35 protein-coding genes, 1 tRNA gene and 1 other RNA gene are annotated in these 41,458 nt (G+C 39.2%); 19 read left to right on the plus strand and 18 right to left on the minus strand.

Annotated features, from left to right (window positions below):
- Positions 1 to 22: 22 nt before the first annotated feature.
- The gene (locus FJR37_RS17895; RefSeq protein WP_053539960.1) at positions 23 to 469 is read right to left on the minus strand and encodes an SRPBCC family protein; all 447 of its coding nucleotides are present in this window, start codon (positions 467 to 469) and stop codon (positions 23 to 25) included.
- 369 nt (positions 470 to 838) lie between these two features.
- Between FJR37_RS17895 and FJR37_RS17900 the strand changes: the two genes are divergently transcribed.
- The 3 genes from FJR37_RS17900 (at position 839) to FJR37_RS17910 (ending at position 3,731) form a co-directional block, all read left to right on the plus strand.
- Positions 839 to 1,153: an RNA-binding protein gene (locus FJR37_RS17900; RefSeq protein WP_168466704.1), complete on the plus strand. Its 315-nt coding sequence runs from the start codon at positions 839 to 841 to the stop codon at positions 1,151 to 1,153.
- Positions 1,154 to 1,580: 427 nt separating this feature from the next.
- Positions 1,581 to 2,495 carry a ribonuclease D gene (locus FJR37_RS17905; protein WP_168466705.1) on the plus strand — a complete coding sequence of 305 codons (915 nt, stop codon included), beginning with the start codon at positions 1,581 to 1,583 and terminating at the stop codon, positions 2,493 to 2,495.
- 393 nt (positions 2,496 to 2,888) lie between these two features.
- Positions 2,889 to 3,731 carry a tetratricopeptide repeat protein gene (locus tag FJR37_RS17910; protein WP_039200631.1) on the plus strand — a complete coding sequence of 281 codons (843 nt, stop codon included), beginning with the start codon at positions 2,889 to 2,891 and terminating at the stop codon, positions 3,729 to 3,731.
- 155 nt (positions 3,732 to 3,886) lie between these two features.
- On the opposite strand, the gene FJR37_RS17915 is transcribed toward FJR37_RS17910, so the two are convergent.
- The 3 genes from FJR37_RS17915 to glpX all read right to left on the minus strand — a co-directional run bounded on the left by FJR37_RS17915 (position 3,887) and on the right by glpX (position 7,302).
- Entirely contained in the window at positions 3,887 to 4,495 is a 609-nt protein-coding gene (locus tag FJR37_RS17915) for an IS607 family transposase (RefSeq protein ID WP_168466706.1), read from the minus strand.
- 384 nt (positions 4,496 to 4,879) lie between these two features.
- A complete protein-coding gene (locus FJR37_RS17920; RefSeq protein WP_039200633.1) occupies positions 4,880 to 6,166 on the minus strand; it encodes a glutamyl-tRNA reductase in 1,287 nt (428 codons plus the stop codon).
- A gap of 98 nt (positions 6,167 to 6,264) precedes the next feature.
- On the minus strand, positions 6,265 to 7,302 hold the full coding sequence (gene glpX / locus FJR37_RS17925) for a class II fructose-bisphosphatase (protein ID WP_039200634.1): 1,038 nt from the start codon (positions 7,300 to 7,302) through the stop codon (positions 6,265 to 6,267).
- Between the two features lie 263 nt (positions 7,303 to 7,565).
- Between glpX and FJR37_RS17930 the strand changes: the two genes are divergently transcribed.
- The 7 genes from FJR37_RS17930 to FJR37_RS17960 all read left to right on the plus strand — a co-directional run bounded on the left by FJR37_RS17930 (position 7,566) and on the right by FJR37_RS17960 (position 13,359).
- A complete protein-coding gene (locus FJR37_RS17930) occupies positions 7,566 to 8,123 on the plus strand; it encodes a hypothetical protein (protein ID WP_027404079.1) in 558 nt (185 codons plus the stop codon).
- Positions 8,124 to 8,201: 78 nt separating this feature from the next.
- A complete protein-coding gene (locus FJR37_RS17935) occupies positions 8,202 to 8,843 on the plus strand; it encodes a DUF3318 domain-containing protein (protein ID WP_039200635.1) in 642 nt (213 codons plus the stop codon).
- Between the two features lie 826 nt (positions 8,844 to 9,669).
- On the plus strand, positions 9,670 to 10,719 hold the full coding sequence (locus FJR37_RS17940) for a sugar transferase (protein ID WP_168466707.1): 1,050 nt from the start codon (positions 9,670 to 9,672) through the stop codon (positions 10,717 to 10,719).
- Between the two features lie 337 nt (positions 10,720 to 11,056).
- The gene (gene rsfS / locus FJR37_RS17945; RefSeq protein WP_039200636.1) at positions 11,057 to 11,494 is read left to right on the plus strand and encodes a ribosome silencing factor; all 438 of its coding nucleotides are present in this window, start codon (positions 11,057 to 11,059) and stop codon (positions 11,492 to 11,494) included.
- A gap of 5 nt (positions 11,495 to 11,499) precedes the next feature.
- A complete protein-coding gene (locus FJR37_RS17950; protein WP_039200637.1) occupies positions 11,500 to 12,000 on the plus strand; it encodes a CGLD27 family protein in 501 nt (166 codons plus the stop codon).
- Between the two features lie 268 nt (positions 12,001 to 12,268).
- Complete coding sequence (locus FJR37_RS17955; protein ID WP_168466708.1) at positions 12,269 to 13,222, plus strand: asparaginase; 954 nt, start codon at positions 12,269 to 12,271, stop codon at positions 13,220 to 13,222.
- Between the two features lie 60 nt (positions 13,223 to 13,282).
- A tRNA-Met gene (locus FJR37_RS17960) sits at positions 13,283 to 13,359 on the plus strand.
- A 412-nt stretch (positions 13,360 to 13,771) separates the two neighbouring features.
- On the opposite strand, the gene FJR37_RS17965 is transcribed toward FJR37_RS17960, so the two are convergent.
- The 6 genes from FJR37_RS17965 to FJR37_RS17990 form a co-directional block, all read right to left on the minus strand.
- Positions 13,772 to 14,110: a metalloregulator ArsR/SmtB family transcription factor gene (locus tag FJR37_RS17965; protein WP_052149807.1), complete on the minus strand. Its 339-nt coding sequence runs from the start codon at positions 14,108 to 14,110 to the stop codon at positions 13,772 to 13,774.
- A 994-nt stretch (positions 14,111 to 15,104) separates the two neighbouring features.
- Positions 15,105 to 16,631: a thymidylate synthase gene (locus FJR37_RS17970; RefSeq protein ID WP_168466709.1), complete on the minus strand. Its 1,527-nt coding sequence runs from the start codon at positions 16,629 to 16,631 to the stop codon at positions 15,105 to 15,107.
- 125 nt (positions 16,632 to 16,756) lie between these two features.
- Complete coding sequence (locus FJR37_RS17975; protein WP_039203040.1) at positions 16,757 to 17,317, minus strand: hypothetical protein; 561 nt, start codon at positions 17,315 to 17,317, stop codon at positions 16,757 to 16,759.
- A gap of 89 nt (positions 17,318 to 17,406) precedes the next feature.
- Positions 17,407 to 18,630 carry a type II secretion system F family protein gene (locus FJR37_RS17980; protein WP_039203041.1) on the minus strand — a complete coding sequence of 408 codons (1,224 nt, stop codon included), beginning with the start codon at positions 18,628 to 18,630 and terminating at the stop codon, positions 17,407 to 17,409.
- A gap of 124 nt (positions 18,631 to 18,754) precedes the next feature.
- On the minus strand, positions 18,755 to 19,855 hold the full coding sequence (locus tag FJR37_RS17985) for a type IV pilus twitching motility protein PilT (protein ID WP_027401136.1): 1,101 nt from the start codon (positions 19,853 to 19,855) through the stop codon (positions 18,755 to 18,757).
- Positions 19,856 to 19,919: 64 nt separating this feature from the next.
- Positions 19,920 to 21,920, minus strand: a complete 2,001-nt coding sequence (locus tag FJR37_RS17990; protein ID WP_168466710.1) for a GspE/PulE family protein — start codon at positions 21,918 to 21,920, stop codon at positions 19,920 to 19,922.
- Positions 21,921 to 22,576: 656 nt separating this feature from the next.
- On the opposite strand from FJR37_RS17990, the gene grpE reads away from it, so the two are divergent.
- From grpE to FJR37_RS18020, 6 genes are all read left to right on the plus strand, one after another.
- Positions 22,577 to 23,251, plus strand: coding sequence for a nucleotide exchange factor GrpE (gene grpE, locus FJR37_RS17995; protein ID WP_168466711.1), 675 nt, complete (start codon positions 22,577 to 22,579; stop codon positions 23,249 to 23,251).
- 243 nt (positions 23,252 to 23,494) lie between these two features.
- Entirely contained in the window at positions 23,495 to 25,453 is a 1,959-nt protein-coding gene (gene dnaK / locus FJR37_RS18000; RefSeq protein ID WP_168466712.1) for a molecular chaperone DnaK, read from the plus strand.
- A 721-nt stretch (positions 25,454 to 26,174) separates the two neighbouring features.
- Entirely contained in the window at positions 26,175 to 27,308 is a 1,134-nt protein-coding gene (gene dnaJ, locus FJR37_RS18005) for a molecular chaperone DnaJ (RefSeq protein WP_168466713.1), read from the plus strand.
- Positions 27,305 to 27,562 (plus strand): sulfurtransferase TusA family protein, encoded by a 258-nt coding sequence (locus tag FJR37_RS18010; RefSeq protein WP_027401832.1) that lies wholly within the window; start codon positions 27,305 to 27,307, stop codon positions 27,560 to 27,562. Before dnaJ ends, FJR37_RS18010 begins: the two co-directional genes overlap by 4 nt.
- Entirely contained in the window at positions 27,559 to 28,740 is a 1,182-nt protein-coding gene (rsgA, locus tag FJR37_RS18015) for a small ribosomal subunit biogenesis GTPase RsgA (RefSeq protein ID WP_168466714.1), read from the plus strand. Before FJR37_RS18010 ends, rsgA begins: the two co-directional genes overlap by 4 nt.
- A 480-nt stretch (positions 28,741 to 29,220) precedes the next feature.
- On the plus strand, positions 29,221 to 30,813 hold the full coding sequence (locus FJR37_RS18020; RefSeq protein WP_039202904.1) for a glycoside hydrolase family 57 protein: 1,593 nt from the start codon (positions 29,221 to 29,223) through the stop codon (positions 30,811 to 30,813).
- Positions 30,814 to 30,933: 120 nt separating this feature from the next.
- Here the strand turns inward: FJR37_RS18020 and FJR37_RS18025 are convergent, their stop codons facing one another.
- Together FJR37_RS18025 and FJR37_RS18030 are read right to left on the minus strand one after the other, a co-directional pair.
- Positions 30,934 to 31,161: a photosystem II protein, Psb35-related gene (locus FJR37_RS18025; RefSeq protein ID WP_015081014.1), complete on the minus strand. Its 228-nt coding sequence runs from the start codon at positions 31,159 to 31,161 to the stop codon at positions 30,934 to 30,936.
- Positions 31,162 to 31,402: 241 nt separating this feature from the next.
- The gene (locus FJR37_RS18030) at positions 31,403 to 32,830 is read right to left on the minus strand and encodes a phosphoglucomutase/phosphomannomutase family protein (RefSeq protein WP_168466715.1); all 1,428 of its coding nucleotides are present in this window, start codon (positions 32,828 to 32,830) and stop codon (positions 31,403 to 31,405) included.
- 122 nt (positions 32,831 to 32,952) lie between these two features.
- Here FJR37_RS18030 and FJR37_RS18035 point away from each other — a divergent pair, with 122 nt between their 5' ends.
- The 3 genes from FJR37_RS18035 (at position 32,953) to FJR37_RS18045 (ending at position 34,765) form a co-directional block, all read left to right on the plus strand.
- Entirely contained in the window at positions 32,953 to 33,828 is an 876-nt protein-coding gene (locus FJR37_RS18035) for a PD-(D/E)XK nuclease family protein (protein ID WP_039202908.1), read from the plus strand.
- Positions 33,829 to 34,043: 215 nt separating this feature from the next.
- Positions 34,044 to 34,322 carry an RNA-binding protein gene (locus FJR37_RS18040; RefSeq protein ID WP_168466716.1) on the plus strand — a complete coding sequence of 93 codons (279 nt, stop codon included), beginning with the start codon at positions 34,044 to 34,046 and terminating at the stop codon, positions 34,320 to 34,322.
- A 140-nt stretch (positions 34,323 to 34,462) separates the two neighbouring features.
- Positions 34,463 to 34,765 (plus strand): RNA-binding protein, encoded by a 303-nt coding sequence (locus FJR37_RS18045; protein WP_039202910.1) that lies wholly within the window; start codon positions 34,463 to 34,465, stop codon positions 34,763 to 34,765.
- A 364-nt stretch (positions 34,766 to 35,129) separates the two neighbouring features.
- On the opposite strand, the gene FJR37_RS18050 is transcribed toward FJR37_RS18045, so the two are convergent.
- The 6 genes from FJR37_RS18050 to FJR37_RS18075 all read right to left on the minus strand — a co-directional run bounded on the left by FJR37_RS18050 (position 35,130) and on the right by FJR37_RS18075 (position 41,430).
- On the minus strand, positions 35,130 to 36,491 hold the full coding sequence (locus tag FJR37_RS18050) for a hypothetical protein (RefSeq protein ID WP_371416136.1): 1,362 nt from the start codon (positions 36,489 to 36,491) through the stop codon (positions 35,130 to 35,132).
- Between the two features lie 448 nt (positions 36,492 to 36,939).
- The gene (rnc, locus tag FJR37_RS18055) at positions 36,940 to 37,662 is read right to left on the minus strand and encodes a ribonuclease III (protein ID WP_039202915.1); all 723 of its coding nucleotides are present in this window, start codon (positions 37,660 to 37,662) and stop codon (positions 36,940 to 36,942) included.
- 188 nt (positions 37,663 to 37,850) lie between these two features.
- Complete coding sequence (locus tag FJR37_RS18060; protein ID WP_168466717.1) at positions 37,851 to 38,804, minus strand: DUF4435 domain-containing protein; 954 nt, start codon at positions 38,802 to 38,804, stop codon at positions 37,851 to 37,853.
- Positions 38,804 to 40,153, minus strand: coding sequence for an AAA family ATPase (locus tag FJR37_RS18065; protein ID WP_254434603.1), 1,350 nt, complete (start codon positions 40,151 to 40,153; stop codon positions 38,804 to 38,806). The genes FJR37_RS18060 and FJR37_RS18065 overlap by 1 nt, the downstream gene beginning before the upstream one ends.
- A gap of 156 nt (positions 40,154 to 40,309) precedes the next feature.
- Positions 40,310 to 40,674: RNase P RNA component class A (rnpB, locus tag FJR37_RS18070), an RNA gene on the minus strand.
- Positions 40,675 to 40,725: 51 nt separating this feature from the next.
- The gene (locus tag FJR37_RS18075; RefSeq protein ID WP_053539880.1) at positions 40,726 to 41,430 is read right to left on the minus strand and encodes a hypothetical protein; all 705 of its coding nucleotides are present in this window, start codon (positions 41,428 to 41,430) and stop codon (positions 40,726 to 40,728) included.
- Positions 41,431 to 41,458 lie beyond the last annotated feature (28 nt).

Here is a 41,458-nt window from a genome sequence, read left to right on the forward strand (position 1 = left end):
TTATGGGGAGCGTTTTTTTTGTTCATTTTTCACATTCGCGTTTAGTCACATAATGCCGATAGCGAAACATGGCTTCTAGCTGTGCTTGCACTAACCAACCACTCATAAATTCTATGCCATCACCACCGGGCATAGCATAAGTAATATTATCGGTTAATTTAGTTTTGCCGTTTTCTTCTGTAAATTCATGACGATGTACCCAGGACTCAAAAGGTCCAGATATCTGTTCATCGGTAAATAGGCGATATTTTTCATAGTCTGTGTGCCGTGCTAACCAAGTTAAAGGTAAAATACCCAGAAAAAGCCGAAATTCTGTAATTGCCCCGGCTTCTAGCCCACCTTCACGTCTAACGATTTGTACAGGTTGCCAAGGTGGAGTGAGTATTTGGACTATATCTGGTCTTTCGTGGAATTTCCAAACTACTTCAACTGGTGCGTTAATGATTGAGGAATGTTTAAAGTGCAACATGAACAAAAAACCTAAAATTGAGCCTTTAGATTCATTATTGACAATTTTATGAGGAAATAGGCTGAAAACCTCGGAATTGTCATCTAAAAATAGTTAAATTTAGTATAACGAGAGAATGCACTAAAAAGCTGATGCGGCGATAGGGAAGTGCTGCTGCAAGCAGTTCGCTAATTGAGGTATAAAAAAATATTTTATCAAGTTTTTGGAATTTACCCGTTGATATATCATTTATTATGCAATAATGGGAGTCGAGAAGTAATTCGGTGGACCTCGTTTGTTTTTAGTATTGATAGGCTTTTTCCCTTTGGTATTTACAGACTTTTCTCCGAAATCTAAATCTCTACACTCTTATGATTTTGGAGAAAATCTATGTCAATTTATGTAGGCAACCTCTCTTATGACGTTACCCAAGACGGCTTGAGCGAAATTTTTAAGGAGTATGGCACTGTAAAGCGTGTTCAGCTACCTACCGACCGAGAAACTGGTAAAGTTCGCGGTTTCGGTTTCGTAGAAATGGAATCAGAAGCAGAAGAAGCAAAAGCCATTGAAGCCCTTGATGGTGCTGAATGGATGGGACGTGATTTAAAAGTGAACAAAGCTAAACCAAGAGAAGAACGTACTCCTTTTGGTGGTGGAAACCGGGGTGGTGGGAACTTCGGCGGTGGAAGCCGTAACCGTTACTAATATCCATAGATTTAAGGCCGATAAATATCCGCCTTGAGGATAATTAGGTTTAACAAAAGCTCAGGAATGAATTCCTGGGCTTTTTCATGGCAAATTTTCTGCACAGGATCAATATTGACTTAACCCGTATTTCTCACGAACAATGTAATCGCAATTTCTATAACCCGTATAGAGAATCGGTTTCCGGCATTTTTTACTGGGTTGATTTTTGATGCAGTGTGAAACTCCAGAATCCAGATTCTACGAGGGTTTGAGAATTTTGGTGATAAATCCAGGGTAAAATGGCATCAAAAGAGATATTTTGGCAAATTGGCACAAGTTATGGAGAAATATTATCATAATTAGGGGTCAGCACTTGTCAGCATGATTAGTCATAAAATGTTACTTTAGAAAACTATAACTAAGTCATATTTTCCGACATCTACCCATGCCTTATCTTATCACTGCTGGGGAAATTCGTTCCCTAATTACTGAACATAGCAAAGCTAAAACTCTGTGGATAGATACAGAAGTTGCTGATTATAAAACTCGTAATCCTAGATTATCACTAATTCAGGTGTTGGATAATCCTGAGGATATGACTGGTAATAGTGTTTATTTGTTAGACGTTCTCGATAAATCAGATATAATTGCTGATTTTGTGGAAAGGATTATGACTAATGATGCTATTGAAAAAGTTTTTCATAATGCTGGTTATGATGTGCAATATTTGGGAGGTAAAAGAGCTAAAAATATTACCTGTACTTTGGCAATGGCTAAGAAAATTCCTATTTATTTACTACCGTTACCTAATTATCAACTGAAAACTCTAGCAACTGAACTTTGTAATTTTCATGATATTGATAAACAAGAACAAAGGAGTGATTGGGGAAAAAGACCATTAACTGAAGCACAACTAGAATATGCTTATCTTGATTGTATTTATTTGGCTCAAGTATATTTACGATTATTAGAATTAGAGGCTAATTTTCAGGTAGATCCAATTAAGGAAGATTTAAACTTATTGACTGCTAGATATAGAGAAATTGAACAGCAACAAAAAATACTTAAGTCAGAATTTGAGCATTTACAAGAACGGGTAAAAAAAGCGATGTTAGTCCAAAATATTGCCGAAACATCGCATTGTAAACTAACAAGTTATGAGCGAAAAACTTTTAAAACTCAGTTTCAGGAATTGGTAAATTTAGTAGAAAATCAAGGTGTTGATTTAGATTTTACTATTACTTTAACTGAAGATATTCGCAAAAATTTGGGGGTAAATCTGGAAAAGTTAACTGTAAATGTTGATACAAATACTTATTGGAAAGTCACTCCTAAAAATCAGGAATATCAGGAAGATTAAGAGCAAATATTGAAAAACTCTGTGAACTAATTTTAATCATACTTCCGAATACTGGTATGAAAATTTTCATGAAAGTGCTAACAAAATTAACAGAATTATCAGCGGGAACCTAGTAATAATATAAATCTAGATAGTAAGGATTTTAGGCTCTTCGGTACTTGTTATGCTAAACCGAGAAATTGAGAGAAGGGAACAGGGAACTCTTAACTGGGAACTATTTTTAATATTTACTAATATGCGGTGATTGGCTGGATAAATTTATTCATTAATTCTCAATAACTTCAGGGAATTTTATAATTTGACTTGAATATTAATCAAAAAGCAAACATATTGCAGAAGTAAGTAATTTAGTGAATGATTTACTCCCAGTAAGATGGCAATTTTTGGTAAATTATGAAATGGCAGTTATTGACACAAAAACAGCGAGGAGTAAACAGGGCATTCACTATAGCAATGTTTACAATTTTCAGTGGTATTATTTGCGTTTCTTGCAGTAATAATCAAGATGTTTTAGTAACGGAAAGGGGAGCAAGTACCCCCAATCCACAGATAGGGAGAGCATCTAAAGCTGGGGAATTTTATGTTCAGGGACAAACTCAACATCTTAAAGGTAATTCCCAAGCGGCTATTGCTGCCTATAGTAAATCTATTAGTCTTAATCCTGAGTATGCACCAGCATTTAAGGGGCGGGGATTAGTTTATTTTGATACTGGTAATAAAGAGGGAGCGATCGCGGATTATAATCAGGCATTGCGTCTCAATCCCAAGGATGCGGAAGCATACAATAATCGTGCTAATGCTTTTGCTTCTATCGGAGATTATAGAAGAGCGCTTGCGGATTATAATCAAGCAATTAGCATTGCACCAAAATCTGCCGAGGTTTACAATAATCGAGGTAATGCCCGTGCTAACCAAGGTGATAAGAATGGGGCGTTAGAGGACTATACTCAAGCGATTCGGATTGATCAGGAATATGCTGTAGCCTATAATAATCGGGGTAATGCTTATGCTGCAAGAGGAGAACAGCAAAAAGCAATCTCCGATTATAATGAAGCTGTTCGCATTAATCCTAATTTTGGTGCTGTTTTTAATAATCGCGGTAACGCCTATGCCGCAATTGGCGATAAACGGGGTGCATTAAAAGATTTACAGCGGGCAGCAGCTATTTTTGACAAACAAGGAAATAAGGACTTATATCAACAAGCAATGAAGAATATTGAGGAATTGGGTAAGTAATTTATACATTACCGATATGAATCCAATCTTCAACTTCCGCAAATTTTTCCTGTGCCTGTCTTTAGTTTTTCAGTCCGTAAAATAGCGATTCTCGTAACGGTTAACTGATTTTTTACTTTGAGTTTCATGGACTTGGTTTGCTACGTCTTTTACTATTATACCCCCATTGACTCACATTGACTACTATTTGTTTCATGAATATTTTGCTCTTCGGCTATTTTTTTCTTGTAAGCCCGAAGAAAGTAAAGTTTGGAGGAAAAGCAGTGCATGATAGCCATAAAATCCTGCATCAACTCTTCGTGCGACGATAGCTTGGCATTGTTCACCACAACAATTTTGCAGCCGTGAAGGTTGCAAAACCACTCAACGAACTCAAAACCAAATCTGCATAACCTGTCCTTATGTCCCACGACAATTTCAGAGATTTGATTCTGGGCAACTTGAGTCATTAATTTAAGAAAGTTTTTCCGCTTCCAGTTCATGCCACTAGCAACATCCTTGACGACTCGACATCCTGGGTAAGTTTTGCCTAAAAATTCTATTTGTGTGTCAAGGTCTAACAACTGGGTTTTTGTGCTGACACGGGCGTAAAGAACCCGCTCTTTATCCGTTGGAACTGTTTTGATAAAGGCTGACTCTGGATATCTCCGGTGTCCCCCAGGGGAACGGATACATTCTATTTTCCCTAAGTCAGCCCATTCTGCCGTCGTCTTAGGGTGATAGCCAAATTGTTTGTAAACTTGTTCTGGGGTTAGGTATTTCATCTTTCGGTTAAATACGATTAACCCCAGTATACTACGTTATTTTGAGATTAGAGAGTATGGCTGGGAAAAATAGGTCAGATTCTCTCATTGTTGTTTGAGCAATTTTATTAATAGGCGTTGCTGAATCGAGGTATGAAATTCCCAAATTGAATCTTTAAAACTCTTACCTCAGTGCGTCTTTGCGCCTTTGCGTGAGACTAAAATTCATACCCTTAATCAGCAACGCCTATTAATAAATATTAAGTAGATCAGTAAGAGGGTTAAAAGAATTAAAATAAAAAGAGAAAAAAAGCACAACAGCGACCCAAAAAGCTAACGCAAAACCCCAGTAAAACAGGGAACAATCCCAGGAATGGCATAACATTTCCCTGTTTCTTGATAATTTCAGCTAAACTGTTCCTCAGCGTCCAAATTAAATAACATTTGCAGAGTTTGCATACATCGTCTTCTAGCTTCCACATCTTGCTGGGCGCGTAATTGCACCATCGGATCATGCAAAATCTTATTGACTATTCCTCTTGTCAAAGCCTCAATTACCTCTTGATGCTTTTCGCCAAATTCTGAACCCAAGCGAGATAAAGCCTTTTCTAACTCTTGTTCGCGGATAGTTTCTATTTTATTTCGTAGAGAACTAATTGTGGAAACAGTTTCCAAACTCCGCCACCAAATATCAAAAGCTTCTACTTCCTCATCCAGAATTTTCTCAGCTTCTTGCGCCATTTGCCTACGGCTTTCATAATTTTGGGCGACAACTGCTTTCAAATCATCCACGTTAAAAGCTTTGACATTCGCCAACTCATTGACATCTGCATCCACGTTGCGGGGGACAGAAATATCAAATAACATCAATTGTTGATTTGGTTCTAACACCGTTTCCAACTTAGCACGATCTAGAATGGGTTCAGTCGAAGAAGTGCTAGTAAATACAATATCACTAGCGGCAACCACTGACATCATTTCTGGCAAGAGATGGATTTGTATAGGTTGTTCTGAAAACTGTTTAGCTAATTCCTCAGCCCGGCCACGAGAACGATTAACAATACTAATTTGAGTTGCACCTTTAGAAATTAGGTGTTGTACCAATAACCGGGACATTTTCCCAGCCCCGAGAATAGATACCCGATAAGTAGATAAATTTCCTACTTTCATCTGTGCCAATTCTACAGCCGCAGAACTGATGGAAACTGCACCAGTCCCAATACTAGTTTCTGTACGAACTCGTTTACCTGCTGTTAAAGCTTGTTTAAATAGCCGATTTAAAATGGTTTTAATCCCATTAAATTGCTGTCCCAGTTTATGGGTATTTTTAACTTGGGCGAGAATTTGACCTTCACCCAAAACCAGACTATCCAAACCAGCCGCAACCCGTAAAATATGGGTAACTGCATCACCATGCAGCAACATAAACAAATGATGTCGTAGAGACATAATCGGCAGTTTGCTATATTCAGAAAGAAACTGAGTAACTTCGTGAATACCTTGAGTGGTTTCGTTGCTGACGATGTAAATTTCTAACCGGTTACAAGTGCTGAGAATAGCGACTTCATCAATATGAGGATAACCCAGAAGATGAGCAATTACCCCTTCAATTTGTGGTTCAGGAATACTTAATTTTTCTCTAACTTCTACAGGGGCTGTTTTATGGCTTAACCCCACCACTGCAATATTCATTTCTTAAATAGGTAATAGGTAATGGTAGTGGGTAATTGGTAACTGGTAATTGGTAATCGTCTTTTCGTTCCCAATCACCAATCACCAGTACCTAGTCTTTAGTGCAATTGCACAACCTTGGGTGCGTCATTCATGTGAATGGTATCCACAAACCGAGCAGTTTTAGACTGGCTAGAAATAACTAAACTTTGAGTTCTCGCACCGCCCTTGAAGAAGCGGACACCTTCCATTAGATTACCACTGGTAATACCACAACCTGCAAACAGAACGTTTTGACCCGATGCGAGTTCATGAGCATCATAGACTTTATCATGGTCAGTGATATTCATAGAGTTGAGACGCTCAATATTGGCTTCTTTGCTTTCACCAATCAATCCAGTTTTCACTACTGCTGGATCGTAGATAAGTTGTCCTTGGAAGTGTCCACCTAAAGCCCGCATTGCAGCAGCAGAAATTACACCTTCGGGTGCAGCACCGATACCCATGAGAGCATGAATATTAGTACCAGAAAAACCGCAGGATATAGCAGCACCTACGTCACCATCAGAAATTAGTGATACTCTAGCCCCAGCTTCACGGATTTCCTTGATTAAATCGTTGTGGCGCTCGCGCTTCATCACTACTATCACAAGTTCATCAATGGCACGATCTAGACACTCAGAAAGGATTTTCAGGTTTTCTGTAGCTGATTTATTGATATCAACCAAACCTTTAGCTGCTGGGGGTGCTGCGAGTTTCTTCATGTAGAAATCAGGAGCAGCAAATAGACCACCTTTTTCGGAAATTGCCAAAACAGCCATTGAACCGGGTTGTCCGTAAGCTACTAAATTTGTCCCTTCGCAAGGGTCAACAGCAATGTCAATTTCTACAAGTTCATTAACATTACAGACACTTGCAGCATTTGGCTGAGTACAGATACCAACTTCTTCGCCAATGTAAAGCATGGGAGCTTCGTCCCGTTCGCCTTCACCGATAACGATGCGACCACGCATATGGATTTTGTTCATCCGTTCGCGCATCGCTTCCACTGCTACTTGGTCAGCAATGTTCTTTTCGCCCTTGCCCATCCACTTAGAAGAAGCGATCGCCGCTTGCTCAACTACTTCTATAATCTCTAACCCAAGTGTATTTTCCACGAGTATCCCCTTTAAATTACTTTTCTTAGCGTCGTTTTCTTAGCTATTTCAGTTTTTAAGTTTACCAAAGTGCGGATACATATTAGAAAAAAGTCTGGAATAGCAACTATGTTAAGTTTTGCAACTAAGGCAACTCCGACTGTATCAATACAAATGTATTAATGCAGTTGAGGCAGAAATTACAGCAATAATTGAGTAAATGCGCCTAGCGGGTTAAAATAGATTTGGTGACAGCCTCTTGTACTGTTCCTTACGAGGCTTTTATGGCAGCAAATCTCAAACAAATAGCCAAGTATCTAGATAATCTTGGTTGGGACTACCGTATTGATGAAAAAGAAGACCGGATTATTACAGGTGTTGAAGCGGAAAATATCGAAGATTTTCTGATAGTTGTCCAACTGGACGAGGAAGGAAAATTTTTTCGGCTGTTTGCACCCCAAGTTTTAGCGGAAGTAAAAGACCATCCCCATAAAGATGCTATCCTCCAGACGATGCTGGCTATTTCCTGGGAAACCAAAATGCTGCAATGGGAATATGATCCATCCGATGGTGAAATCCGCGCTATCATCGAATTTCCCCTGGAAGACTCCATGCTCACCGAGAGACAATTTAACCGTTGTCTGAGCGGATTAATCCAAATTGTGGATACCATTGCCCTACCGCGTTTGCAAGAGGTAATGGAAACAGGAGAAGATCCGGGCAATCTAGACTTAGGAGAAAGATTATTGTTGAGTATTCAAGAACAAGCTCCTGGATTATTAGAACTCCTAGAAAAAGCTATGGAAGCGCGGAAAAAACGCGGTAGTTTTGCCGATGATTAAGGCGAATAACTACTGAAATCGCTAGACTGCAAAGTGATAACCTGATCATATACTGAAATTTTGTAAGGCGGGATTTTTATGACATCCTATGCAACCTCCTCTGCTAAAGCAGAAATGAGTGAACTCCGGCGGTTAAAAAGCTTGTTACCCCCAGAATTGCAAAGTTGGGTAACAGTTGAAGGCACAATAGAGGTTAATCCATCCCTGATTCGTTGTGAAGAAATTGGCAAAGACCAAGTAGAAATTCAAATTGACTTGGTAAAGTGGGATGCTCTCGCAATGGATCAGCGCAATTTGCTGTTTTGGCACGAAGTTGCTCGCATTCAAAATGACACAATTCCCAAAGATGGTTGGGAAATGGCAGCACTAGCTATTGGTTTGGGTGGTGCTGTAGGTGAGTTGTGGGTACAAGATGGATTATTGCTAGTATTAGCTATGGCGCTCTGTGGCGTGTCCGGTTGGCGATTATATCAAAAAAATAATGGTGGTAAACAAGTTAAAGAATTGCTGGATGCGGACGAAAAAGCGATCGCTCTAGCAACCCGCTTTGGCTATAGTTTACCTAACGCCTATAAAAGTCTTGGTAGTGCCTTAAAAACTTTGGTGGAAAACACTCCTAGCAAACGTCAGCGTTCTCGGTATGAAGCCAGACTTTCTGCTCTCAAACGGAGCGCCAACAAAGCTAAAACTAAATCGAGGAATGAGGATTCTGGTCTGTAAAATCTTCATAGCTAGTAGACAACGGCGTAAATAAACCAACCATTCTCAATCACCCAAAAGCCTATCTCGTACTCGTTTTGACTTTTGACTTTTGACTTTTGACTTCCGCTCTGCGGTACCAGTGGGTTGGGTGTTGCCCACCCCACAAGGATATAGATTTATGTTCCTGACTTCTTCACGCCATATTAAAACTTTATCAAACTTTCTTATTTCGCTCATCAAAAATTTTTAAATAATCTAATCGCTGCAATATTTTATAATTTAGAAAGTCACAGATTACAAAAATACCGGAATCCCATCATTCACCTTCGCAACTAATAAAACTGCCCATTCTAACTTTTTAACAACTGTACTTTGGAAGACAATTATTTTTACAAATACCTCTAATTTAGTGTTAGAGACATTTGTAAAATACATTGAGGAAATCAAAAATCTCTAGGGGTTTTTATGCTCTTGATTGTATCACAGCCGATTTCTTTTCTTTTTGGATAAATTCTAAATACCTAAGTAGGTTGGCGTTAAAAATTGTCGTTGGGGCAAGGGAACAGGGAACTCTTAACTGGGAACAGGGAGAGAGTTTTGGGCGATTTTACTTTTCTTCACATACCTTTAAATTTTTCGGTTCACCTACTTACCTACGGAGTTTAAATAAATCCGACATATTCACAACAGCCAAAACTTTATAAATCGCTGTTATTGTGAAGCTTGATTGGTGATATTTTCTCTAATCGTTAAAAATCTATCAACTTGTGATTCATCAGACAGATTAAAGGTAAGGTTAATTGTTTTTCTAAAGCAAAATAACGTTGAGAAAATTAGATTATATATGGCAACTAAAGTCCAGAGTTTTATGAGTAGCCAACCCATATCAGTAGATTTTTTAGTGACTTATTTAGAAGACGCAGCAATCTTGGAAGTTCCAGTGAGGTTAACTGTGCTGGAAGCTGTCAATTTTAAACAAACTTGCCAAAATTTAATTCAAGCGGATGTCCCACCTAGGCAAATTTTCATTGATTTTCAAAATACTACTTTTATGGACAGTAGTGGTTTAGGTTCTTTAGTCAGTAACTTTAAAAATTCTCAAGAAAAGGGAATTAAAGTAACATTGCGTCATGTGACACCCCAAGTCATGGCAGTTTTAAATCTGACGGGACTAGATCAGGTATTTCCCATTGAGTCTCTTCATGACCTCACATTAATAGCAACAGGTGATTTAACAGATACCAGAAAAAATAATTCTCGCAAAGTAGATCCACTTCCCCAAACTCATAACTCCGTAGCATCTTGGATGAAACGGGCTATTGATATTGTGGGATCATTGGTGGGATTAATAATTACATCTGTTTTATTTATTCCCATAGCGATCGCCATTCAAATTGATGATCCCGGTCCGATTTTATTTCAGCAAACCCGTTGTGGCTGGATGGGTAAGCGGTTTGCAATTTGGAAATTTCGCTCTATGTGTGTAGATGCCGAAGCCAGAAAATCCCAAATCAAAAACCAAGCCGAAGGTGCTTTCTTTAAAAACGACAATGATCCCCGAATTACTAAAGTAGGTAAATTTTTACGCCGTACCAGTCTCGATGAACTACCTCAATTTTGGAATGTTCTCAAAGGGGAAATGAGTTTAGTCGGGACTCGACCACCTACACCTGATGAAGTAGAACGCTACGAAGTCCCAGAATGGCAACGTTTGGACGTTAAACCGGGCATGACTGGTGAATGGCAAGTTAACGGTCGCTCTAAAGTGCGGAGTTTTGAAGATGTGATTCGGTTAGATTTACAGTATCAGCAAAATTGGACTTTAGTTTACGATTTAAAGTTAATTTTCAAAACCATTGCCATTTTGTTTAATAAAAACAGTGGGGCTGTTTAGATTATCTACTCCTAAACTAAATTTACAAATTTATCTATGTAATTTACCCAAGTCATCAATCGGCTTGGGCTTATTTTTATGAAAGGGAACAGGAAGCAACAGAGAACAGGAAAACTCAGCCGCTTCCAAGGGGCAGTGTTGCCACCAATCCAGAAAAATATGGCTTTGCAGCTAATTTGTCTCTTTTTTTCCGCCTTCCCCGTTCCCCTTGTTCAGGAAGTAATCAACTGTAGAATATGTTACTATTTAGAGAAAACCTATTCATACAATTGCAGTTCAGATATTTGTAAGCAAGTTGAATAAGTATTTGCTTCCATGAAAACATACATGAGGTTTAATGACTGAATCTTTAAGAGGGAATTTCCCATTGACAAAAAACGCTGTGAGCAAACCTAAAACTGACACAGAAGCTACAAGCAAAAATTTAGCTTTAACCATTGCTGAGGCGGCTTTAGACCGCAAGGCTGTAGAAATCGTCCTGCTTGATGTGGCAGAAATTTCTTACCTGTCCGATTACTTTGTGATGATGACTGGTTACTCTAAAGTACAAGTAAGAGCGATCGCTGACGCAATTGCCGGACAAGTGGAAATTGACTGGCAACGACGACCCCTCAGAACCGAAGGAAAAGCCGAGGGAACTTGGGTACTCCAAGATTATGGTGATGTTATCGTCCATATCATGATGCCAAGGGAACGGGAGTTTTATAATTTAGAAGCGTTCTGGGGACACGCGGAACGTATTCCCATACCAAACTCCGATAATGTTGGGGGTTAACCAATATGATGCGATCCTCTCTAGCGAATTGCCCAGTTCCTACGGAACAACAACCGCTGAATGAGTACGAAGAGCTAAAAAATGCTTGGCTATTTCGAGATAGTACCCTAAGTTGGGGTAACTACACCAAAAAAATGTTTTGGATTTGGGCTTGGTCTTGGTTAATAGCCGGACCTGTGGCAGCAGCCAGCTTTCCTCCCCAAAAGCAGATTTTTAATTTTCTTCTTTGTGGATCTGGTGCTGCTAGTGTAACTGTAGTGCTAGTATTGGTACGGTTATATTTAGGTTGGTTCTATGTGCGCGATCGCCTTTACAGTCCCACCGTATTTTATGAAGAATCTGGTTGGTACGACGGACAAACCTGGACAAAACCCCAAGAAGTCATGAGCCGCGATCGCCTAATTGTTACCTACGAAATCAAACCCATTTTCCAACGCTTGCAAATTACCCTTGCCGCCTTGGCTCTAATGTATCTTATTGGTACTGTAGTTTGGCATTTCTTGTAAATACTTATTAGTCATTGGTCATTAGTCATTAAGTAATTGGACAAAAATATTTACAGTCATTGCGAGCGAAGGGAAGCAATCACAACCCTTGGAATTGCTTCATTTCACTTCGTTCCATATGGCTAACGCCACGCAACGCTTACGCAATGACATTGTGTAATTAATTCTGTCTCACTACTTAGTCATTGGTAAAACAACTGACAACCGACAACTGACAACCGACAACCGACAACCGACAACTGACAATTCACAAAATAGATATAAACCCATGACAATGGGAAAACGAACTCAAGCCGCAGCACTGGAAGTCCGGTTGCTGCGTGAAGGTATTATCGAATCTCGGCATATAGTCCAGGCTGTAGTTAGTGATGACCGGGGACGGGTACTTTCCGTTGCTGGTAACGCTGAAACCGCCGCATTTGTCCGTTCTGCCCTCAAACCATTTCAAGCCCTGGCTGTCACCAGCACAGGCACAATGGAACGCTATGGTTTGAGCGATCGAGACTTAGCAATCATCACCAGTTCCCACAAAGGCAGCATGGAACAGGTGAGACAGGTATTTAACATTCTGTGGCGGGCAGATATTGACATCAATTCCCTGCATTGCCCAATCCCTAAAGATAAACGTAGTTCTCTAGAATATAACTGCTCTGGTAAACACGCGGGAATGTTAGCTGTTTGTCAGCAACGCCATTGGCCATTAACTAACTACTTGGATCGTAAACACCCAGTCCAACAGTTAATTATTACTAAAATAGCCGAATTGTTGCGAATGCCAGCGGAAGAATTTCTCACCGCCCATGATGACTGCGGCGCACCTACCTATCTCATGCAACTCAGTCAAATGGCATCACTATATGCTGTTTTATCTTCCAGCAATAGCATAGATATGGAACGCATTGTCCGCGCCATGAATCATCACCCCACAATGGTAGCAGGTGAAGGGGAATTTGATACAGAATTGATGCGTCTAACTCCTGGTGAACTGGTTAGTAAATCTGGGGCAGAAGGAGTACAGTGTATAGGCAGACTTGGTGAAGGCATGGGATTAGCTATTAAAGTTATGGATGGCTCAAAACGCGCCAAATATGCCGTAGCTATTCACATCCTCCAACAAATGGGTTGGATTACTCCCAACGTTGCCCAAAGTCTGTCTGAGAAATTTATGAACCTGGGGAAATACAAGCGTTTGGAAGTAATTGGAGAATTATCGCTTTTGTAGTTGACAAACTTTTGACTTCGCGCTATATTAAAGGAGTCGAGAGAAACGCGACGAAAGCGACGCGGGATAGAGCAGCCTGGTAGCTCGTCGGGCTCATAACCCGAAGGTCAGTGGTTCAAATCCACTTCCCGCCACCAAATTTAAAAATAAATCCCTGTAATCTTCCAAGGTTGCAGGGATTTGTTTTATAAGGGAAATGCCGAAAACCCTTGAAGATGTAGCTGACTTAGGAATGTGAATTAAATAAGGTGCAAAAGTAGGGTGTGTTAGCGACAGCGTAACGCACCATTCCAGGTTACATCAGAATTGCAGGTTATTAAATTTGCGTTCATTAGGAAGCTACATCTGTGCTTTAGACAAGGGATGAAGGCTAGAGGCAGGATAAATCCTGCATTGACATTAATTTAAAAATTTGGCGTTGCTGATTAAGGGTATGAATTTTAGTCTCACGCAAAGGCGCAAAGACGCACTGAGGTTTGAGTTTTAAAGATTCAATTTGGGAATTTCATACCTCGATTCAGCAACGCCGGAACGAGAAATAAAAATCAACTATTCACCACAGGAACGAGGGGATAAAAGTCCAGAATTGAGGCGAAATTCCCCCAGATATGCTTCTAAAATCTGAAATTGGGAAATATTCAAGCTGTAATAAATCCAGCGTCCCTCTTGACGGGAATTTACTAGACTTGCTTCTTTGAGGGTTTTGAGATGAAAAGAAAGTTTTGATTGATTTATTTCTAAAGCATCACATAAATCACATACACATAGTTCACGCTGACGCAGAAGTTCTATAACACTGATTCTAATGGGATCTGATAGGGCATGAAAACCCGATACTATTAAATTGTGAGTGGCAATAGGAAAAGTTAGTGGTTTATTTAAGAGCATTAGGTATCCGTCCTGATGATATTTGATTTTCTAGATAGGGTTTGCTGATAGCGTGGCGTGGCGTTAGCCATACTTCTAGCCCTCACAGACAACTTATTCAGCAAACCCTAGTAGTCTGTCAAATAAATTTTGACGGATAAAGAAGAAATGAACCACGAAGGACGCAAAGAGCGCGAAAGAAGAAGGAAGAGGAAAAATTTATTTACCCGTCAATTATACTCAACACGGCTTAATTATTTGATTTAAGCGGGTAGGGGTAAAGCAAAAGCTCATTGGTGTCAACTTAAGCTCAAATCCCTACCACATCTCGTTCCTAGTCTCTGACTAGGAATGCAGTTGATGAGGCTCTGCCTCTGATATCATTGAAGGCAGAGCCTTCTAGAATTCATTCCCAGTCAGAGACTGGGAACGAGACGAATCCCTACCACACCTCGTTCCTAGTCTCTGACTAGGAATGCAGTTGATGAGGCTCTGCCTCTAATATCATTGAAGGTAGAGCCTTCTAGAATTCATTCCCAGTCAGAGACTGGGAACAAGACGACTTGAGTTGTTTGCGGGATAGATGTTTTACGTTAAGTTGACACCAATAAGCTTTTGCTTTACCCCTACAAATCTAGGTTTTTCGTGATTTTCTAAAAGTCCAGGTTCCAACCGTTTTGAGTATAGCTCTTGACAGACTACTAGTAGTTCGTCAAATTTATTTTGACGGGTAATGATCGGGAAAAACTTCTGTTCTTCCCTCCCCTGCTTGCCTTCACCCGTCATTTTCTGGTTGACAGACTACTAGATAGGCGATCGCCTAATAATATTAAGTTTAGTTAAGCCGATGATAAATCCCTGGGTTACTTATCAAAATTAACACACTAGTACCGCAAGGCGGAAGTCAAAAGTCAAAAGTCAAAAGTCAAAATGAAGACAGTATAGGCCTTTGGAGGATTTAGAATGGTTGGTTTATTTACGCCGTTTTGTACTAGCGTCAACCCAACTTTGTATCTTAGGGGTGACTGTATTGATGTAGCTGCAATTTTACTGGTTTATCCTGTTCATAAATAAACTGTTCTTTCATTAACAAAGCCATTTCCGCTTTTTGCAATTCCACTCCTAAATACATGGCATGGGAAACTTGTAAACCCGGACAATCTGTGAATATTTGCTGGGAAAGTTTATGTGCAGATTTACCAGAATAACAATTAACTACTTCTCCAGAACCAGGGGTTGTATGTTCAACAATAATTTGATGATTCTGAATAGTAATAATAAAACTACCAGCAGGATCAAAATAGTCTTTTTGTTGAGATATTTTAAGATATTGAGATGAAATGACATTGGCGACATTTTCAAAGCAGTCATCATAAATATGGGCGCTTTGACTAACAGTAATTAATGTCCCCATTTTCAAAACATGATCAGTTTTTTTAATTAAAGAATTATAAATATACTTTTGTAAAGCCCTTAATCCCATCGCATTTGCTGGCCAAGCTGAAAACATATCATTACTGCGAAAAGTTGCAGTTAAAGATAGTTCATTATCAACTATTCTCACCCAAATATGATTTAGACAAGGGGGATTGTCATTATCATCTTGACTAGCATCCCATAAGGACATTACAGCCCTCGCAGAATCAATATCATTGGCTAATTTTTCAATGACTTGTTCAATTTGATCACGTCCAAACCAAGAACGTAAACGTTGCCCATAAGTATATTTTACTCCTTCTCGATTGGGTGCATCATCTAAAATTTGCGAAATATATTCTTCTAGAAAACTTCTATCTATGGGTAAATAATTGGGTTCGGGAAAATAGAAATCTTCCGGTTCTTCGGTGACAACTGCCATTAAATCTATCAATTCTTGCCATTTACCATCATAACCAGTGGGTCTAATTGTACCAGTGGTTTTAATTCTATGAATGATTTTCACCCAAGTTTCAGCAATTGTTTTACCTTCAATCCTGTGTCCATAGCGTGTTCCTGGTAAAACAGTTGGTTCAACTGTAGTCATAGGAAATTCTATAGGTATTCCCCAAGGTGCAACGGTTTCTTTTTGGGCGTAATATTGAATTTTTTCGACAGCATCAGCAATTGATGTAGCGTCTTGAATTTCTACGGAATGGCGTAATTTTTCCAAGGCATTGATATCAATATCAATATCAATGTAACCAGGAATAGAAGAACAAATTACCCAAGATTTTCGCCCAGCGTCGCTAATACTTTCTGCCACACCATGACGGAAGAAATCACTTAAACATTGACAACCACCGGCATTTTTATCTTCTTTGGTAGCGTTGAGAATAACTAAATACCGCACATGAGGATTTAGCAATAAGTTGCGAATTAGTAAGTTGATACCTCTAGTAGGTGAGTATAACTGTCCGATTACAGCATATTCATTTGATTGTAGATGTTTAGCGAGAGCTTGTTTCACCATCCATCCTGTAATCACTGCGGTTTGACCGCTACCATAAATCAATTGGTTTGGTTTGTGTTGTGCTGTATAATAAAACTGGGTGATTTGACCCATATTGAGATAACTGCTCACTGAATTTACTAAGTTTTTCTATAGTAATGCCCGATTATTCAGGATACAATAATTAGTCCAGATTAATCACACATTGTCAAAAAAGGTAGCTAAAATCGGACACATCTTCACGGGTTTTCGGCATTTTCTTGATAAGATACTTGATATTCTTGCTCTTCCAAGGTTATCGGTATTTGCTTCACAAAAGGTAAATCTGCACCTACCAAACCTCTTTGAATCCGTTCTGATGTTTGATTAAAAACTACAAACAGAGGATAAATGGTATTAGTACCTTCACTCAAAATATGACTGTGACGAGGGTGCATAATCCATTCATATTCTTTATCTAAGTAAACTTGGCTTTGTCTCCATCTTCCCAATAAATCAGAAAAGTCCTCATGGGGACGATGAATAAAAACCAAAATCTCTACACTGGTTTTAATTTTCCATTCCGGGTCACACATGATTATAGCGATATCACAGGGTAAACTGGTGGTTTGTGAGGTTTTAGTTTCTAGATCACGGATACGGATAATGGGTAAAGTGATAGTAATAACACTTTCCCCAGGACGACGGAGACTAGGAATCATCTCCAAATAGGGACGATGTTGTTTAAGGAGAGCGATCGCTGATAAATGATTGCTATACTCAGCTAAACTGGTTTCATAAACAGATTTTTGTAAAGTCATATCTTCCTAAAATATAAAAATATAAAGTATGAAGAATAAAAGATTAAACTTGTTTATTTACTCTTCATTCTTCATCTTTCAATCCTTCCTTAACCCATCTTTTCAAATACTTTGAACATCGGCAGGTACATAGCCAACAAAATTGTCCCTACCATTCCCCCCAATACCACAATCATCACGGGTTCTAAAACGCTGGTAAGTGATTTAACTGCCTGTTCTACTTCGTCTTCATAGAAATCAGCAACTTTCATCAACATTCCATCTAATTGACCGGTTTCTTCACCGATACTCATCATCTGAATTGCCATACCAGGAAAAACCGATTCTTTGAGCAAAGCCACACTAATCATCCCCCCCTGTTGAACTTCTTCACGAGCAGCATCAATAGCGTTAGCAATAACTTGGTTTCCAGATGTATCTCGCACAATTTCTAAACAGGTTAAAATTGGTACTCCAGAACGAGTTAATGAACCAAAAGTCCGACTAAAACGGGCAATGGAAGATTTTTGAATTAAATCACCAAACAAAGGTAATTTCAGAGCAATACCATCAATATTTAACCTACCAAGAGGGGTTTTGTAATACTGCTTATAGGCAAACGATAATGCAAACAAAATCCCAATAATCACTAAAGACCAGTAACTTCGCAATATTGAACTACAGTCCATCAAAAATTGCGTAAGTGGTGGTAATTCTATACCTATATCTTTGAAAATGGCGGCAAAAATGGGAATTAGAAAGACTGTCATCCCTACAAAAATAGCAGTTGCCAAAAACCCTACTACCACTGGATAAGACATAGCCGATTTAATTTGGTTCTGCAACCGCGCCATATCTTCTAATAGTTTAGCTAAACGATTTAAAACCTCATCTAGCACACCCCCAATTTCTCCAGCTTGTACCATACTCACATACAAACCATCAAAACAATCAGGATGTTTACGCATGGAATCTGAGAGGTTAACTCCAGTTTGAACATCAGCACTAATTTCAATTAAAGCCGCTTTAAGTTTAGGGTTACCACACTGTTCAGAGAGTACACCCAAGCCTCTAACTATGGCTACACCTGCATTTACCAAAGCAGCAAATTGACGAGAAAAAACCGCTTTATCTTTTACAGAAACCTTAACAAAGGAATTCTGAATTTTCTGGATATCAAACCGAGAAGCCAAGCTTTGAGATTCTTTTAACTCTTGAACAACAAAACCTTGATTTCTAAGATTAGTCCGAGCATCAGTCAAGGAATCAGCGGTAAATTTTTCAGTTCTGGATTTTCCTTGAGAATCACGAATACGAGCAACGTAGGTAGGCATAATATTAATTTAAAATTTTAGAATTGGTAATCGGTAATCGGTAATCGGTAATTGGTAATCGGTAATTGGTAATTGGTAAACATTTCCCCCTGCTCCCTGCTCCCTGCTCCCTGCCGATTACCTGTTAACGCAATTTAGCTCCTGCTGGGGCTGTTGCACCAATTAGACGCTGTACTTCATCTGGTTTAGAGGTTTTAGAGATTGCCGCTTCAAAAGAAATAGTTCCAGCTTTGTATAAATCAGCCAAAACCTTTTCTAGAGTTTGCATTCCCAATTTACCACCAGTCTGAATAGCTGAATAAATCTGTGCTGTTTTTCCTTCCCGAATCAAGTTAGAAATAGCGGGAGTAATCACCATGATTTCTTGAGCCATAACTCGACCATATTCATTAGCTTTGGGATTTTTCTTAGGTACTAAAGTTTGACTAAAAACTGCAACTAAGGAGTTAGATAACTGCACCCGCACCTGAGTTTGTCTTTCTGAGGGGAAAACGTCAATAATCCGGTCAACGGTTTGTGCAGCAGAGCTTGTATGTAATGTACCAAATACCAAGTGACCTGTTTCTGCGGCGGAAATTGCCAAAGCAATTGTTTCTAAATCCCGCATTTCTCCTACGAGAATAATATCTGGATCTTCCCGTAAAGCTGCTTTCAAAGCATTAGCAAAACTCTTCGTATCTTCCCCTAATTGGCGTTGGTGAACTAGACTTTTGATAGGTTCATAAACAAATTCTACAGGATCTTCAACCGTTAAAATGTGTTCTGCCCTAGTCCGATTAATTAGGTCAATCATTGCCGCTAAGGTAGTAGTTTTACCAGAACCAGTTGGACCTGTAACGAGAATTAATCCTCTAGGTTTTTCCGTCATTTCCCGAACTATATCGGGCAAACCTAATTTTTCAAAGTTAGGAATTTTAGAACTTAATGCTCGTAAACAAGCAGCAAAAGCACCCCGCTCTTTGTAGACATTCACCCGAAACCGAGCTAATCCTTTTACACCATAAGAACAATCTAATTCCCAGGTTTGCTCTAAGGTTTTGCGCTGAGTGTTATTGAGCATACTAAAAATTAACCTTTGACACTCATCAGCAGTTAAGATATGTTCACCAATAGGTGTTAGATGTCCACTAATCCGAAAATAGGGAGGCAAACCAGCAGATAGGTGTAAGTCTGAGCCACCCATATTAATTAGTTGCTCCATCAAGTCTTCAATCATCATTTCCATAGTCTTGTTCCACTCCCATTAATTAACAATAAAAAACTGCAAACTCTCGATTCAAAATGTGTGGTTAATCTGTAAATCGAGGTGTCATACAGTAAGGACAATCTAACCATTCTGGTTGTAATTCCCCTGTACAAGTCCGACAAGTCAGACCACTTTTGCGTTTAGCCTTTAATTCAGCTTCTAAACCTGTGTCTGTAAATGTTACCCGTTCTACCTCTTCTAGGGTAGTTGCACCTTGGCGAACTAGGTCTAAACTGTATGCCAGTAAGGTTTTCATACCCTCTTCAACAGCCACTTCTTTGATCCTTTCTGTAGGTGCTTCCTTGTTAATAAGGGTTTGTAATTCTTCAGTAATCCGCATCACTTCATAAACACCACAACGCCCCTTGTAGCCAATGCCATTACATTTTGGACAAAGATTTTTACGGCTGACTATTTCTTCTGGTGGGATAATATTGGCTTTATAGAAAGTCACCTGAGCCTCTTGGGAAGCTGATAAACCATAGCGAGCGAGTTCTTCAATGGTGGGACTATAGGCAATCCGACATTCAGAACAGACACGACGAACTAGACGTTGTGCTAAAACACCAATGAGAGAACTGGAAACCATGAACGGTTCAATACCCATTTCTCCTAAGCGAGCGATCGCTCCCGGCGCATCATTAGTGTGTAAAGTAGTTAATACCAAGTGACCGGTTAATGCCGCCTCAATCGCCGTTTTTGCAGTTTCCTTATCTCGTGTTTCCCCCACCAGTAACACATCTGGATCTTGACGCAAGAAAGCCCGCAAAGCCGTCGAGAAATCCAACCCCTTTTCCCGAATTACCTGTACTTGAGTAATCCCCGGTAAACTGTACTCAATCGGATCTTCTACCGTACTAATATTAATCCCCGGATCATTCTTTTCTGACAGTGCCGAATACAACGAAGTCGTTTTACCCGAACCAGTTGGTCCTGTCACCAAAATCAACCCAAAGGGCTTACTAACCATATCCTGAACAATTTTTAAGGTTTCTGGGTCAGTAATTAACTTATCTAAACCCAATTGAGTAGAGGAGTTATCTAAAATCCGGAGAACAACCTTTTCTCCATAACGACTAGGTAGAGTATTTACCCGAAAATCCACCTTTCTCCCCGCAAATATCCGGCGGATACGTCCATCTTGAGGTAAACGTCTCTCCGCAATGTCCAAGTTAGAAATAATTTTAAATCTGGCTGTTACTGCCGGGATAATTTTTTTCGGCATATTTTCAAATGCCTCACGTAATACCCCATCCTTACGGAAACGAATCCGTAAATATTCTTCCTGGGGTTCAATGTGAATATCCGAAACACCCTCACTTAAAGCCTTCAACAAAATCCGATTCACAAGTTTAATAATAGGTGCATCATCAGCACCCTTCATCGCCTTATCTAAATCAACATCATCATCACTACTTTCCTCTATTTCCAGATTTTCTAAATTGTCTAAATCCCCCTTAACATCATAATTTTTTTGTTGATCTAAGGTCTTTTGGCGGGCAGCTTGCTCATTTAAGTATTGATTAATAATGCCCAAGTAATCTTCCTGCGTAATTACCCGCCGCTGAAAAGACAAACCTTTAGGACGCAAAATTCGGTTAAGATCATCAGAAGCCTCTAAATTATCTGGGTCAACCATCGCCATCAAAATATAAGGTGACGGTTGGTCATCATGTCTTGACAATGGCACTAGATAATGGCGACGACATAGCTCCACAGGAATGAGTTCTTGAATCAGCATCCCCACATTTGTTGTATCAATTTCGTTGATTTCAGTATCAAGCGACTCAATACCGTATAAAATTTTAAGTTCAAATAAATGTTGTTTTTTGTATGCTGTTACCTGTTCAGGAGCTAATTTTCGGTTAGTAACTGACTCTAATACTTCTGTCAGCAGCTTGCCAGACTTGCGGCTCATAGCTAAAGCCTGTCTCATTTGTTCATTATTGATATATCCAGATGCTACTAGTTTATTAGCAAAAGGCGAAAACTCAGTTCTGATCGTTATCGCCGTACTGCGCCCTTGTGGTGATGAGTAAGTCATAAGCAAATGGGTTAGGGTAGGGGAATCTCTTCTTTAAGTATTCCCTGACGGTGGTACATACTTCTCATTGATACTGTATTAAATTCTAGCCAACAACCTTTTGATGTAAAAATTTTTATATTGACAATTTATCACCATAAAATAACAGTAATATCACGTCCTACTGAAATATTAGTAACTAATATAACCTCTATTGTGTTACTAAACACGGGATTGAACCCATAATTATCTCACTCGCTGAATGCTGAAGGCCGAATGCTGATAGCCTGTTAAATTTCTGCTGTTAAAAGCATCTAGGATGGGTAGATAATAGTAAACGAAAATAAACAGGTAAACTATTTAAAGAAGAATTCAGGAGTCAGAATTCAGGAGTCAGAATCAATCAGTCGGGGGTTCAGACCCACAAACGATTGAAGACCACCAAATCCTAGATGTGGTGGGGATCTTAAACCCGGTTATTCATCCGCCACTCGCACAGAATTCAGAATGGATTCTGACTCGGTGACTCCTGAATTCTGTTCGATAAACCAGGAATTGGGCAAATCAACTAAAGATATAGCAAGTAGTTGCTAAAGTTACCGAAAACGCCTAAGTCTACCGCAAACCATTCTTCTCAGCACTTCAGTGACTGAGTTTTCCACTTACCACATATTCTTATGAAAAGTGACTCCCCGTCCGAAATTAACCCCCAAGACTCTAGCAGCGAAGCTAATGAGCAAGTAGTAAACCAAATAAATGAACAGGGAGATAATATACTCACTGAAGAAAATGGTAGTGCTACAGCCAATCCCATTGAAGTAGATATCGCTGTCTTAGCAGATTTATCTCAGCAAATTGAAACTCTCAAAGCTCAATTAGAAGACCGTAGCACTCAATATATGCGAATTGCCGCAGATTTTGAGAATTACCGCAAACGAACTGCCAAAGAAAAAGAAGAAATTGACCTACAGGTAAAGCGCAACACAATTACGGAATTGCTACCTGTCGTTGATAATTTTGAACGAGCGCGAGCGCACCTCAAACCCCAAGGCGATGGTGAAATGACAATTCATAAGAGCTATCAAGGGGTTTATAAACAATTGGTGGATTGTCTCAAACGTTTAGGTGTAGCACCCATGCGCCCTGAAGGTCAAGAATTTGACCCGAATTTGCATGAAGCTGTGATGCGAGAACCAACCGACGAACATCCAGAAGGAACTATTTTAGAAGAGTTAGTTCGGGGCTATTATTTTGGCGATCGTGTACTCCGCCATGCGATGGTAAAAGTAGCTGCGCCCAGAGAAGATATATCTGTGGACTCAGAAGATTTGTCCAATCAAGATAACGGTTAGCTTAAACAGTATAAGGCTGTGAATACTTACTTAAAGTTTTACAGCCTTACGCCCATAGCATCCAACTAGGAGCATCAACCATGAATGCCAATCTAATAGTAATTTTTTAAATCGGTAGCATCTGTGTAAGCGATCGCTTATAATGTGTTTTAAATAAAGGTTGCATAAATTCATTGCCTGTAGCTAAGACACAACCACTTGTGAGTAATTACGGTAGAGCATCTTACTAAAAATAATTCAAGTATGGGAAAAGTTATTGGGATTGACTTAGGGACTACAAATAGTTGTGTCGCTGTTTTGGAAGCTGGGCAACCAAAAGTAATTGCCAACTCCGAAGGTGGACGTACTACCCCTAGTATCGTAGCCTTTAGTAAAGCTAACGATCGCCTAGTCGGACAACTAGCCAAGCGACAAGCTGTAACCAATGCCGAAAACACAGTCTACAGTATAAAGAGATTTATCGGTCGTCGCTGGGAAGACACAGAATTAGAGCGCGGTCGTGTCCCTTATAATTGTATCAAAGGCAGGGATAATACCGTTGATGTCCAAATTCGCGCCCAAAACTACACACCCCAAGAAATATCCGCTATGGTCTTGAAAAAACTCAAGCAAGACGCGGAAAATTTCCTGGGGGACGAAGTAACAAAAGCCATAATTACCGTACCAGCATATTTTACAGATGCTCAAAGACAAGCCACAAAAGATGCAGGTACTATTGCTGGGCTAGAAGTATTAAGAATTATCAACGAACCCACCGCCGCCGCCCTAGCCTTCGGTTTAAACAAACAAGATCAAGAACAATTAATCCTAGTATTTGACTTAGGCGGAGGCACATTTGACGTATCTATCCTCCAACTAGGAGATGGAGTTTTTGAAGTTAAAGCCACCTGTGGTAATAATCATCTCGGCGGAGACGACTTTGATAATGCCATTGTCTGCTGGATGGTGGAGCGATTCCTGGCAGAAGAGAAGATAGACATTACCCAAGACAAAATGGCACTCCAACGCCTGCGAGAAGCCGCGGAAAAAGCCAAAGTCGAACTATCCAGCCTGGTTGTTACCTCCATTAACCTGCCATTTATCACGGCTGATGCCAGCGGACCCAAACATCTGGAAATGGAACTCAGCCGGTCCCAATTTGAAGAACTCACAGGGAGTTTAATCGAGGGAACCATCGCCCCCATGATGCAAGCTCTCAAAGATGCAGAAGTCAAACCACAGAATATAGATAGGATTATTCTAGTCGGGGGTTCTACCCGCATTCCTGCCGTTCAAAACGCCCTGAGTAAATTTTTCAATGGTAAAACCCCAGATCATTCCGTCAACCCTGATGAAGCTGTAGCCTTGGGTGCAGCTATCCAAGCTGGGGTTTTGGCAGGGGAATTAGACACCCTGTTACTTTTAGATGTCACACCTTTATCTTTAGGGATTGAAACACTAGGAGAAGTATTCACCAAAATTATTGACCGAAATACCACCATACCCACCAGCAAAGCTCAAATATTTTCTACAGCCGTTGATGGTCAAAACTCCGTAGAAGTTCATGTCCTCCAAGGAGAACGCGCTATGGCTAAAGATAACAAAAGTCTGGGCAAATTTCTCCTCAGTGGCATTCCCCCTGCTCCTCGCGGCGTTCCCCAAATTGAAGTCGCTTTTGAAATTGATGTGAATGGCATCCTCAAAGTTGCGGCGCAAGATAAAGGTACAGGTAGAGGACAGAGCATCCGCATTACAAGTACAGGCGGTTTAAGCAACAATGAAATTGAGCAAATGCGGAAACAAGCTGAATTATTCGCCGAGGAAGATCAAAGACGTAAAGAACTGGTAGCACTCAAAAACCAAGCTAATAATCTTTTGTTCACCTATAATTCAACATTACGGGATAATCCAGATTTGGTCAGTGAGCAATTGATGGCTGTGGCTAATCAGAAAGTTGAACAACTACAAGCCGCAATGAACAATTCCAACCTGTCCCCAGGGAAGTTTAAAACACTTTTAGAGGATTTCCAACAAACTATCTTTGCTATTGGTACAGATGTTTACAACCAGGCTAGTGAGGAACATTCTAAATCAGAAGATGTCACGCAAATCAATCTCACAGAAGAATATCATTCTTCCTTACCCAACACACAAATACCACAATTCAACGTTGATTTAGATGAAGAAAATAACTCACAAGCTGATTATGAGACCATAGACTAGTACCGCAAGGCGGAAGTCAAAAGTCAAAAGTCAAAAGTCAAAATGAAGACAGTATAGGCTTTTGGAGGATTTAGAATGGTTCATTCACTTACGCCACAGCGTAATAGAAATTTACCATGCCAAATATCTGCTTAACACAGGCATACCATATACATAGCCAAAAGTATAGGTTGGGTTTTCCACATTTAATAGTACGGCTAGTACCTATAATCAATAGGTGGGTTTTCCACACTTCAATAGCACAATAATATAGCAGGAATGATTTAATGTAATTTGTCTTTACGAACAGCGGAAAAATCCCAGGTCTAGGAAAAATGAGGATAGATTTACTCTTTTCCAGACGCTTAAGCAACCACTGTAAACATACCCTATAATCATTATTGTGGACACTAATGCCAAGAAAATAATAATTATTAACAAAAATTAAAAAAGAGCATGACTAACGCTAATCCACGCTATTTGCACTCTTAAGAGAACTCCACAAAAAGAAATGCTCAATGTCATTCTGTTCGCGCAGCGTGCCAGAGGCATTACGAAACGAAGTGTAGTGAAGAATCTCTTGAGATGCTTCGTTTCGCTTCGCTACACTCAGCATGACAAAACAGGATCATTTATTTTGTGGCTTACTCTAAATGTCTGTATTCTTGTTAAAGTGTTACCTTGAACCTATTAGCTAGTATTTTCTGTAATTCTGCTTCCTTCTAAATTTTAACCTTGCTATATGGCCCGAGACTATTATGAAACCCTGGGTGTCTCTCGTGACGCCGAGAAAGAAGAGATTAAACAGGCTTATCGCCGCCTAGCCCGAAAGTATCACCCAGATGTAAATAAAGAATCTGGGGCAGAGGAACGATTTAAGGAAATTAACCGCGCCTACGAAGTCCTGTCTGAACCAGAAGTTCGCGCCCGTTATGACCGCTTTGGTGAAGCAGGTGTTTCTGGCGCGGCTGCGGCTGGTCCTGGTTTCCAGGATATGGGTGACATGGGTGGTTTTGCCGATATCTTTGAGAGCATTTTCAGCGGCTTTGCTCCAGGTGGACAACCCCAACAAAGACGGCGGAGTGGACCAGTACGGGGCGATGATCTGCGCTTAGACCTGAAATTAGATTTTCGGGAAGCGGTATTTGGTGGAGAAAAGGAAATTCGGATTTCCCATTTAGAAACCTGTGAAGTTTGTACTGGTTCTGGCGCTAAATCAGGAACTCGCCCCCGGACTTGTAGCACCTGTAGCGGTTCAGGTCAAGTTAGACGGGTAACAAGAACTCCTTTTGGTAGCTTTACTCAAGTATCAACTTGTCCCACTTGTGATGGCACAGGAACAGTGGTGGAAGATAAGTGTAATGCTTGTGATGGTAAGGGCGCAAATCAGGTTACAAAGAAACTGAAAATTAATGTTCCCGCCGGTGTGGACAATGGCACAAGACTACGGATTTCCCAAGAGGGAGATGCGGGTCAACGGAATGGTCCTCCAGGTGATTTATACGTTTACTTGTTTGTCAATGAAGATGAAGAATTTCATCGTGAGGGCATTAATGTTAACTCAGAAATTAAAATTAGCTACTTACAAGCGATTTTAGGTTGCCGATTGGAGGTAAATACGGTAGATGGACCTGTGGAGTTAATTATTCCCTCTGGAACTCAACCGAATACAATCATGAAATTGGAAAATCGTGGTGTTCCCCGTCTGGGTAATCCTGTGAGTCGTGGTGATCATATGTTGACGGTGTTAATTGATATCCCCACTAAGATCATCCCAGAGGAACGAGAACTACTGGAGAAGTTGGCTAAAATTAGGGGAGACAGAACTGGTAAGGGTGGTTTAGAAGGATTCTTAGGAGGCTTGTTTAAGTCATGATTGGGTCTTCTGTATTCACCCCTGATGCTCAACTCGATTTACGTGGTACTCCTTGCCCGATTAATTTTGTGCGGACAAAATTATTTCTGGAAAAGATGCCTCCTGGCGATTTGTTGGAAGTCTGGTTAGATCCGGGTGAACCGATAGAACAAGTTCCTGATAGTCTAACAATGGCTGGTTATCAAGTGGAACAAATTACGGATTGTACTGGCTATTTTTCCCTGGTTATCCGTCGTCCGGTTACTGTGGCATGACAGGGGAAAATATTTCTACTAAACAGTTATTGGGTACGGTGTTAGCTGTACAGGCGAATTTTTATCGAGTACAGATGGATGAAGTAGAAGGAGTCAGCACTTCGGCTTCGCTCAGTGACCAGTCAGGAGTTCAGGAGTTCAGGAGTTCAGAAATAATACAAAGTTCTTCTTCCCCTTCTTCGCTGTCACCTGTTCCCTGTCACCTGTCACCTTCTTCCCCTATCCTCCTCTGTACAAGAAGAACGCGCTTAAAAAAGATTGGTCAGCAGGTGATGGTGGGCGATCGCGTAATTGTGGAAGAACCAGATTGGGCGGGGGGACGAGGGGCTGTGGGTGAGGTTTTACCGCGTCATAGCCAATTAAATCGCCCCGCGATCGCTAATGTCAATCAAATTCTCCTAGTTTTTGCGGTGGCTGACCCGCCTTTAGAACCTATTCAATTGAGTAGATTTTTAATTAAGGCTGAGTCTACAGGCGTTGATGTGCTGTTATGTTTGAATAAATGTGATTTAGTCTCTTTAGAAGAAAAACAGCAAATTAGCGATCGCTTACTGGCTTGGGGTTATCAACCTTTATTTATTAGCGTTCAAAATAGCATTAATATTGACCAAATAGCCACATATTTGCAGGATAAAATTACTGTGATTGCTGGTCCTTCTGGTGTGGGAAAATCCAGCTTGATTAATAGTTTGATTCCCGATATCAACCTGCGCGTGGGGGAAGTTTCTGGTAAATTAGCCCGTGGTCGCCATACCACCCGTCATGTAGAATTATTTGAAATGCCTACAGGTGGGTTATTAGCAGATACTCCTGGTTTTAATCAACCTGATTTAGATTGTAGTCCTGAAGAGTTAATCCACTATTTCCCAGAGGCCAGAGAACGCCTAGCTGTTGCCCATTGTCGCTTTAGTGATTGTATACACAAAGATGAGCCAGACTGTGCTGTTAGTGGTGACTGGGAACGATATCAGCATTATCTAGAATTTTTAGAAGATGCTTTAGCCCATCAAAACCAGACTAACCAACAAGCCGACCCGGAATCAAGTCTAAAATTAATATCTAAAGGTAAAGGTCAAAGTCAGTACGAACCAAAACTAGAAAGTAAAAAATACCGCCGAATTGCTCGAAAAACCCAGTTACAGGACTTACAGGAGTTATATCGAGAAAGTGAGGATTGATACTAGATAAATTTCAGATCCCCGACTTCTTGAAGAATATGTACCTCATAACACCGGGAAGTGCTGTATTGATCATGAACAGACAAATATGGGAAGCTTGCAAATACGCCAGGGAATGAATTCCCTGTCTCATAGCTCAAGTCCGTTAAAACGGACTAAGAAATTTCAGGCGTTGCTGAATTGAGGTATGAAATTCCCAAATTGAACCTTTAAAACTCAAACCTCAGTGCGTCTTTGCGCCTTTGCGTGAGACTAAAATTCATACCCTTAATCAGCAACGCCAAATTTCACAAGTAAGTGTAGACGCGGTTTCTAAGCGCCCGTTGAACTTCCGCGAAGCGGTGCTAGACCAAAATATTTTTCTATTAAGTATTAGCCGAGGATTCATGACCAATGACCCATATAGTCTTAAAATATTCTTAATTTCCCCACACAGACTTTTTTGTCTGTAACCTCCAAATACCACACATAAAAAATATTATGGCTATAGGCTACGTCGCGCTTGTACTTCATGCACATCTGCCCTTCGTTCGTCACCCAGGAAGTGATTATGTGCTAGAAGAAGAATGGCTGTATGAAGCGATTACTGAAACTTACATTCCTTTATTAAAAGTATTTGAAGGCTTAAAGCGAGACGGCGTTGATTTCAAACTCACCATGAGTATGACTCCGCCTTTGATTTCTATGCTTCGTGATCCTTTACTGCAAGAACGCTATGATGCTCACTTATCACAACTAGAAGAGCTTATAGAGTTAGAATCTGAGCGTAATATTCATAATGGTCATGTTCGATATTTAGCAGAACATTATGCAACTGAATTTAATCAAGCGCGGGAGTTATGGGAACGTTATCAGGGTGATTTAGTTACAGCATTTAAACAGTTCCAAGATAGTAATAACTTAGAAATTATTACCTGTGGTGCTACTCATGGCTACTTACCATTAATGAAAATGTATCCCCAAGCTGTGTGGGCGCAAATTCAGGTAGCTTGTGAACATTACGAAGAAACTTTTGGACAAGCGCCCAGAGGCATTTGGTTGCCAGAATGCGCCTATTATGAAGGTGTGGAGCGAATGCTGGCGGATGCTGGTTTACGTTATTTCCTCACTGATGGTCATGGGATTTTATACGCTCGTCCTCGTCCTCGCTTCGGTAGTTATGCCCCAATTTTTACAGAACCGGGTGTAGCGGCTTTTGGTCGAGATCATGAATCTTCCCAACAAGTATGGTCTTCTGAGGTGGGTTATCCCGGTGCGGCAGAATATCGGGAATTTTATAAAGATTTGGGTTGGGAAGCGGAATATGAATATATTAAGCCCTATATAATGCCTAATGGTCAGCGAAAAAATACTGGCATTAAGTATCATAAAATTACCGGACGGGGCTTAGGTCTTTCCGATAAAGCTCTTTATGATCCTTACTGGGCAAAGGAAAAAGCGGCAGAACACGCTGCTAACTTTATGTATAATCGTGAGCAGCAAACTGGGCATTTACACAATATGATGGGTCGGCCGCCAATTATTGTTTCTCCCTATGATGCGGAGTTATTTGGTCATTGGTGGTATGAGGGTCCTTGGTTTATTGATTATCTGTTCCGTAAGTCATGGTATGACCAGAAAACCTATGAAATGACCCATTTAGCCGATTATTTACGAGCTAATCCCAATCAGCAGGTATGTCGTCCTGCTCAGTCGAGTTGGGGCTTTAAGGGTTTCCATGAATATTGGTTGAATGATACTAATGCTTGGGTTTATCCACATTTGCACAAAGCTGCGGAACGGATGATTGAAATTTCTCAAATTGAGGCTGAAGATGAGTTACAGGAAAAAGCACTCAATCAAGCTGCAAGAGAGTTGTTATTAGCACAATCTTCTGACTGGGCGTTTATTATGCGGACAGGAACAATGGTTCCCTATGCAGTCAGAAGAACGCGATCGCATTTAATGCGTTTTAATAAGCTGTATGAAGATGTGAAAGTTGGTAAGGTTGATAGTGGTTGGTTGGAAAAAGTCGAATCAATGGATAATATTTTCCCCAATATTAACTATCGCGTTTATCGGCCAGCATTTTAAGTAGTTCCCAGATCCCCGACTTTTTCAAAAAGTCGGGGATCTATATCTAGAAAAGCAAAACCCCCAGCATTGTGACTGGGGGTTATTTTTATACACATCTTGTCAAATTGCCATTAAATACTATCTGGGTAAGTTGCGGCTGTTGTAAGCATCAATAGCATAGGCTGGTGTGCGTTGGGTATAGTCTATATCTACGCCAGTAATAGATTTAGCCAAAGCTGCAAATTTGTCAGAAGCCCAATTGCGTTCGTGAATGGGCTTGCTTTGTTCACCCATGAAATAAGCTAGAGAACCGATAACGGAAACTGCTACCCAAGCAACAACCAATAGAGAAATTAAAATAGCCATTCGAGAACCTCGTTTTTTACTTTTTGTAACCTTATGTAAATAAATATAACAGATTGTTAACAGAAGTTGCAAATTATTTTCTGGTGTGTATGCCCCTAAAATAGGTGAGGTATTCCTCACTGTAATAACAGGGGACAGGGGACAGGGGACAGGGGACAGGGGACAGGGAATAAAAATTACAGTTACCCAACTTCCTCTTTTTCTTCTTTCTGACTCGATGACTCCTGCTCCCTGCTATAAACTAAGCTAACTTAGCAATTTCAGCTTCCATGAATTTAGCAATCTGACTCAGTTTTTCTGGTGAGTTAGTTTCCATATACACTCTCACCAAAGGTTCTGTTCCAGAAGGACGCAGCAACACCCAGCTACCCTCTTCTAAATACAGTTTAATACCATCTTTCCTTCCCACCTCTTTCACCGCAATTCCTGCCACTTCTGAAGGCGGATTTTGGGTATAGGAATCAATCACGGCAACCTTGTGATCTTCCGTGAGGTGTAAATCCAAGCGATTGTTATACAAAGGACCATCAGCTTCAGCGATCGCTTCCTGTACCAACTGACTTAAAGGCTTACCTTCATAAGCGATCGCCTCAGCTACTAGCATATCTGCTAAAACCCCATCTTTTTCGGGAATATGGCCAATGATACTTAAACCACCGGATTCTTCTCCACCGATCAAAACGGCGGTTTCCCGCATTTTCTCACCAATGTATTTAAAACCTACCGCAGTTTCATAAATTTGCAAGCCATACTTAGCAGCAAAATTATCTAATAAATGCGTAGTTGCCACAGTCCTAACAATTGCACCGCTCTTACCCTTGTTTTTAATCAAATGCCGTGCTAGAACTAACAGCACTGTATTGGGAGTGAGAACGTTACCTTGTTCATCAACAATACCAAAGCGATCGCTATCACCATCGGTAGCCAAACCCAAATCCGCATGATCAGCCCTCACGGCTGCCACCAACTCAACTAACTGTTCCCCTTTGGGTTCAGGCATACCACCACCAAAAAGCACATCTCGCCAATCGTGGAAACTTTCTAATTGACAACCACAGTGTTGCAAGACTTCATCTAAATATCCCCGTGAGGTAGAATAAAGGGCATCATATTTGACCTTTAAATTCGCACTTTTAATTTTTTCCACATCCAATAAGGTGTAGATAAAATTTAGATAATCGGGCTTCGGATCAAAAGTAGAAATTGTCCCAGATGGGTTACTGCCAGGTAACTCGTCCGATGCCGTTTCTATGTTGGCGACAATAGTATCAGTAATTTCTGGAGTTGCAGGACCTGCATAATCGGGAATATATTTAATCCCACAATAGGGTGCAGGATTATGACTAGCAGTAAACATCAAAGCCCCTGCGGAATTGAGAAGACGCGCATTGTAGGCAATTACTGGAGTGGGACAATCCCGATCAGTAATTTTCACATTCCAGCCCAAATCCGCCAAAACTGCGGCAGATGCCTGGGCGAACTCGTCAGCTAAAAACCGTGTATCGTAGGCAATTAAAACAGGCCTATCCTGACTATAGGCAGTTTCCAGATAACTAGCGATCGCTCTCGTTACTTTCCGTACATTAGGAAAAGTAAAATCATCGGCAATAATTCCGCGCCATCCATCAGTACCAAACTTTATCTTACCGGAATTGCTAGGGTTACTCATATTGCCACTCTCTCCCGTGCATTATTATTGCTATTTACTATTAGGAAACATCCAGCAAAGCTGTGGAACAGCCACTAAGCCGCAAGTATCCCCAAGGTAATTTCTCTCACTCTACATGAGCAATGTCAACCCCCGATAGACCCTTTGTTAGTTACCACCTTTGGTCTTTATTTGCCCCCAGCCGGGGACAGGAACATTGGCATTGCCAAATGAGAAGAGGATTTATCAAAGCGCGACAGCATGAACCCCAAGTCAAAGCATTATTGGCAACGGCTACCCCACCCCAGCGCATTGGCATTCTTGCCCAAAAAGGTGTGTATGAGTTTCATCGTCATCTTCACTGGTTAACCCAGGTTGATGGTGTGGAAAAAGTGGCGAGGTTATTGAGATTGAGTCAAACCCATGAAACAGTTAAATATCGGGTATTACAAATTTTAAGAAAATATCAAAATGCCCCTTTATTATTAGGTAAGCGGATTCTGGAATTAACTTCCGGTGATGAAGGTTTTCCCAAACCGATTGTGATTGAAAAACAAGATTATTGCTTTCGGTTATATGCCGCTATGGATTGTATATTTATTGAGTCTGATAGCACCTTACATATTTTAGATTTTAAAACAGGTAGATCGGCTTTTGACCACAGACAAGCATTAGTTTATTTACTTGCAGCTCGTTATCTTTATCCTGGCAAACCCGCAGTTGCATCTTTTTATAATTTGGAAGCTGGCAAAAAATCGGAATTAATTACTATTAGTAATAGTGAGTTTAAATCTTTAGAATCTGAGTTAGCAAATATTGCCCATCAACATCAAGAAGATTTGCAACAATATGAGGCTAAAAATAGCAACTTCAGTCAAATATTTCCCCCAAACCCCGGAAACCATTGCCGTTTTTGTGCCTTTAGTTCTATCTGTGAATTTGCTGATTTAAAACTACCAAAATCTTATGCGATGCCAATTACAAAAGTTAGCGGTAAGCGTAAAGCTCAGTGGCTTTAGCCCTGAGAGTGTCAAAAAATCTCACCCTTCTCCCACATCTTCTGAAGATACCGGACTTATTCGAGCAATCCGGCATCTGTATCCTGCTTTTATGAAATAAATTTCCATTTCCATACCCAATTAGAAAATAAACCTTAATTACTGGTATTATATGGTTGAGGCATTTCTTTTATTCATACTGTAAATGCCCATTTTTTAATTTCTGGAGCTATTCAATGTCAATTTACGTCGGTAATTTGTCCTATCAAGTCGGAGAAGAAGACCTCAAGCAGGTTTTTGCAGAATATGGAACTGTAAAGAAAGCTCAACTACCTATTGACCGAGAAACCGGACGTGTCAGGGGTTTTGGCTTTGTAGAAATGAGTTCAGATGAAGAAGAACAAGCCGCAATTGAAGCGCTTGATGGTTCTGAATGGATGGGACGCAGCTTGAAAGTTAATAAAGCTAAACCCAGAGAAGATCGTGGTGGTGGTGGTGGACGGAACCGTTACTAAGTTTTAACACCTACAATAAACCGTAATTCTATCAAAACAGACACATATTGTGTCTTTTTTAAGTCCTATGGCGGATTTTATCTGAGTGCTGATATTGTAGTTAAGGAACAAGTCAACTTTTTAATTTTCGGAGTCATTCAATGTCAATTTACGTTGGTAATTTATCCTATGACGTTACGGAAAATGACCTAACTGGGGTTTTCGCAGAATATGGAACCGTGAAGAGAGTCCAACTACCCACTGACCGGGAAACTGGTCGGAAAAGAGGTTTTGCCTTTGTAGAAATGGGAACAGAGGCTGAAGAAACAGCCGCAATTGGAGCACTTGACGGTGCTGAATGGATGGGACGTGGGTTAAAAGTTAACAAAGCTAAACCCAAAGAAGATCGTGGTGGTGGTGGTGGACGTGGTGGATATGGTGGTGGTGGACGCGATCGCTACTAAATTTTGCCATTAGAACTCTAAGCATCATATTTTGAGGACAGAGAAAATCTCTGTCTTTTTTAATGTATACAAAAGCTTAAATTCATGCTATAGCGGTATGCAATTGAATCAGATACATCCTAGCCCCCTCCTCGCTTGCGGGGAGGGGGTTGGGGGTGGGGTTCTTGTATCTCACTCAACCGAGAACCGCTATATTGTACTAAGTAGGTGAACACAATAAAACCAAACTGTGTAAAGAAATGTAAAATCGCCTAAACCCTCTTCACTCTTGCCTCTTGCCTCTTGCCTCTTGCCTTTTGCCTTGCCATAACGACAATTTTCACCGCCAACCTACTTATCTCTCAACTTTTCAAGAGATTTATTTTTAACAAAATCTCTTAAAGAATGATAAGTCAATCCCACCAAAATTAATACTAAAAGCAATATTCAATTGTTCCAAAGTTCCGACTAACCAGCCAACAGTATCAGTGGTGGAAGATTCATAGTGATTAAACAAAATTGCAAATTTTCTTTCTAAGTATGGTTTAACTTTTCCACAAATGAGGACAATTTTTAATAATAAGCCCATTGTTGGGACTGTTCCTTGATTACTAATTAAATCTAAGAAAACAAAGTGCTGTGGTGATGATTGATTATTAACAACTAAAAAGTTTAATAAATTACTGCAAGTTCTTACCAATAACAAATCATTAATTTTTTGCTCATTGGCTTGAGGTAAAATATCTTGTAAATATTTATATAGTTTTTGGTTGAATTGTTTTTTTCCGTATTGCTTGTCCACAGAAGATATCAAATATTCATATAAATCATCTTTAAAATTACGAAAATTTTTCGCTTGTCCGCCATATTTTATGAACTGTTGGGCAGATTCATGATATGTATTCCCATGTTCAACTTTACCAATAAAATGTTTTAATGTGATGTATAACTCACTGTCAGTTAACAATGTAGGATTATCTATAGGGCGCAAGATTCTATCGGCTTCGGCAGTTGAGGTGTTTTTCAACATCTGAATTCGCCGCACTTTATAAGTTACATATTGTGATAAATCAATTTCAAATTTTTTTTGTACCTGTGATTGAAAATGTCTAACAGTTTCTTTTTGTTCAATAGTAGAGTTGTCGTTCATTAAACAATGTTCATACAGATAAGGATAACGACGAATTAAGGTCATCAGTGGCTGATTATCTTGCCTCTTAGTTACAGGATGAGTCTCATTTACTACTTGAGTAAATCTCTGTAAAATTAAATACTGTTCGCTGCTGACAAACTGTTTGATTAATTCCCGTAAACGAGTGATTTCGCGGCAGCGTAAATTGTTAATTTTATAAGTAGGAGGTATAGCATTAAATAAACTTATCAAATCAGCAATTGCACTATGTATCAGGGGGTTCATGTGCCAGTAGTTGATGAGAATATGGCAACACCGATTCAGGAAAAACTGAAATTCTTCAGATGCGTTCTTAGATGCGGTAATTTTGTCTAAAATTGAGATAATTTCTGGTTCAGGATAATTCGCTCTTTCAATAAATAATGCCCGGAATCTGTCCAATATTTGGTTGGGAGATTCTTTTCGCACTAGGTTTACTAAGTGTTGATAGATTAACTGTTCTTCATGGTAACAGTCATGATAATGGTGAGCATAGTCTAATTTTCGGCCAATTAGTTTCGTCGAATGTTCTTGGGGAACTGTTTTGTCTGAGTTAATATCAATTCTGTTTCTCACTTTTCATTACCTACAACCTGGAATAAGTATATTCTTTATACGTTTTATTATAAATAATAACAGTAGAAACACGGTTTTAGAATTATTTTTTAATTTGTATAGGTTAGTCTAATGTTGCTAAGAACATTTTACCATATAATACAGGACTTCACTGAGAGCTAAACATGAGGCAGATATAAATTTTTACTACCTAATCTTAAATTTTTAATCAAGAAACATCAGTGACTATGATCACCAAAAAATAGTAATCCTAAGATTTGGTATAAATTGGAGAATTTTGTGTAAGTAGGTTGGCGTTGAAAATTGTCGTTATGGCAAGGCAAAAGGCAAGAGGCAAGAGTGAAGAGGGTTTGGGCGATTTTACTTTTCTTTACACAGATTGGTTTTATTGTGTTCACCTACTTATATGAATGTAAAAACGCAAGTTATTACCCTCTTAAGTATATTGTTACTCATCCTTTAGTGGAGTGCTAATTGCTAAATAGGCAACTTTGGCAGCGGCTTGTTCAGCGGCTTTAATAGAACGCCCTTTACCTTGTCCTAGCATTTTTTCATATAGCCAAACTTCAGCAAAGAAGCGTTCATGATTGTGGTGGGGTTGACTGATTTCTAAAACTCGATATTCTGGAAGAACCTTAAATTGTGCTTGAGTCCATTCTTGTAAGGCTGCTTTATAATTGAGTCTAGCAGGGTCAAGACGGATTTCTGTGGTTAGTTGTTGGAAATGGGAATCTAACCAAGGACGAATCAGGTTAAGGTTGTTGGTACTCAGGTACAGCGCCCCTAGAACGGCTTCAAAGGAGTCTGCTAATCGTGATTCTTGACCAACATGATCAGCGGTGGCGCTACCGGCTACTAGTAAATATAATTCTAAACCATATTCTCTTGCTAGTTGGGAAAGAATGCGATCGCTCACCAAGACCGAACGAATAGCCGCAAAATCACCGACTGAACAATCAGCATAATGTTCCCATAATACCACGGCAGCCACTAGGCGTACCACTGCATCGCCAACAAATTCTAGCTGTTCATAATTGGCAGTATCAGAAACCGTGGGATGAGTGAGTGCTAAATCTAACAATTCCCATTTAATAGGTGCATTTAGTGACAAACCTAACTTTTGGACTAAACTTTCAAGCTGCCGTTGACGGCGGGGATAAACGCTGGACATTAGGTAAGTGTGGAACAAAGGGATAATAACTATTAACTTAGCATTAAATTATAGGGTATAAATAAAAGTCTGTTTTTTGTGCAAAAACTTACTACATCAGCATTTTCATAACTTCAACTAGCTGCGGAATCTGGAATTAGCGGATGATACCATACAATAAAAACATAAAAGAAGAGATAAGCTGACGTTTATTCCTGTTTTATTACTTGCATTAGATAAGCATTTAGACTTTCGGGGGTTTCAGCATAGCCATTAAATGCTGTAAGTGCTTGTTCATTGGTAAGTATAGGATGTGGACTGGTATAGTCATTATTAAAAGTGAAACTTAATTTTTCTGCAATGAACAATTTACTTTTACAAGAATCTCTTAAAATTAACCTTAAAAAGAGTAACACAAACCACATTTCATATTTTCCTCGGAAAACCTTATAATGTTCACAATTAGTAAATTCTTCCATTTTATTATTTAAAATATCTGCTGGAATTTCTGGAGCATTTGGAAACTTTTGTTTGATTTCTTCCAAATCATAATTTGCCGAAACTGACTCTAAAGTTAAATCAATAAAATTTTCAAAATCTTTAGAAAGATTATCAGATAAATTTACACCTATTTCTCTCCCTGTAGAATTTCTAATTTCTACCAAACAAGCATACCAAGCATTAAGCAAAATTGTAGCTTGATGAAATTCTTCTTGTCTATCTTTAAAAAGAGTCATACAAACTTGAAAATCTGGATCACTAACCTCTGATAAATGACATTCATTTTTGATAATTTCTTTGAAAACATTTACTGAAACATAAAAATTTTCAATTGAATAACAAGATGTTTCAAATATTGGTGGGTTATGAGGTGGTAAAGGTTCATTAAAATCTCTATCAATGAAAAATGCTTTCTTATATTTATCATATTCTCTATGAATATTAATAAGTCGGTAAACGTCTAATACTTTATCTCGTCCATCGCACATGATTGGGTGATAGTTATCTATAAAACGCTTGATTCGTGGAACATAGTAAGCATTATCCTTCCCTTCAAAAAAGCAAAACAAGCCATCTTTATTTTGTCTTGTATGCAGGGCAAATTCTTGATAGGCAACCTGGGGTTTATCTCGACTCTGTTTGAGTTTTTGTAAGTATGACATTAGGCTATAATCATTTCTGAAGGTTGAATATATTGATCTAATCCAATAGCATATTTATCTAATTCATTATCAAAAATAAATGGAGAATGAGTTACTGCTAAAAGTAATTCACATTTTCCTGAATTGATAATATCTGGAAGTAATTTTTGTTGCCATATCATTGATAACGATAATTCTGGTTCATCAAAAAGTACAATAAATTTTTTATCGGCTTCTGAAAGATAAATCTTAGAAAATATGGAAATAATCTGTTTTTCTCCAGATGAAAGTTTATTCAAGGCAATTTCAGAATCAGTTTTATCTGATTTGATAAATATTTTGATGGCACTTTCATCATAAAATACCTTTTTATTGATTAAATATTTATTACAAACGTCTTTAAATTTCTTCACGGAGTCATCTAATTCTTTTTGTTTATCATATATTTCTACTAATTTTTTTAAAATATAAGTTAGTGATGGATTTTCAAATGATTGATTTTTAACACTATTTCTAATTTCATTTTTATCATTTTCAGATAATTCTTTACCAACTCTTGCTAAAATAATTTCAATATCATTTTCATTAATTTTATTTAAAAAACTATTGTCTGTTTGAGCAAATCCTTTTACTAACTGACTGAGAATTTCTGAAGTAATTTTAGAAAATCCTTCTTTTAAAAGTTGATCTATTGTACTTTCAATTTGATTGAAACGTTTTTGTACATCATCCATTCCAAACTGAATCAGTGTATTTTCTTGATTTAAAATTTCATCATTGTAACCTAAATTATATAAATCTTCCTCAACACGTCTGTATGTTGGAAAATACATAATGTCACTACCTTCAATACCGGATTCAATTTCCTCTTTACAGTTTCTAAAAAATTGGTTTGATAAATTTTCCTGATTCATTTCGACTTGTTCAAAAAATCGAAATAGATGATTTATAGTTATATGAGTTTTAGGATATTTTCTAAAATAGGGATTATATTCAAGTTCCATTTCTAATTTTTTTCTATTACCTTTGACTCGAGTTCTTAACATCTCAAATTCAGAATAACCATACTCATTAATAAATTTATTAACTGTTGGATTATCATAAATTCCTTTAGTCAATTCATCTACACTAGCTTTATCTATTTTAATAGGATTTCTGTCATCAAATTCTAAAATCAATTCATCAAAACTGAATTCATCAAGTCTAAAAAAATTTCTTGTCAAAGTATAATAAAAAAGATTTAAAACTTGAGTCTTACCAATTCCATTTTCACCAACTAGTATCTTTATATTTTCATCAAAAGGAATGTGTATATCATCTGTTCCAAAAAGACCATACACTGAAAAAGATTTTATATTACTTGTGTTCATTTTATTGTCCATATTAATAACTATAGCTATATATTATGTCATAAGTTGTCAAATAGCTCTATTCAAAATTTCATTAGCTAAAATGTTTCAGTCTCTCTCATTTTCTGTAGTAATTGAAAAAACGAACTATGGAAAATAAAATCCAAAGTCCGTTTTCAAAGAGAGTCGGTAGTAAGCCGGGTTCTGTTCTCTTGCGAGGGCAGTTATCTATCTGGGATGTTTGTTACCAAACACCTCTAGCGGCTCTTTTCAAGCGGAACTGGTAAAAGACCAACCGTAGTTCCTCCGGCCTTGCTTCCAACTGGGGTTTACCGAGCCAACGCCTCTCGACGCTGCTGGTGCGCTCTTACCGCACCTTTGCACCCTTACCAACCAATAAATTGACTGGCGGTATCTTTCTGTGGCACTATCCTCACGATCGCTCGCACTGGACGTTATCCAGCAAGTCTGGTCTTTCGGAAGCCCGGACTTTCCTCAAACCAGTCTTAATGACTAATCTGCAACTGCCTACGCCTACTCTCTTCTTTCTCTATTTTACATTTGATTGCATACTCTGTACTACTACCTGAAAATCACTTTTTCTTATTCCAGGGTAGCGCGTAAGTCCAAGGGAGTTTTTTAATAGTAAAAGGACAATTAATAATTGACACTGGAGGAACATTTATTCCTGGCGCAATACCGACCCTCATTTCGGAAATCCGCAGCACAAGTTGTAATGAAAATTCCAAATTTTTTTTGCCATCTATAAAGTCTTTGTATAACTTCTTATCATTCTTCTTGATGGCAGCAATATTAATTAAGGGAGAAGCTGGTTGATATATTCCTGATTCTTTATCTCTTTGAAATACATCTTCTGCGGTGACATTTTCAGAAATTGTCTTTTTAGGAGCAATGATTGTCGGGACTTGGGGTATAGCTAAATCGCGGGTTAAGTCAGGAGATTTGCGAATCACTCGCCGGGACTGTTTGGTATGTTCAACCACGAAAGAACTATTATCCCAATCAACATATACAGCAATGCTATCTGATTTATTTTCAATACTCATTGATAACTCTTTGAGATCAGTTTCTACTTTATCTAAACCATAATTACCTGTTTTGAAGGAAATACCCACGGTGTCTTGGAGATTTTGTTCTTTTAATTGATCATCAACAGCACCGTTTTGGAAATCAACTTTTACTATATTGTCTATAGATTCAATCATGCGATTAAATGTCCAATAGACAGTCAGTATGTAAATCATCAAAATAATCAGATTTTGGTCGCCACTTTGCATTTTTATAACCCTGATTTTCTACCATTTT

The sequence above is a fragment of the Aphanizomenon sp. UHCC 0183 genome (genome assembly GCF_009712065.1).
In the GTDB taxonomy this organism is placed as follows: Bacteria; Cyanobacteriota; Cyanobacteriia; order Cyanobacteriales; family Nostocaceae; genus Dolichospermum; species Dolichospermum heterosporum.

Excerpts from the sequence above, each read along its gene's own strand:
- FJR37_RS17980 (WP_039203041.1), bottom strand. The coding sequence starts at position 18,630 with ATGCCTACCTACGTTGCTCGTATTCGTGATTCTCAAGGAAAATCCAGA.
- FJR37_RS18030 (WP_168466715.1), bottom strand. The coding sequence starts at position 32,830 with ATGAGTAACCCTAGCAATTCCGGTAAGATAAAGTTTGGTACTGATGGA.
- FJR37_RS17965 (WP_052149807.1), bottom strand. The coding sequence starts at position 14,110 with ATGCTCTTAAATAAACCACTAACTTTTCCTATTGCCACTCACAATTTA.
- dnaK (WP_168466712.1), top strand. The coding sequence starts at position 23,495 with ATGGGAAAAGTTATTGGGATTGACTTAGGGACTACAAATAGTTGTGTC.
- FJR37_RS17935 (WP_039200635.1), top strand. The coding sequence starts at position 8,202 with ATGACATCCTATGCAACCTCCTCTGCTAAAGCAGAAATGAGTGAACTC.
- FJR37_RS17985 (WP_027401136.1), bottom strand. The coding sequence starts at position 19,855 with ATGGAAATGATGATTGAAGACTTGATGGAGCAACTAATTAATATGGGT.
- rnc (WP_039202915.1), bottom strand. The coding sequence starts at position 37,662 with ATGTCCAGCGTTTATCCCCGCCGTCAACGGCAGCTTGAAAGTTTAGTC.
- FJR37_RS17990 (WP_168466710.1), bottom strand. The coding sequence starts at position 21,920 with ATGACTTACTCATCACCACAAGGGCGCAGTACGGCGATAACGATCAGA.
- FJR37_RS17915 (WP_168466706.1), bottom strand. The coding sequence starts at position 4,495 with ATGAAATACCTAACCCCAGAACAAGTTTACAAACAATTTGGCTATCAC.
- FJR37_RS17905 (WP_168466705.1), top strand. The coding sequence starts at position 1,581 with ATGCCTTATCTTATCACTGCTGGGGAAATTCGTTCCCTAATTACTGAA.
- FJR37_RS17955 (WP_168466708.1), top strand. The coding sequence starts at position 12,269 with ATGACAATGGGAAAACGAACTCAAGCCGCAGCACTGGAAGTCCGGTTG.
- FJR37_RS18020 (WP_039202904.1), top strand. The coding sequence starts at position 29,221 with ATGGCTATAGGCTACGTCGCGCTTGTACTTCATGCACATCTGCCCTTC.
- FJR37_RS17970 (WP_168466709.1), bottom strand. The coding sequence starts at position 16,631 with ATGGGTCAAATCACCCAGTTTTATTATACAGCACAACACAAACCAAAC.
- rsfS (WP_039200636.1), top strand. The coding sequence starts at position 11,057 with ATGACTGAATCTTTAAGAGGGAATTTCCCATTGACAAAAAACGCTGTG.
- FJR37_RS18040 (WP_168466716.1), top strand. The coding sequence starts at position 34,044 with ATGTCAATTTACGTCGGTAATTTGTCCTATCAAGTCGGAGAAGAAGAC.
- FJR37_RS17950 (WP_039200637.1), top strand. The coding sequence starts at position 11,500 with ATGATGCGATCCTCTCTAGCGAATTGCCCAGTTCCTACGGAACAACAA.
- FJR37_RS17895 (WP_053539960.1), bottom strand. The coding sequence starts at position 469 with ATGTTGCACTTTAAACATTCCTCAATCATTAACGCACCAGTTGAAGTA.
- FJR37_RS18025 (WP_015081014.1), bottom strand. The coding sequence starts at position 31,161 with ATGGCTATTTTAATTTCTCTATTGGTTGTTGCTTGGGTAGCAGTTTCC.
- rsgA (WP_168466714.1), top strand. The coding sequence starts at position 27,559 with ATGACAGGGGAAAATATTTCTACTAAACAGTTATTGGGTACGGTGTTA.
- FJR37_RS17900 (WP_168466704.1), top strand. The coding sequence starts at position 839 with ATGTCAATTTATGTAGGCAACCTCTCTTATGACGTTACCCAAGACGGC.
- FJR37_RS17940 (WP_168466707.1), top strand. The coding sequence starts at position 9,670 with ATGGCAACTAAAGTCCAGAGTTTTATGAGTAGCCAACCCATATCAGTA.
- dnaJ (WP_168466713.1), top strand. The coding sequence starts at position 26,175 with ATGGCCCGAGACTATTATGAAACCCTGGGTGTCTCTCGTGACGCCGAG.
- grpE (WP_168466711.1), top strand. The coding sequence starts at position 22,577 with ATGAAAAGTGACTCCCCGTCCGAAATTAACCCCCAAGACTCTAGCAGC.
- FJR37_RS17920 (WP_039200633.1), bottom strand. The coding sequence starts at position 6,166 with ATGAATATTGCAGTGGTGGGGTTAAGCCATAAAACAGCCCCTGTAGAA.
- FJR37_RS18035 (WP_039202908.1), top strand. The coding sequence starts at position 32,953 with ATGTCAACCCCCGATAGACCCTTTGTTAGTTACCACCTTTGGTCTTTA.
- FJR37_RS18075 (WP_053539880.1), bottom strand. The coding sequence starts at position 41,430 with ATGCAAAGTGGCGACCAAAATCTGATTATTTTGATGATTTACATACTG.
- FJR37_RS17975 (WP_039203040.1), bottom strand. The coding sequence starts at position 17,317 with ATGACTTTACAAAAATCTGTTTATGAAACCAGTTTAGCTGAGTATAGC.
- FJR37_RS18010 (WP_027401832.1), top strand. The coding sequence starts at position 27,305 with ATGATTGGGTCTTCTGTATTCACCCCTGATGCTCAACTCGATTTACGT.
- FJR37_RS17910 (WP_039200631.1), top strand. The coding sequence starts at position 2,889 with ATGAAATGGCAGTTATTGACACAAAAACAGCGAGGAGTAAACAGGGCA.
- FJR37_RS18045 (WP_039202910.1), top strand. The coding sequence starts at position 34,463 with ATGTCAATTTACGTTGGTAATTTATCCTATGACGTTACGGAAAATGAC.
- FJR37_RS18065 (WP_254434603.1), bottom strand. The coding sequence starts at position 40,153 with ATGAACACAAGTAATATAAAATCTTTTTCAGTGTATGGTCTTTTTGGA.
- FJR37_RS18060 (WP_168466717.1), bottom strand. The coding sequence starts at position 38,804 with ATGTCATACTTACAAAAACTCAAACAGAGTCGAGATAAACCCCAGGTT.
- FJR37_RS17930 (WP_027404079.1), top strand. The coding sequence starts at position 7,566 with ATGGCAGCAAATCTCAAACAAATAGCCAAGTATCTAGATAATCTTGGT.